The sequence below is a fragment of the Achromobacter sp. JD-1 genome, from assembly GCF_038594925.1.
In the GTDB taxonomy this organism is placed as follows: domain Bacteria; phylum Pseudomonadota; class Gammaproteobacteria; order Burkholderiales; family Burkholderiaceae_B; genus Achromobacter; species Achromobacter spanius_C.
The window spans coordinates 113,647-161,228 of the sequence record NZ_JBCGCS010000015.1 but is presented as its reverse complement, the minus strand read 5'-3'; the positions used below and the strand labels follow the sequence as shown (position 1 = coordinate 161,228).

At 64.0% G+C, this 47,582-nt stretch carries 40 protein-coding genes (1 of these 40 running past the window's edge); 11 read left to right on the top strand and 29 right to left on the bottom strand.

The window, feature by feature from the left end; translation table 11 throughout:
- Positions 1 to 204: 204 nt before the first annotated feature.
- The 3 genes from WBR68_RS21920 to WBR68_RS21910 form a co-directional block, all read right to left on the bottom strand.
- Positions 205 to 1,122 (bottom strand): DUF1177 domain-containing protein, encoded by a 918-nt coding sequence (locus tag WBR68_RS21920; protein ID WP_230695246.1) that lies wholly within the window; start codon positions 1,120 to 1,122, stop codon positions 205 to 207.
- Positions 1,119 to 1,823, bottom strand: coding sequence for a dipeptidase PepE (pepE, locus tag WBR68_RS21915; protein ID WP_050445243.1), 705 nt, complete (start codon positions 1,821 to 1,823; stop codon positions 1,119 to 1,121). Before pepE ends, WBR68_RS21920 begins: the two co-directional genes overlap by 4 nt.
- A 98-nt stretch (positions 1,824 to 1,921) precedes the next feature.
- Complete coding sequence (locus WBR68_RS21910) at positions 1,922 to 2,689, bottom strand: IclR family transcriptional regulator (protein WP_050445241.1); 768 nt, start codon at positions 2,687 to 2,689, stop codon at positions 1,922 to 1,924.
- A 224-nt stretch (positions 2,690 to 2,913) separates the two neighbouring features.
- On the opposite strand from WBR68_RS21910, the gene WBR68_RS21905 reads away from it, so the two are divergent.
- A complete protein-coding gene (locus WBR68_RS21905; RefSeq protein WP_127184996.1) occupies positions 2,914 to 4,164 on the top strand; it encodes a M24 family metallopeptidase in 1,251 nt (416 codons plus the stop codon).
- Positions 4,165 to 4,195: 31 nt separating this feature from the next.
- Positions 4,196 to 4,831: a CerR family C-terminal domain-containing protein gene (locus WBR68_RS21900; RefSeq protein ID WP_230695245.1), complete on the top strand. Its 636-nt coding sequence runs from the start codon at positions 4,196 to 4,198 to the stop codon at positions 4,829 to 4,831.
- Between the two features lie 16 nt (positions 4,832 to 4,847).
- On the opposite strand, the gene WBR68_RS21895 is transcribed toward WBR68_RS21900, so the two are convergent.
- Positions 4,848 to 5,888, bottom strand: a complete 1,041-nt coding sequence (locus WBR68_RS21895) for a metal-dependent hydrolase (RefSeq protein ID WP_230695244.1) — start codon at positions 5,886 to 5,888, stop codon at positions 4,848 to 4,850.
- Between the two features lie 119 nt (positions 5,889 to 6,007).
- On the opposite strand from WBR68_RS21895, the gene WBR68_RS21890 reads away from it, so the two are divergent.
- The 3 genes from WBR68_RS21890 (at position 6,008) to WBR68_RS21880 (ending at position 7,937) form a co-directional block, all read left to right on the top strand.
- Complete coding sequence (locus tag WBR68_RS21890; protein WP_050445236.1) at positions 6,008 to 6,658, top strand: DedA family protein; 651 nt, start codon at positions 6,008 to 6,010, stop codon at positions 6,656 to 6,658.
- 12 nt (positions 6,659 to 6,670) lie between these two features.
- Positions 6,671 to 7,192, top strand: a complete 522-nt coding sequence (locus WBR68_RS21885) for a hypothetical protein (protein WP_230695243.1) — start codon at positions 6,671 to 6,673, stop codon at positions 7,190 to 7,192.
- Positions 7,193 to 7,286: 94 nt separating this feature from the next.
- The gene (locus WBR68_RS21880) at positions 7,287 to 7,937 is read left to right on the top strand and encodes a dUTPase (RefSeq protein ID WP_050445233.1); all 651 of its coding nucleotides are present in this window, start codon (positions 7,287 to 7,289) and stop codon (positions 7,935 to 7,937) included.
- Positions 7,938 to 8,014: 77 nt separating this feature from the next.
- On the opposite strand, the gene WBR68_RS21875 is transcribed toward WBR68_RS21880, so the two are convergent.
- The 6 genes from WBR68_RS21875 to WBR68_RS21850 all read right to left on the bottom strand — a co-directional run bounded on the left by WBR68_RS21875 (position 8,015) and on the right by WBR68_RS21850 (position 13,563).
- Positions 8,015 to 9,127 carry an NADH:flavin oxidoreductase/NADH oxidase gene (locus WBR68_RS21875; protein ID WP_050445231.1) on the bottom strand — a complete coding sequence of 371 codons (1,113 nt, stop codon included), beginning with the start codon at positions 9,125 to 9,127 and terminating at the stop codon, positions 8,015 to 8,017.
- A 91-nt stretch (positions 9,128 to 9,218) separates the two neighbouring features.
- Positions 9,219 to 9,989, bottom strand: a complete 771-nt coding sequence (gene ehuA / locus WBR68_RS21870) for an ectoine/hydroxyectoine ABC transporter ATP-binding protein EhuA (RefSeq protein WP_050445229.1) — start codon at positions 9,987 to 9,989, stop codon at positions 9,219 to 9,221.
- Positions 9,986 to 10,657 (bottom strand): ectoine/hydroxyectoine ABC transporter permease subunit EhuD, encoded by a 672-nt coding sequence (gene ehuD / locus WBR68_RS21865; protein ID WP_050445228.1) that lies wholly within the window; start codon positions 10,655 to 10,657, stop codon positions 9,986 to 9,988. The genes ehuA and ehuD overlap by 4 nt, the downstream gene beginning before the upstream one ends.
- Positions 10,654 to 11,307: an ectoine/hydroxyectoine ABC transporter permease subunit EhuC gene (gene ehuC, locus WBR68_RS21860; RefSeq protein WP_230695242.1), complete on the bottom strand. Its 654-nt coding sequence runs from the start codon at positions 11,305 to 11,307 to the stop codon at positions 10,654 to 10,656. Before ehuC ends, ehuD begins: the two co-directional genes overlap by 4 nt.
- A 9-nt stretch (positions 11,308 to 11,316) precedes the next feature.
- A complete protein-coding gene (ehuB, locus tag WBR68_RS21855; protein WP_050445226.1) occupies positions 11,317 to 12,231 on the bottom strand; it encodes an ectoine/hydroxyectoine ABC transporter substrate-binding protein EhuB in 915 nt (304 codons plus the stop codon).
- 177 nt (positions 12,232 to 12,408) lie between these two features.
- Positions 12,409 to 13,563: an ABC transporter substrate-binding protein gene (locus WBR68_RS21850; protein WP_050445225.1), complete on the bottom strand. Its 1,155-nt coding sequence runs from the start codon at positions 13,561 to 13,563 to the stop codon at positions 12,409 to 12,411.
- Between the two features lie 261 nt (positions 13,564 to 13,824).
- Between WBR68_RS21850 and WBR68_RS21845 the strand changes: the two genes are divergently transcribed.
- Together WBR68_RS21845 and WBR68_RS21840 are read left to right on the top strand one after the other, a co-directional pair.
- Positions 13,825 to 14,250 (top strand): OsmC family protein, encoded by a 426-nt coding sequence (locus tag WBR68_RS21845; protein ID WP_050445224.1) that lies wholly within the window; start codon positions 13,825 to 13,827, stop codon positions 14,248 to 14,250.
- A 178-nt stretch (positions 14,251 to 14,428) separates the two neighbouring features.
- A complete protein-coding gene (locus tag WBR68_RS21840; RefSeq protein ID WP_127185005.1) occupies positions 14,429 to 15,718 on the top strand; it encodes an Nramp family divalent metal transporter in 1,290 nt (429 codons plus the stop codon).
- Positions 15,719 to 15,800: 82 nt separating this feature from the next.
- Here the strand turns inward: WBR68_RS21840 and WBR68_RS21835 are convergent, their stop codons facing one another.
- Positions 15,801 to 16,022, bottom strand: a complete 222-nt coding sequence (locus WBR68_RS21835; RefSeq protein WP_127185006.1) for an XRE family transcriptional regulator — start codon at positions 16,020 to 16,022, stop codon at positions 15,801 to 15,803.
- On the opposite strand from WBR68_RS21835, the gene WBR68_RS21830 reads away from it, so the two are divergent.
- Positions 16,021 to 16,173, top strand: a complete 153-nt coding sequence (locus WBR68_RS21830; RefSeq protein ID WP_164741270.1) for a hypothetical protein — start codon at positions 16,021 to 16,023, stop codon at positions 16,171 to 16,173. The two genes, WBR68_RS21835 and WBR68_RS21830, sit on opposite strands and share 2 nt — an antisense overlap.
- Positions 16,174 to 16,204: 31 nt before the next feature.
- On the opposite strand, the gene WBR68_RS21825 is transcribed toward WBR68_RS21830, so the two are convergent.
- The gene (locus tag WBR68_RS21825) at positions 16,205 to 16,858 is read right to left on the bottom strand and encodes a TetR/AcrR family transcriptional regulator (protein WP_230695241.1); all 654 of its coding nucleotides are present in this window, start codon (positions 16,856 to 16,858) and stop codon (positions 16,205 to 16,207) included.
- Between the two features lie 116 nt (positions 16,859 to 16,974).
- On the opposite strand from WBR68_RS21825, the gene WBR68_RS21820 reads away from it, so the two are divergent.
- The gene (locus tag WBR68_RS21820; RefSeq protein ID WP_230695240.1) at positions 16,975 to 18,258 is read left to right on the top strand and encodes an MFS transporter; all 1,284 of its coding nucleotides are present in this window, start codon (positions 16,975 to 16,977) and stop codon (positions 18,256 to 18,258) included.
- Between the two features lie 121 nt (positions 18,259 to 18,379).
- Here the strand turns inward: WBR68_RS21820 and WBR68_RS21815 are convergent, their stop codons facing one another.
- The 13 genes from WBR68_RS21815 to clpS form a co-directional block, all read right to left on the bottom strand.
- On the bottom strand, positions 18,380 to 19,120 hold the full coding sequence (locus WBR68_RS21815; RefSeq protein ID WP_230695239.1) for an ABC transporter ATP-binding protein: 741 nt from the start codon (positions 19,118 to 19,120) through the stop codon (positions 18,380 to 18,382).
- On the bottom strand, positions 19,117 to 19,920 hold the full coding sequence (locus tag WBR68_RS21810; protein WP_050445217.1) for an ABC transporter ATP-binding protein: 804 nt from the start codon (positions 19,918 to 19,920) through the stop codon (positions 19,117 to 19,119). The genes WBR68_RS21815 and WBR68_RS21810 overlap by 4 nt, the downstream gene beginning before the upstream one ends.
- Positions 19,917 to 21,005: an ABC transporter permease subunit gene (locus tag WBR68_RS21805; RefSeq protein WP_230695238.1), complete on the bottom strand. Its 1,089-nt coding sequence runs from the start codon at positions 21,003 to 21,005 to the stop codon at positions 19,917 to 19,919. The genes WBR68_RS21810 and WBR68_RS21805 overlap by 4 nt, the downstream gene beginning before the upstream one ends.
- Positions 21,002 to 21,853 (bottom strand): branched-chain amino acid ABC transporter permease, encoded by an 852-nt coding sequence (locus tag WBR68_RS21800; RefSeq protein ID WP_370641267.1) that lies wholly within the window; start codon positions 21,851 to 21,853, stop codon positions 21,002 to 21,004. The genes WBR68_RS21805 and WBR68_RS21800 overlap by 4 nt, the downstream gene beginning before the upstream one ends.
- A gap of 234 nt (positions 21,854 to 22,087) precedes the next feature.
- Positions 22,088 to 23,233, bottom strand: a complete 1,146-nt coding sequence (locus tag WBR68_RS21795) for a branched-chain amino acid ABC transporter substrate-binding protein (RefSeq protein WP_050445212.1) — start codon at positions 23,231 to 23,233, stop codon at positions 22,088 to 22,090.
- A gap of 275 nt (positions 23,234 to 23,508) precedes the next feature.
- Positions 23,509 to 27,330 (bottom strand): trifunctional transcriptional regulator/proline dehydrogenase/L-glutamate gamma-semialdehyde dehydrogenase, encoded by a 3,822-nt coding sequence (gene putA / locus WBR68_RS21790; RefSeq protein ID WP_050445210.1) that lies wholly within the window; start codon positions 27,328 to 27,330, stop codon positions 23,509 to 23,511.
- 144 nt (positions 27,331 to 27,474) lie between these two features.
- On the bottom strand, positions 27,475 to 28,122 hold the full coding sequence (locus WBR68_RS21785; RefSeq protein WP_230695237.1) for a PqiC family protein: 648 nt from the start codon (positions 28,120 to 28,122) through the stop codon (positions 27,475 to 27,477).
- A 6-nt stretch (positions 28,123 to 28,128) separates the two neighbouring features.
- Positions 28,129 to 29,793, bottom strand: coding sequence for a PqiB family protein (locus WBR68_RS21780; protein WP_050445207.1), 1,665 nt, complete (start codon positions 29,791 to 29,793; stop codon positions 28,129 to 28,131).
- Between the two features lie 42 nt (positions 29,794 to 29,835).
- Complete coding sequence (locus WBR68_RS21775; RefSeq protein WP_230695236.1) at positions 29,836 to 31,173, bottom strand: paraquat-inducible protein A; 1,338 nt, start codon at positions 31,171 to 31,173, stop codon at positions 29,836 to 29,838.
- On the bottom strand, positions 31,173 to 33,485 hold the full coding sequence (clpA, locus tag WBR68_RS21770) for an ATP-dependent Clp protease ATP-binding subunit ClpA (RefSeq protein WP_050445390.1): 2,313 nt from the start codon (positions 33,483 to 33,485) through the stop codon (positions 31,173 to 31,175). Before clpA ends, WBR68_RS21775 begins: the two co-directional genes overlap by 1 nt.
- Before the next feature lie 55 nt (positions 33,486 to 33,540).
- On the bottom strand, positions 33,541 to 35,727 hold the full coding sequence (gene pbpC / locus WBR68_RS21765; RefSeq protein WP_370641266.1) for a penicillin-binding protein 1C: 2,187 nt from the start codon (positions 35,725 to 35,727) through the stop codon (positions 33,541 to 33,543).
- Positions 35,728 to 35,756: 29 nt separating this feature from the next.
- On the bottom strand, positions 35,757 to 40,991 hold the full coding sequence (locus WBR68_RS21760) for an alpha-2-macroglobulin family protein (protein ID WP_370641264.1): 5,235 nt from the start codon (positions 40,989 to 40,991) through the stop codon (positions 35,757 to 35,759).
- 145 nt (positions 40,992 to 41,136) lie between these two features.
- Positions 41,137 to 41,451, bottom strand: a complete 315-nt coding sequence (gene clpS, locus WBR68_RS21755) for an ATP-dependent Clp protease adapter ClpS (protein ID WP_006220276.1) — start codon at positions 41,449 to 41,451, stop codon at positions 41,137 to 41,139.
- Between the two features lie 227 nt (positions 41,452 to 41,678).
- On the opposite strand from clpS, the gene WBR68_RS21750 reads away from it, so the two are divergent.
- Together WBR68_RS21750 and WBR68_RS21745 are read left to right on the top strand one after the other, a co-directional pair.
- Positions 41,679 to 41,924, top strand: a complete 246-nt coding sequence (locus WBR68_RS21750) for a cold-shock protein (protein WP_230695234.1) — start codon at positions 41,679 to 41,681, stop codon at positions 41,922 to 41,924.
- A gap of 91 nt (positions 41,925 to 42,015) precedes the next feature.
- Entirely contained in the window at positions 42,016 to 42,528 is a 513-nt protein-coding gene (locus WBR68_RS21745; RefSeq protein ID WP_127185011.1) for a DUF192 domain-containing protein, read from the top strand.
- A 111-nt stretch (positions 42,529 to 42,639) separates the two neighbouring features.
- On the opposite strand, the gene pcaF is transcribed toward WBR68_RS21745, so the two are convergent.
- The 4 genes from pcaF to sodB all read right to left on the bottom strand — a co-directional run.
- Entirely contained in the window at positions 42,640 to 43,845 is a 1,206-nt protein-coding gene (gene pcaF, locus WBR68_RS21740; protein WP_230695233.1) for a 3-oxoadipyl-CoA thiolase, read from the bottom strand.
- 160 nt (positions 43,846 to 44,005) lie between these two features.
- Positions 44,006 to 45,430, bottom strand: coding sequence for a chloride channel protein (locus WBR68_RS21735; RefSeq protein ID WP_127185013.1), 1,425 nt, complete (start codon positions 45,428 to 45,430; stop codon positions 44,006 to 44,008).
- Positions 45,431 to 45,508: 78 nt separating this feature from the next.
- The gene (locus WBR68_RS21730) at positions 45,509 to 47,143 is read right to left on the bottom strand and encodes a methyl-accepting chemotaxis protein (protein WP_230695232.1); all 1,635 of its coding nucleotides are present in this window, start codon (positions 47,141 to 47,143) and stop codon (positions 45,509 to 45,511) included.
- A gap of 286 nt (positions 47,144 to 47,429) precedes the next feature.
- Positions 47,430 to 47,582, bottom strand: the final stretch of a protein-coding gene (gene sodB / locus WBR68_RS21725; RefSeq protein WP_050445200.1) for a superoxide dismutase [Fe]. It continues 426 nt past the right edge of the window; only the last 153 of its 579 coding nucleotides appear in the window; its start codon lies off the right edge, out of view; the stop codon is at positions 47,430 to 47,432.

The following is a 47,582-nucleotide window of genomic DNA, read 5'->3' as shown; positions in this document are numbered from 1 at the left end:
GAGCACGCCAATAGGATAAAAACCTATGTGTTACCCATGTCCCCGAACATGTGTCACCCATGTCCCCGGTCCATACAAACGCGCGTAACCCATCAAGCGGTGCGTCCGTTGTGGCTGAAGTTGCTTTGGTGCTGGCGGTGCTTGATGGGTTGCGCGCGTTCGCCGTTGTTCTTCTTGCCTTGGGTTTCTCGCGCTTCACCCATCCTACTGACCGCGGCCCATGGTCTGTAGGTGCGCCATGGAGCCGTATCGCGCTTGCAACGCAGCCCACTCCGCTTCATCGTAGAACGTCATCGCGCCTTGGCCGTACAGCTTGGCGATTTCTATGCAGAAGCGCATCGCGACGTCGGCATCCACAGCGTTGGTCACGCCAGTAGCGCAACCGGGCACGGTGGTTTGCGCGGTCAGCGCCACGCCCACGACGGGCGCATCGGTGACCGTGGCCGGCTGCATCAGCGAATTCACGTGCCACAGGCCGTTTTCGTAAGGCGTGATGTCTTGCGTGGTCAGCGGCAGGGTCACGGGAAGCTCGCCGCTGACCCAACCCATCACATCCAGCATCATCTCCGGAACGCGCAGCAGATAGCCTTGCTTGGCCACCGGCGTCAGCGCCACGCCGCGCTTGTTCACCAGGCGGTTGCCGCGCGTGGTGTCCACGGACAGGATCGCGTCCATGCGCGGGTCCACCTCGTGCGACATCATTTCGCGCATGGCAAAAGGCGAACGCATCATCGGCACGGGATGATGCGGGCGCGTGCCGGCACGCGGGCAGATGTGCGTGCGGATGCGCACGGTGCCCGGCATCACGTCGCCCTGTCGCGCCATGGCCATCAGCTTCAGCGCGGCGGCAATCGCCACGACCGCTCCATCGCTATCGGACACCAGGCCCGTCACGGCGGGCCGTGCACCGATGCCGCCCAGACGGCCGACGATGCCCAGTTGCGGCGCGAAGGGATCCAGGCCGGGAATGACGATGGACAGAAAATCGGTAGCAGCGCCGTCGCGTTCCAGGTGGGTGACTTCCACTTCGCAATCGCCGGCGTCGCGCAACACCTTGGCCACCGCTTCGCCGCTGATGCGCGCCGACGACAGCAGCTCGATGGTGTCGATCACCTGCTTCATGCCGGAATCTCCAGCGGACCCGGGCGAAACACGCGCGGCTCTTCGCTGCCCAGGAATAACGGAGCGTCGTGTGGGCCGATTAGTTCGACCTGCTGACCGCGCACACGCAGGCCCGATCCTTCGGGCAGCCCCAGCACCGGCATCGCGGGGTTCAACACGCAGAACTCCGCCAGGCGTTGGGCGCGCGTTTCGCCACGGTGTCCGGGCGGATGCGCGTTGGTGTAGTGCGGGTTGATCTGGAACGTAATCAAGTCCAGGGCATCGAAGCCGCCCGGGTCGGTAATGGGCATGTCATTGGTGGTGCAGATGGTGGGGCACGTCAGGTTGGACCCAGCACTCCAGCCCAGATACGCCGCGCCTGCGCGCACGCGACGCTTGACCACGTCCAGCAAGCCTTGGCGACGCAATTGCCCCAACAGGTTGAACGTGTTGCCACCGCCCACGATGATGACGGCGGCATTTTCCAGCGCGGCTGCGGGGTCCGCTGCACGATGCAGGCCTTCGATAGCCAGGCCCGTGTCCGCCAGGGCCGAGGCCACCAGCGCGGTGTAGTCGTCCCAATCCCGCGTGACGCCGGCGAACGGCACGAACACGGTCGGCGCGCCTTGCGGCAAGGATTCGATCAGTTCGCGGATGTCCGACAAGGCGTGTACCAGGTAGCCGGCGTCGCTGCTGGAATTGCTGAGTAGCAAAAGGTTCATGGGATAGGTTCCGTCAGGGGATGTTCGAGGTGAGCGCCCGCGTGGGCGCGTCGACAAGAGAAAGGTCTCAAGCCAGCAGGGGGTTTAAGCCCAAGGGTTCACGCCAGCCAATAAGGGTCGTGCAGTTCGCGGCCCAACGCCGCCACCTGTTGCAGCACTGAATCTCGCAAGCGCGCCACGCGCGCCGCATCGGCCTGGAACGACACAAACGACAGACACAGGCCGCGCAATTCGCCAGTGGCCGGGTCACGTACCGCAGCCGCCACGGCGCCAATGCCGGGCATGGCCTGGTCAATCGCCACGCCGCAATGGTCAGCGCGGGTCTGCTCGACCAGGCGGGCCAGGTCGCCGACGGTGGCTGGGCAATCACGGCCTTCCATCGGCAGGGGCTGCGCTGGGTCGGCACCGTACAGCGCTTGAAATTCAGCATCGCTCAAGCGCGACAACAGCGCCCGGCCCATCGCCGTGCCGGACGCATTGCGGCGCGAGCCAGGCGGTGACAACACCTGCACCGGATGCGAGCCATTCAGACGTTGCAGCACCACGGTTTCACGTTGGTTCAAGGTGGACAAATACGCGGTCAAACCGCTGTCGTCGGACAGGCGGGTCAGCACCGCGCGGCAGGCTTCGTCCAGCGGCGTTGCGGCCATGCCGGCGCGCACGGCCTGCGCTAGCAAGGCCCCCGCACGATAGCGACGCGTGGCGGCGTCCTGATCCAGCATGCCGTAATGCTGCATCTGGTTCAGCAAGCGAGAGGCCGTGCTCTTGGGCATGGTCAGCCGTGCGGCGACGTCGGTAAAGCTCAGCTCCGTCGCGCCTTCCGCATACAGCGACAGCACGCGTTGTACTCCATCTAGAATGCTCATGGTGTTCCATAAAATGGAACTTAAGTTCCTTAATATAGGACAAGAATAAAACATGCGGCAGGAAGTGGTCAATATGAGGATTGTCGGGACATGGATGTGTGCCCAAGGGCTGCCTCGCTCTTATCCCTTTTTATTTATTCATTAATTAATTCATTTGATTGATTCATTCATATGAATGATTTATAGTCACCGCTTGCTAACACCCTCTATGGAGCAACACACCCATGTCCCCCGCCCCCCTTTCCCTGACCGAGCGCGACAGGCGCTGGCAACTTGCCCGCGACCTGATGGCGGCCGAACACCTGGACGCCCTGATTGTGTACGGCGATCGCGAAGCCGCCGCCCCGGCAGGTTTTGCCCATGACTGTTACTTCACCAACGACCGCCCGGGATCAATCGTGGTGTTCGTCGGCGACGAAGCGCCGCGTGTCTATACCTTTGCCTCGCTGATGGTGGCCGACCACCTGCAAGCCGCGCTGCGCGGAGACCTGCAATGGATCGCTCCGGAACAGTTGTTTGTCGGCAAGACGGGCCGCGACGTCGGCGCCTGGCTGGCCAGCCGGCAATTGAACGGCGCCCGCATCGGCGTGATCGGCCTGGAGCCTTACCCTCCCTTCTATTTCGACGGCGCCATGCCCGCGCGCACGCTGCAAGGCCTGGAAGCTGCGTTGCCGGATGCGGTATTCGTGCCCGTGTTCCGCCCGTTCTTTCAGCGCGCAGCGGTGAAGAGCCAAGAAGAACAGGCCATGATCCGGCACGCCGCCAGCATTGGCGAAGCCATGAGCGAAACCCTGCGCGTCACGGCCAAGCCGGGCGTGTCCGAGGCAGACCTGGTCGCGGCGGTCACTGCCACGTGCTTTTCCATGGGCGGCTATACCGCCGAAATCCTGCTGGGTTCCGGGCCCGAATACGTGGGATGGGGGCCCGCCGCCTGGCAGTACCGTGCGCAAGCGCCCCGGATCTTGCAACAGGGGGACGTGGTGCTGTCAGAGATCTTTGCGCTGTACGGCATGATGGAAACCCAGCACCAGGCGGCGGTGGCGATCGGCACGGTGCACCCGGACATCCTGCGCGCAGCCGAGGTTGCCCGCGCCAGTTACGAAGCCGGGGTCACAGCGTTAAAGGTGGGCAATACCTTCGGCGATGTGGTCGACGCCATGGAAGCACCGCTGCTTGAGGCCGGCGGCTGGCATGTGCATCCCTTGATTCACAGCATCAATCCCTATGGGCCGGTAGGCTTTGGCACCGCCCCTGGCATAGAATCCCTGCCCGAAGCGGCCCGCTATGCAGACCTGCGGCGCCTGCCCACCGTGGGGCGCGACGTGCCACTGCAAGAGGGCATGTGCTTTGCCTTCGAACCGAATTGCGCCTTTGATCGCCATCTGGCTAATATCGGCGGCACCGTTCTCGTCGGCCTCACGGCCGGAGTGGAACTGAACCAGAACTCAACGTGGCTGATGCACGCAGACGACTAGTCACACGCGGGCAGCCAACTCCAAGACATCGATGCACGATCAAGACACTCTCAACGCACGCTCCCGCGAAACGCGCGACCGGCTGATCCGGGCAGGCCTGGCGCTGTTCAGCCGCCATGGGCTGGACGGCGTGCGGACCCGGCAACTGGTCGACGCGGCAGGCGTGAACCAATCCGCTATTCCCTATCATTTCGGGGGAAAGGACGGGGTGTATGCAGCAGTGCTTGAGCAGGTGGCCGCCCACATCGCCGAGCGCCTGGGCCTGCCGCGCCCGGCGGCGACGTCGCCAGATTCCGCCCGTGCGGCGCTTCAGTTGCTGATGCAGGATTTTGTATCGGCACTGTTGGATTCAGAAGCGTCGGCCGCCAGCAGCCTGCTGCTGGCGCGCGAACAGCTACAACCCACCGAGCAATTCGACGCGTTGTATGGGCAGTTGTTCCAGCCGCTGCACGAGAACATTGCAAACCTGGTGGCGGACATCCGTGGGCAAACGCATGGAGATTGCGACACCATTCTGCGCGCACACGCCATCCTGGGCCAGGCGCTTGCCTTCGCGGTAGCGCGCGAGGCGCTGCTGCGCCGGCTGGGTGTCCAAACCTTGTCACCCAAGGACATCCAGAACATCGTGCAGATGGTCGGGAACATGGCGATTAGCGCCTGTTCCTGACCGCGCACATTCCCCGCTACTTCGTCGACAATTCCGACCATTGCGCCAGCGGCAACGGCGGCTGCGCATGCAGGATGCGGGCAAGCACCCGCTTCAATTCCTCCCAACCGCCCCGCTCGCTGGGCCAACTGGACGGCGTGACCGGCTTCCAACCGCCCTCTGGCGTGCGCTCGGCCATCTTGAAGCGGAAGGTGTAATGCCCCGCCATGCCCATGCGCAAATCGCTCACGACCAAGGCGTCGCCGATGGCGTCATAGCGCAGCCAATCATCCGTGAACCATTGCAGGCGCTGGTGCAGGGGCACGTCATCCAACGCTTGCGCCAGATCCAGGTGCAGCGGCTGGCGCAGCCATTCCGGCGGGTCCCGGTCGAACAGGCTGCTGACGGCTTCGTAGTAGCTGCCATCCGGCGTCTTGGCAATGACGCGCCAGACCAGGGTATTGAACGGCATCGACACGGCCCGCAGCTCGGTTACCGCGATGCCCTGATCGCGCATCGCCTCGCGCACCCGGTCTTCCGCCGCCATGCGGCTGGCCAGGCCGAAGCCCAGATACGCGGTGCTGAATACCAGCACACCGGCCAGGAAGCGGCGTGCACGTTGCGTCATCCCGACGGCAATCGCGTAGAACACGGCCAGCAACATCGGCACCGTGTAGACGGGATCAATAATGAAAATGGCCGACCAGCTTTCGGGTATGGTGGTCATCGGCCAAAAAAGCTGCGTGCCATAGACCGTGAACGAATCCAGTATCGGGTGCGTCACCAGCACCAGCCATATCGTCAGGAACAGCCGTCGCCCGCTATACGGTGCCTGTGGCCAGTATTTGCGTATCAGCCAGGCAAGCAGCATGGCCAGGCCGGTCAGCACGAACACCGAATGGGAGAACCCCCGGTGGTAGGTCATGAGGGACACGGGGTCGGGGTACCGCACCAATACGTCCAGATCGGGCAGCGTCCCCAGCACCGCGCCGTAAATCAGCGCCCGACGCCCTTGGAAGCGTCCCAGCAAGGCGCCTTGTATGCCCGCGCCCAGCACGGCTTGTGTTACCGAATCCATAGTTTCCCAGTCGAACCTTCCATCAACCGCATCAATCAGACAGCCTAGATAACATTTGGCCATCAAGCCAGGCGTTAAGATACCCGATTGCTTTCAGCTAATTTTCAGACTTCGCCTTCATGGATCAATATATCGATAAGATCGGCCTCTTCATCGAGGCCAACCAGGTGTGGGCAGGCCCCATCACGTTCCTGCTTACCATGGGGGAATCGATGGTGCTGTTGGGCCTGTTCATTCCCGCGACGGCGCTGATGCTGCTGACGGGCGGCTTGATCGGCGCGGGCACGCTGGACCCCTGGGGCGTGGTCGCCTGGGGTATTGCCGGCGCCATTGTGGGCGACGCGCTGTCGTACTGGCTGGGCCGCTGGGCCGGCCCCGGCGTGTTGCGCCGCTGGCCGCTCAAGCAACAACGCACCGGCGTGGCGCGCGCGCGGCTGTTCTTTTACCGCTATGGATTTGCCTCGGTGCTGATCGGCCGCTTCCTGGGGCCGATCCGCTCAACCATTCCCACCGTCGCCGGCGTAATGGGCATGGCGCACCACCGCTTCCAACTGGCCAATGTCATGTCGGCGCTGCTGTGGATGCCCTTGATGTTGGCGCCGGGCTACATCACGGCGCGCAGCCTGGGAACGGCGGAAAACGCGCAGCAAATCGCCATGATGATCGGCGCGGGCCTCTCAGTGCTGCTAGGATGCGGGCTTCTGCTGGCCATGGTGCGCAAGCGCCGTCAACCTGCTCGGCAACGGGCGGGGCAAAGCCGCGGCAACTGATCGGAGAATGGCATGGCGATTGACCTGGAGCCAAAAGACGGCGATTTCGCGCGCTACATCGAAAACCTGTCGCGCGCGGGCGGTGTCACGCCCGGCAAGGTGCCCGAAAAGGGCCGTGCGTCGCGCCAGGCCAGCGTCGCCGTGCCGGTGCCCGTACCCGCCCCCGCGTCGGGTGACTCCTTGTCCACCGCTCCTTGGGGCAACACGGCTCCGCCCTCGCGCAGCACCGACTCCCCCGGCTCCACTGCCCCCTCCGACGCGGCCGAAATCTCAATGGCCCAGCGCGCGCGCCAGCGCAAATTCGGCGTCATCCTGACCGTGGGCGGCGTGCTGGCGGGCTGGGCGGCCGCCAATATTGCATTCCGCGTGCTGCGCACTCCCCATTTTGAACTGGACGAGTTGATGCCCGCGGTATTCCTGGGGTTCTTTGCGGTCATGCTGCTGAAGGCCGCCGGCAACGCGCGCAAGGCGCGCGGCACGCCGCTGGGCAAACTGCCGCCACTGAAAACGTCGTCCTACCGCAAAGACAACTGACGCCGCTGGGCCTCTCGGCATTGGTGCTAACATTTCCGCCGCCGTCGCAAAGACCCTCAAGAATTACGGAGTAAAAGTGAATAACGTTGTCGGATTGAACCAGGCCCAAGCGGCCACGATGCTGAAGCTGCAAGACCACTTGAACAGCATGATCAATCCCGACTGGGTCAACGGCGGATCGCGTTTCCTGCGCGCCGCTTTTGTGGAGTCCGCCGAAGCGCTTGAGCACTACGGCTGGAAATGGTGGAAGAAGCAAACCATCGACCTGCCCCAGGTGCAGATGGAACTGGTGGACATCCTGCACTTCTACCTGTCGCACACCATCGTCCAAGCCGGCGGCCAACAAGCCGATGCCGCGCGCGCGCTGATGGCCGACCTGGCCACCCCCGCCTCGGTCACACTGGACGGCAAGACCTATTCGCTGGGCGCCCTGCCCGTGCCCGAGCTGCTGGAACTGATCGGCGGCCTGGCCGTCTGCGGCCGCGCCAGCTACAAGGTGCTGGAACAGACCATGACGGCGTGCGAAATGAGCTGGAACGACGCCTACACGCAATACGTGTCGAAGAACGTGCTGAACATCTTCCGCCAGCAGCACGGCTACAAGGAAGGCACCTACATCAAGATCTGGAACGGCGAAGAAGACAACGTCGTGCTGGCTCGCCTGCTGACACAACTGGACCCCACCAGCGCGGATTTCGCCGACGCGATGGCGCGCGAACTGGAACAGGCCTACGCCCGCCTGTAAGGCTGCGGCAAACCCGTCCGTCTAAAAAAATCGCCGCTTCAAGCGGCGATTTTCATTGCAGGCCCTGCTGTTCAGATTCAACGCTGACCGAAGCGCGTCTCGCCAAACAGTTCCTTCAGTTCGCGCGGTTGCGAGCGCCAGTATTGGTGGGGCGCAGCTACTTGCCCGCCCAATTGCGCCGCCGCGTGCCAGGGCCAGCGCGGGTCGTACAGCATGCCGCGCGCCAGCGCGACCATATCCGCCTGGCCTTCGGCCAGGATGTCCTCGGCCTGCTGCGCTTCGGTGATCAGGCCCACCGTGATGGTCGGCATGCCCACCTGGCGCTTGATTTCGGCCGCGAACGGCACCTGGTAGTTCGGCCCCACCGGAATTTTCTGCTGCGATGAAACGCCGCCGCTGGACACGTCAATGAACTCGCAGCCGCGATCCTTCAACTGCTGCGCGAAGACCAGCGTCTGCTCAAGATCCCAGCCGCCCTCCACCCAATCCGTGGCCGACACGCGCACACCCAGCGCAACCGAAGCCGGCGTGGCTTCACGCAGCGCCTGGAACACTTCAAGCGGAAAGCGCATGCGGTTCTCAAGCGAGCCGCCATAGGCATCCGTGCGCTGGTTCGCCACGGGCGACAAGAACTGATGCAGCAGGTAGCCGTGCGCGGCATGCAGCTCGATGGCGTCAAAGCCCAAGCGGATGGCGCGGCGCGCGCTGTCCACGAAGGCATCGCGCACGCGCGCCAGGCCGGCTTCATCCAGCGCCAGCGGCGGCGGTTCGGATGCTTTGTGCGCAATGGGCGACGGCGCCCAGCCTTGCCAGCCGCCCTCGGACGGCGGCACCAGTTGGCCACCGTTCCAGGGCGCGTCGCTGGACGCCTTGCGGCCCGCATGGCCCAACTGGATGCCCAGCTTGATGGGCGAATAGCGCCGCACCGCGGCCACCACGCGGCCCAACGCCGCTTCGGTTTCGTCGGACCACAGCCCCAGGTCTCCCGGCGAAATCCGGCCATCGGGCTCCACCGAGGTCGCTTCGGTAAAGAGCAGCGCCGCGCCGGACAAAGCCAGATGGCCCAGATGGATCATGTGCCAATCGGTGGCACAGCCGTTTTCGGCCGAGTATTCGCACATGGGTGCGATGACGATGCGGTTGGCCAGCGGGACGTTGCCGACCGACGTGGGACTGAACAGGTGACTCATGGGCGCCTCCGGGCATGGGATGCGAAAGCATAGCGCCCGCGCTTGACGCCAAGCGCAATCCCATCGCCCCCGTCAGGGTTAAACGCCCCGGTTATTGGCCTTCAATCACCGAATCCAGAAACTGCCGCGTGCGCGCTTCTTTCGGCTGGCTGAACAGCACGGAAGATTCTGCGTCTTCGACGATATTGCCCTGATCGAAGAACAGCGTGCGGTCAGAGCTGCGTTCGGCGAATTTCATCTGGTGGGTCACGATGATCATCGTCATGCTGCGGCGGGCCGACAGCTTGCGCAAGATTTCCAGAATGCCGCCGACCAACTCCGGGTCAAGCGCCGACGTCACTTCGTCGAACAACATGATTTCCGGGCACATGGCCAGCGCGCGCGCAATGCCCACTCGTTGCTTCTGGCCGCCGGACAACTGCGCAGGGTAAACATCCAGCTTGTCGCCCAGCCCCACCATGTCCAGGTATTCCACGGCGCGCTCGCGCGCCTGGTCCTTGGACATGCCCAGCACGTGTATAGGCGCTTCCATGGCATTGCCCAGCGCGGTCATGTGCGGGAACAGGTTGAAATGCTGGAACACCATGCCAATCTTGCCGCGCACCCGGCGCAGGTATTCGGAATTGACGCCCACCGGGCGGCCCTGCTCGTCCGTCCACATCGGTTGACCATCGATTTCGATATCACCGCTGGTGGGCTGGTCCAGCGTCATCAGCACACGCAGCAAGGTGGACTTGCCCGAACCGGACGGGCCGATCACGGCCACCGTCTGGCCCGCCGGAATTTCCAGGTTGATGCCGCGCAGCACCTCCAGCTCTCCGTAACGCTTGTGCAGATTCTTGATGGTCAAGCTGGCGCTCATCGCTTTCCTCCATATCGTTGCAGGCGGGCCTCCAGGCCGCGCACACCCCACGCCGCGACCAGGCTCAAGGCCAGGAACAGCACGCCCACGAGCGTCAGGGGTTCGGTGTACCGGAACGTTGCGGATCCGATCATCTTGCTTTGCTGCAGCAGTTCAACCACCGTAATGGCCGACAGCAGCGGCGTGTCCTTGAACATCGCCACCAGATAGTTGCCCAGCGCGGGCACCACTGGCGGAATCGCCTGCGGCAGCACCACACCCACCGCCGTGCGCCAGCGCGACAGGTTCAACGCCGTGGCGGCTTCCCACTGCCCGCGCGGCACCGCTTCAATGCCAGCGCGATAGACCTCGGCGCAGTACGTGGCGTAATGCACGCCCAGCGCAACGATGCCGGTCGCCAATGGCGACATCTGTACGCCCGTCAGCGGCAGCACGTAGAACAGGAAGTACATCTGCACCAGCAGCGGCGTGCTGCGGATGAACTCGATCACGAATGCCGTGGGCAGCGACACAATATGCAAGCGCGAGCGCCGCAGCATGGCCAGGACCAGGCCCAGCGTAATAGCCACCAGCATGCCCAGCACCGTCGCCTGAATCGTGATGACCAGCGCCGAGCCCAGCGTGGGCAAGATTTCCAGCGCGAAAGACCAATCGAATATCGGTGTCATCGGACGCGGACCCTCCGCTCAAGCAGGCGTACGCAGGCAGTAATGACCAAGGCCACCGCGAAGTACATCAACAGCATCAAAGTGAAAATCTCGGTGGTGCGCAAGGTTTCGCTGCGCAGCAGTTGGCCGCGGAACGTCAGGTCGGTGATGGTGATCAGCGACACCAGCGCCGTGTTCTTCATGAGTTCGATCAGCAGGTTGCCGGCGGGCGGCAGCATGGCCGGTATCGCTTGGGGCACCACGATTCGCCGCATGATCTGCGTGCGCGTCAGGTTCAGGGCGATACCCGCCTCGCGCTGGCCGGGCGGCACGGCCCGGATCGCGCCGCGCACCACTTCGGCGCCGTAAGCGCCGGCATTCAGGGCCAGCACCACGATACCCACCAGCATCGCCGGCAACTGGACGCCGAACAACGGCAGCACGAAGTAGAACCAAAACAGTTGCACCAGGGCCGACGTACCCCGGAAGACTTCGACGTAGACCGATGACAGCCAACGCACTGGCCGCAAAGGCGACAGGCGGCCGATACCCGAGGCCAGCGCCAGCGGCACCGCCAGAACGACGGCTCCCGCCATGATCTGGAGAGTGACGCCCAAGCCCTCAAGCAGGGGCGGCACGAGCGCCGCGATATGTTCCGAGATAAGTTGCATCGGCGCTCCTTACTGGGCGGCGCAGAGCTTGGCGGCTGTCATGCCCTGGGGCAGTTCGTCGTCCGTGAAGCCAAAGGGCGCCACCAGCTTCTTGTGCTCGTCCGTACCGACGAACTTGGTCAGTTCGGCGTTGAACGCGTCGGCGAAGTCCTTGTCTTCCGTGCGGAAGGCATAGGCGCCGTAACCGCGCACATCCTTGCCATCAATCACGGGGTCGGTAAACGGGTCCGCCTTTTCAAGATCGCTGCCCGCCTGCGTCTTGCCCATCAGGTCGTTGACCGTCAAGCCCGTGGCGGCGTAGGCGTCGGCACGGCCCGCCTGCACGCCCGACAAGGCGCTGACAGCGTCCGGGAATACCACGACCTGGTCCGACGGGATTTTCACTTTTTCGGCGTACTCGCCCTCGATGGCGCCCACCACCACGCCCAGCTTGGCGTCGGGGTTCTTTGCCACGTCTTCATAGCTGTGCAGGTTCTTGGGGTTGCCCTGCTTCACCAGGAATGCCTGGCCCACGCCATAGGTCGGGTCCGAGAACGCCACCTGCTTGCAGCGTTCGGGCGTGACATACATGCCGGCGGCGATGATGTCGAAGCGCTTGGCGGCCAAGCCCGGAATCAGCGAGCCGAATTCCGTCAGCACCCCTTCCACTTCGTTGATGCCCATGCGCTTGAGCACTACTCGGGCAATTTCCACGGATTCGCCCGTGACCTTGGCTTCCTTGCTGTCCATGTACGCGAACGGCGCCTCGTTGGCGTAGCCGATGCGGATTTTGCCCGCCGCCTTGGCGGCTTCCAGCGTACTGGTAGCGGAAGTGGACGCCCCCTCGCCGGCGGCCTGGGGCTTGTCGCCTCCCGAGTCGGAACACGCGGCCAACACGCCCAGGCCCAGGGCCAACAGCACGCGTTTGGATTGAAGCAAGGTCATGGATTCTTTCTCCCAAATTTATTTCTAGGTACATGGCTTCGCTAAAAATAATACGCTATTAAATGATTTCTACACTAATCATGTAGGCGTAAAAAAGCAGGCCTAAGCCTGCTTTTGGCGTCCGATGCCCTATGGAGCGTCAGTAAACGTTACAAAACGTAGAAAAACATGGCCACGCTATTGCGCGTACGAAAAGCGGCCGTTTTTGACCACGCCCATCACCCGAGCACGCTCGTCAAACCCTTGATGGTTGTCCTTCGAAATATTCAGCACGCCGTTGGGGACGATCAGGTCGCGCGTGCTTTCCAAGGCATCGCGCAGCGCGCTGCGAAACTCGGGAGTACCGGGTTTGGCGCCTGTTTTCAGCGCCCGCCCTACCGCTGAATCCAGCAGCATCCAGGCGCCATAGGCGTCACCCGCAAACTGCGTCAGCGTGTTGGCGCCGTATTGGCCTTCGTACTTATCGGCAAACGCCACGGCCACCTTTTTCACCGGGTTGCTGTCAGGCAGCTCGCGCGCCACCACGCCCGGGCCGGTCGGGAACAGCGTGCCTTCCACATCCCGGCCACCAACCTGCAGGAATTCCAGCGTGCCGATGCCGTGGGTTTGATAGATGGCGCCGGTGTAGCCGCGTTCCAGCAAGGTCTTTTGCGGCAGGGCCGAGGGCGTGCCCGCACCGGCAATCAGCACGGCGTCCGGCTTGGCCGAGATCACCTTCAGCACCTGGCCCACCACCGACGCATCGGTACGCTGGAAGCGTTCCTGCGCCACGATCTTCAGGTCGTTGCCGGCCGCGGCGGTGAACTCCTTCCACCAGCTATCGCCATAGGAATCCGCGAACCCGATGAAGGCCACGTTCTTCAGGCCCTTCTTCTTCATGTCCTCGACCAGCACGGCGGCCATCAGCGAATCGTTCTGCGGCATCTTGAACGCCCAGGCCCGCTTGGGGTCGGACAGAGGTTCCACAATGACGCTGGAGGCCGCCAGCGCAATCATGGGCGTCTTGGTTTCGGCCAGCACGTCCAGCGCGGCCAGGGCGGCCGCCGTGGTGTTGGGGCCGACAATGGCGTCGACCTTGTCTTCGGACGTCAGCTTGCGCAGGTTCTTCACCGCGCGGCTGACGTCGGTGCCATCGTCCAGCACCACATAGCGCGCCGGTTCGCCGCCCAGCGTGTCGGGCCACAGGCGGATCGCGTTGTTGGTCTGGATGCCAATGGAGGCGGCGGGGCCGGTGGTGGACACGTCCACACCGATCACGATTTCGGCTTGGGACGTCAAGGTGGGCAGCACCAGCGCGACGGCGCAGGCATAGCGAAGAAAATTGCGAGGCATGACAGCAGCTCTTGGGGTGGTTTGAACAGATGCCTCTATTTTGCCTGATGGGCCGCGTCGTACCGTGGACGATCGGCCCAAGATAGTCGATGCCGTTACATCGGCTTGCCGTTGCGCACCGGTGGATTCCGCGCCCGCCCCCCGGCCTCGTCTTATCATCGTTCATGCCTTGCACGGCAAGGCACGCCGCCCCGCTGGCGGTCGTCTTTTTTGCACCGGGCGCGCCCGCGACGCGCGCGCCCTTCCCTTAAAGGAGTCACTATGAAGAAAACCGCATCCGCCGCCTGGTCGGGCGATCTCAAGACTGGCAAGGGCACGATCTCCACCCAAAGCGGCGCGCTCAAGGCCCAACCATATGGGTTCAACACGCGCTTTGGCGACACCCCGGGCACGAACCCCGAAGAATTGTTGGGCGCCGCGCACGCTGGCTGCTTCACGATGGCGCTATCGAACATCCTGTCCGAATCCGGCATGGTCGCCACCAGCCTGGACACCAAGGCCGAAGTCACGCTCGACAAGGTGGACGATGGCTTTTCCATTACCGCCGTCCACTTGAGCGTGGAAGCCGTCATTCCGGGCGCCACCGCCCAGGCCTTCGAAGAGGCCGCGCGCAAGGCCGAAACCGGCTGCCCGGTTTCCAAGGTGCTGAACGCCAAGATCACCATGGAAGCAAAGCTCAAGTCCTAAGCACGAGACCGGCTGATGGGGCTGGCCCAGGCCGGCGCCATTGGCCTCTGCGATGGGCTCCCCAATAGCCCCCGCAGATTGCCACCCGATTGGCCCGCCCTATCCCAAGCTTTTCCAAAATCAATTTGACGGCGGATAGGCGCTTCTAGAAAATGAGAACCATTCTCAGGAGCGCCGCATGACCGGTTTCATCTACGCGATTTCAGGGGGCAAAGCCGCCCTGGCCCAAGACGCCCAGGTTTCAGCGAACCTGCGTCGCATGGTGGGCTCCGGCATTCTGGTGGCCGTGGGCTACATCGACCCGGGCAACTGGGCGACCGACATCGCGGGCGGCAGCGGCTTCGGCTACGGCCTGTTGATGGTCGTCATCACCTCGGCCTTCCTGGCGCTGGGTTTCCAGATATTGGTGTCGCGCCTGGCGCTGGCTACCGGACAAGACCTGGCCACGCTGACTGCCCGCCATCTGCCCGCGCGCTGGTCCAAGGCCGCCTGGCTGGCGGGTGAAGCCGCCATTCTGGCCACGGCCCTGGCTGAACTGATCGGTGGCGCCATCGCGTTGCGGCTGTTGTTCGACCTGCCCCTGATCGCGGGCGTGGCCGTTACCGGGGTGGGCACGTTTGCCGTGCTGGCCTTGACGCGCGGCAACGCCGACCGCCATGAACGGGTCATTGCCGTGCTGCTGGGCGTGGTGGCCGCGTCGTTCGTGTTCCTGCTGTTCAAAGCGAATCCCGCCTGGACGGCCGTGGCGCATGGCGTGACGGAAACGGGCCAGGCCTTGCGCAATCCCCAGGGTTTTCTGATCGCGCTGGGCATCCTGGGCGCCACCTTGATGCCGCACAACCTGTACCTGCATTCCGGTTCGCTGGCCGAGCGCGCGCAGGCGCTGCCCTCGTCCGCGCGCGGGATGGCGATGCGGGTGGCCCGCAACGACACCATCGTGTCGCTGGGCGTGGCCATGCTGATCAACTCGGCAATCATGATCGTGGCGGCGGCATCGCTGTCGGGCTCGGGCCTGATCGTGTCCAGCCTGGATGACGCGCACGCGGTCATCGGCCACAACCTGGGAGTCGGCGCCGCGGTCGTCTTCGCGGTGGCGCTGTATGCCGCCGGACAAAGCTCCACGATCACGGGCGTGCTGGCCGGACGCATCCTGTCCAAGGGGTTTCAGATCCGCAGCAACTGGTCGGATCGGCGCCGCGCGCTGGCCACCCGCTTGATTGCGGGCGCTGCGGCTGTCGGCCTGCTGATCTTCACGGGCGGCAAGGATCCCGACGAATTGCTCGTCCTGAGCCAGGTCATCCTGAGCCTGGCCCTGCCCTTCGCGCTGGGCCCGCTGGTGGTGTTGGCCTGCCGCAAGGGGGTGATGGGCCAGTACGCGCTGCGTGGCGCCTGGGCCTGGGCTGCGGTCAGCGCCACCGTGGGCATCGTGATTCTGGACGGCTACCTGCTGGTGGACATGGTGGTCTAGGCCAAAAAAAACGTCAGCGCGTGCTGACGTTTTTTTGGCTTGCCGGTTATGCCCGCGCCCAAGACGGCGGCGCGCTGGCGCCTTAGTGGTAGGCGGAGACGACCGGATGCTGCTTGCGGCCCACGTCCATGTCGTGCAGGACTTCGCCCACCGCGCCGCCAAACGAGGACACGCGCAGCTTCAGGCGCAACCACATGCCACGGTTGAAGGGACTGGACAGGGTTTCCGCTTTGACGGCCTCGCGGATCAAGGACCGCTCCAGCGCATCCGACATACGGGCATTTTTCAACGCGGTATCGCTCATGATTCTCTCCTTGAGAAAGCGCGATGTGGAACAACACGACTTCATGTTAGATCCGCGTTTGTTGCGCCGCAATAAAAACTTCAAGCATTTTTTTAACCGTTGCGCAATGGGGACAAACACCACCAAAGCGGTGCAGGCGGCACCACGTTAAGCACTAGTCTTGTGCAGCGCCGCCCCCCCGTTCAGCCCGGGCGATGCGACTGAAGATGCGCCTGTATCAGCTTTTCGGCCATGTCCGCCACGCGTCCGGCCGGGCCACCCTCGCCAAATAGCTGACTGGACACAAAGGCGCCTTCAATCAACAGCAGCAAGCCGTCGGCCAGAGCCTCGGGGTCGTGCGCGCCCATGCCCGCCGCCATCTCGTTCAAGCGGCGCCGCAGCTCCAGCTTGTGCTCTACGGCAACCGCACGGGCCGGATGCTGAGGCTCAGGGTATTCGACCGCGGCGTTGGTCAGCCCGCAACCGCGATAGCCGTTCACCACCGCGCGCTTGCCCAGGCCCGACAGGTAATCAAGCAATTGCGCACGCGGGTCGCCTGGATGCGCGTCGCAGGCGGCGTTGAAGCGCGCCCAGAATTCGGCGTCATAGTCGCGCAGATAGGCCGCCGCCAATTCGTCCTTGGACGAAAAACTGCGGTAAAGGCTGGGCTTGGTCACGCCGGCCTGGTTGACGATGGCGTCCACGCCCACGGCGCGGATGCCGTCGCGGTAGAACATTTCGCGCGCCGTCTTGCGGATGCGGTCGGCCGCAAGCAGCGGCTTGGAAGCGGGTTGCTCCGCTGGATTGGACGGAATATCGGGCGCGATGTCGGACACGGGATTGGGCTTGGTGGACATGCAGGACTCCTGAAAACTGCTCGAAAAACACATGCGTCAAAAAGCGCTTGACGATGTTACTGACCGGTACGTACCATTCGCAAACTTGCAAATTCAGATACGTACCGGTAAGTAACATGAGTATAGCCCGCCCCCCAATCCCCTTCCGCCACATCGGGCAAAACTACGCTTTTGTCGTGGTGGCGGTGATATTCCTGGCCTTGCTCGTGTCTGCCGGCCTGCGCTCCACGCCCAGCGTACTGCTGGTACCGCTGGAAGATGCCTTCGGCTGGAGCCGCAGTTCGATTTCATTCGCCGCCGCCGCGGGCATCTTCCTTTATGGGCTGGTCGGCCCCTTCGCCGCCGCCGCGATGGAACGCTTTGGCTTGCGCCGCGTGCTGATCACCGCGCTGGTCCTGATGTCCGCCTCCAGCGCCGTCAGCGCCTACATGACGGAGCCCTGGCACCTGCTGATGAGTTGGGGCGTGTTCTCCGGCTTGAGCTCCGGCGCCGTCGCGTCCGTGCTGGGCGCCACGATCGTTAACCGCTGGTTCACCAAGCATCGCGGCCTGATGATGGGCCTGCTGACCGCCAGCACCGCCAGCGGCACCCTGGTCTTCCTGCCCATCCTTGCCACGTTGGCGTCTTCCGGCGACTGGACGCGCGTGGTCTGGACGGTGGCGGCGGCCGCCGCCGCGATGGTGCCGCTGGCTTGGTGGCTGGTGCCCGACCGCCCGGCCAACGTCGGGCTGGTGCCGTTCGGCAGCGACCCACACGCCCCGCCCGCCCCCGTCGCGCCGCGCACCGGCATGTTGGCCGCCACGTTCGGCGCCCTGGCACGCGCGTCCAAGACCCCCACATTCTGGTTCCTGTTCGCCACGTTCTTCATTTGCGGCTTCACCACCAATGGCCTGGTCGGCACGCACCTGATCGCGCTGTGTGGCGACCACGGCATGCTGGAAGTGCAAGCCGCGGGGCTGCTGGCGTTGATGGGTATTTTTGACCTGGTCGGCACCACGGCATCCGGCTGGCTGACCGACCGCTACGACCCGCGCAAGCTGCTCTTCGTCTACTACGCCTTGCGCGGCCTGTCGCTGATCTACCTGCCCTACTCCGACTTCTCGTTCTACAGCCTGTCGATCTTCGCCATCTTCTTCGGGCTGGACTGGATCGCCACGGTGCCACCCACGCTGCGTTTGACCACCGAAGCCTTTGGCGAACGCGACGCCGGCATCGTGTTCGGCTGGATCGTCGCGGGCCACCAGTTGGGCGCCGCCAGCGCCGCCTGGATGGCGGGCGCCATCCGCGAAGCGCAAGGCAGCTACCTGATGGCTTTTGTGATTTCCGGCATCACGGGGCTGATCGCGGCGGTGATCGCCTTGCGGATCGGCAAAAAGCGCGCGGTGCCCCAGCCCGCTTGAACGCTATCCTTGCGCGCATGAAAATGCCCGGCATCTGATCTGGATGCCGGGCATTTTCAACTGCTAGCTTTTCAGGCGCGCATTGTCAGGCGCACGCCCTGCTCTCGCGCAGACAAGGTGATTACGCCGAGGCTTCCTCGACTTCGCCCAGATACGCCGCCCGAACCTTCGGGTCATGCAGCATCTGCTTGGCGGGGCCGGACAGGATGATCTCGCCCGACTCCATCACGTAGCCCCGATGGCTGTTTTCCAGCGCCAGGCGCGCGTTCTGTTCGATCAGCAGTATCGTCACGCCCTCGCTGGCAATGGTGCGCACAACCTCGAACACCTTTTCGACCATCAGCGGCGCCAAGCCCATCGAGGGCTCGTCAAGCAAGAGCAGCTTGGGGCGCGCGATCATGGCGCGGCCCATCGCCACCATCTGCTGCTCACCGCCCGACAAGGTGCCGGCCGCCTGTTTGCGGCGTTCGGCAAGCCGGGGAAACAGCGTGAACACGCGGTCGGTATCCTGGCGAACCTGTGCGGCATCGCGCCGGATGTACGCACCCATCGCCAGGTTCTCTTCGATGGTCAGTTGGCCGAAGATGCCCCGACCTTCCGGCACCATGACCAAGCCACGGCGAACCAGTTCATGCGATTTCGTGCCACCGATCGACTGCCCGCCGTAGACGATTTCACCGCCCGCCAGCGGCACCAGGCCGCAAATGGCGCGTAGCGTCGTGCTCTTGCCCGCGCCGTTGGCGCCGATCAGGCACACGAGTTCACCCGAGTCCACGCGCAGGTCGATGCCGCGCACGGCACGGATACCGCCATACGCCACTTGCAGGCCACGCAGTTCCAATAAGGGTTGGGATGCCGTCATGATGCCGGGCTCTCCTTGTGAATCAGCGGGTCTTGCGCCGCGCCGGCGCCCAGATACGCTTCGATAACCTTCGGGTCGCGCTGCACCTGGGCAGGCTTGCCCATGGCCAGCACCTTGCCGTATTCCAGCACCAGCACCCGGTCGCACAGGCCCATCACCAGCTTCATGTCGTGCTCGATCAGCAGCACCGTGACGCCGTCGTCGCGGATCTTTTCGACCAGCTTGCGCAGCACCACCGTTTCCGATGCATTCATGCCGGCCGCGGGTTCGTCCAAGGCCAGCAGCTTCGGGTCCGTGGCCAGGGCGCGTGCAATTTCCAGGCGGCGCTGATCACCGTAAGGCAGGGAGCGCGCGACGTCGTTGGCGCGATGGCCGATGCCCACGTAGTCCAGCAGTTCCTGCGCCCGCGCCTCGATGGCCGCTTCTTCCGCCCGCGTGGCGCGCGTGCGCAGCACCGCGCCGAGTACGCCCGCCTTCGTACGCAGATGGCGCCCGATCATCACGTTTTCGATGGCGGACAAATTGGCGAACAGGCGAATGTTCTGGAACGTGCGCGCCAACCCCGCGTAGGCGACCTCATGCGGCTTCTTGCCGGACAGGGATGCACCGTTGAACGTGCAACTGCCGTCTTCCGGGATGTACAAGCCGGTCAGCACGTTGAACAGCGTGGTCTTGCCCGCGCCGTTGGGGCCGATCAGGCCATAGATTTCGCCCTGTTCAATATCGAAACTGACGTCGGACAAGGCCTGCAGGCCGCCAAAGCGTTTGCCCAGGCCCTGCGCTTGCAGCAGTTTGCTCATGCCGCACCTCCTTGCGCCTTCGACGACAGCTCGCGCTTGCGCACGGCCGACGGCCACAAGCCCGCCGGGCGGAACAGCATGACGCACACCATGGCCAGGCCAAACAGCAGCATGCGGATGCCTTCGGGGTCCAGCACCACGGCGCCAAACACCATGTGCTGGAAGGGTTCCACCACCGCGCGCAGGAACTCCGGCAAGGCCGCCAGGATCAACGCGCCCAGGATCACACCGGGGATATGCCCCATGCCACCCAGCACCACCATGCACAGGATGGAAATCGACTCCATCAGCGAGAAGCTCTCGGGGCTGACAAAGCCCTGCATCGAGGCGAACAGCGCGCCCGCCACGCCGCCGAAAGACGCACCCATGGCGAACGCCAGCAGCTTGATGTTGCGGGTGTTGATGCCCATGGCCTTGGCCGCGATCTCGTCTTCGCGGATGGCCTCCCAGGCACGCCCGATGCGAGAATTCTGCAGGCGCACGCACACCACGATAATGATCAGCGTGATGGCCAGCAGCAGGTAGTAATACTTTTCAGGCCCGGTGAAGCGCATGCCCAGCAGGCTTTCCGTGCGCCCGAACGAGAACTCGCCCACCTTGAAGGTATCGATGCGGTTGATGCCCTGCGGCCCGTTGGTAATGTTGATCGGGGCATTCAGGTTGTTCAGGAAGATGCGAATGATCTCCCCGAAACCCAAGGTCACGATGGCCAGGTAATCGCCCCGCAATTTCAGCGTTGGCGCCCCCAGCAGCACGCCAAACAGGCAGGCCACGGCCAGCGCAATCGGCAAGATCGCCCAGAACGGCAGGTGCAGCCCGAAATGCGGCGACGCCAAAAGCGCCCAGGTATACGCGCCCACCGCGTAGAACGCGATGTAGCCCAGATCCAGCAGGCCGGCAAAGCCCACCACGATGTTCAGGCCCAGTGACAGCATCACGTACAGCAGGGCAAAGTTCAGGATGCGCACCCAGCTCTGCCCGGCCATGCCGATCACAAAGGGCAGCACCGCCAGCACGATGCCGATCAGCGCAATGCCGATCAGGTTGCGGGTCGACAGCCCGCTTTTTTTCAGGGATACGTTCATGCCCGGTCTCCCACACGTTCGCCCAAGAGGCCGGAGGGGCGGAAGATCAGCACCAGCACCAGCACGAAGAACGCAAACACGTCCTGATAATGGCTGCCCAGAAAGCCGCCCGTGATGTCGCCGATATAACCCGCGCCCAGCGCTTCGATCACGCCCAGCAGCAGCCCGCCCACCATGGCGCCCACCATGCTGCCGATGCCGCCCAGCACCGCGGCGGTAAAGGCCTTCAGGCCCAGCATGAAGCCCATGGTGTATTGCGACACGCCGTAATACGTGGCGACCATCATGCCCGCCACGGCGGCAAGCGCCGAGCCGATCAGGAATGCCGCCGAAATCACCGTGTTGATGTTCACGCCCATCAGCCCCGCCACTTCCCGGTTCTGCGCGGTGGCGCGCATGGCCGTGCCCAGACGGGTCTTGTGCACGATGGCCAGCAGGCCGCCCATGATCAGCGCCGCAATCACCACGATGGCGATCTGCAGCGTGCTCATGCGGGCGCCGGCAAACTCGAACACGCGCGGCGACAGCACTTGCGGAAAGTTCAGGTAGTTGCGGCCCCAGGCCATCATGGCCACGTTCTGCAGGATGATGGACACGCCGATGGCGGTGATCAGCGCGGCCAGTCGCGGTGCACGGCGCAGCGGCCGGTAGGCCACGCGCTCGGCCGTCCAGCCCACCGCCATGCACAGCGGCACAGACACCAGCAGGCCCACGCCTATCACCACGAAGGCAGACACGCCGGGGTCGCCGCCCACCAGCGAAATGGCGACCGTGGTGGCCGCCATGGCGCCGATCATGACGACATCGCCATGCGCGAAGTTGATCAGCCCGATGATGCCGTACACCATGGTGTAGCCAAGGGCGACCAGGGCGTACACGCTGCCTAGCGTGACGCCGTTAATCAATTGTTGAATGAAGATATCCATAGGGGCCGCGGAAATAAGCCTGGAAAAAGTCGCGCAACGCAGCGGCCCTGGTCTTGACGGACGGGACGCTGCGGGCACGGCGCCACGCCGAGCGGCGCAAGCGCAAAGAGTGGACGGACACCGGCGCAGCCGGCCCCGCCCGGGGTTCAGCCCGCCTTAGTTGGCTTGGCTGACCATCGTTTCAACCATCTCCCACTTGCCGTTCTTGACTTCGTAGATGGTGACCGAAATTTCCTTGAGATCGCCATTCGCGTCATAGGAAATGTGCTCGCTGGTGGCGCCCTTGCGGTTCAGCTTGGCCAGCGCCGGCAGGTACTTCTCGGGGTCGGACGACCCGGCTTTTTCAATGGCCGTGATCATGTTCCAGGCGCCGTCATAGGCGTACGGCGCATAAACGCCGGGGGCCTTCTTGAAACGCGCCTCGTAGCGCTGGGCAAAGTCCTTGCCCGCCGTCATCTTGTCCAGCGGAACGCCGGCCAGGGACGCGAACGTGCCGTCGGCGGCATCGCCCGCCAGCTTGATGAACGTGTCGCTGCGCGTCATTTCGCCCGACACCAGCGGGGCCTTCAGGCCCAGCGTGGCCAACTGGCGCTTCATGGGACCGGACTGCGCGTCCAGGCCACCGTAGAAAATCGCGTCGGGCGCGGCGCCCTTGATGTTGGTCAGGATGGCGGTGAAGTCGTTGGCCTTGTCGGTGGTGTATTCGCGGCGGACGATCTCGCCGCCCGCGGCCTTCACGGCCTTTTCCACTTCGTCGGCCAGGCCTTGGCCATAGGCCGTGCGGTCGTCGATGATGGCGACCTTCTTGGCCTTCAGGTTCTGCACCATGAACTTGCCGACCGCCGCACCCTGCTGGGTGTCGCTGGTCATCATGCGGAACGTGGTTTCGTAGCCCTGCTTGGTGTATTCCGGCGACGTGGCCATGGCGATCTGGGGCAGACCGGCTTCATGGTAGACACGCGACGCGGGGATGGTGGTGCCCGAATTGAAGTGGCCCAGAATGCCCACGACTTCCTGGTCAACCAATTGCTGCGCCACCTGCACGCCCACGCGCGGATCGGCCTGGTCATCGCGCGACACCAGCACGAACTTGGCGGGTTCGCCGTCGACCTTGATGCCCTTCTTATTGGCTTCTTCCAAAGCCAGGTTCAGCCCGTTCTGCATGTCTTCACCGTAGTGCGATTGCGGACCGGTCAGCGGGGCGGCAAAGCCAAGTTTGATGTCGGCGGCCGACGCGGCGGCCGTCATGCCCACAGCGGCGATGCTGGCGGCGAGTAGCTTCAAAGTCGTGCGGAACTTCATGGGGAATCCTCCGGGGTCTCGGATGGCCGTGTACTGATAGCGGTACTTAAGGCCTTGTTATACCTGAGCTTTTAGCCAGGCTTTTGGTTTTTCTACTACCACGGGCCCGGCGGTGGCCGGGTCCCGCGACTGCATGTTCTGCAAGGCCTGGATGCCGGGTTGCGACATCCAGACTTGAGGTGCGACCGGATTTTCGTTCCAGTGCAACCTTGCCCGATATTGGAGATAACCCTCGGTCATCGAGGGTGACTTTGTGGTCACCCTCGGCCGTTCGGTCAACCGATAGTCATGAGGCTGGCGTTGCCGCCAGCGGCGGCCGTATTGACGCTGATGGATCGTTCGGTCAGCAGGCGTTCCGGCACATAGGAGGCTCCTGCCGCCAACGCGTCGGACGTCAGCCCATGCACCGACAGGATGGCCCCCGGACGCTGCGCGATACGCTGGTTTAGCGCTTGCAGCGCGTCGCCATCGCCTTCGAACAGCACGGCCTGGTAGTCAGCCTGGTCGACCTCATCGTCGGCCAGAATGCCCGCCTGGCCTTGCTGCTCGGCGTCCAGCGTGGCCAACAGCGCCTGCGCGGCTGGCGTGTCCGCGAACCAGGCATGGTTGCCCGTCAAGCGTGCCACCGACCACTGCGCTCGCGCACCGGCTTCGGTAGCCGCCACGCAATACACGGCGCCGCGTGGTTCGACCATATAGGTGTTGGTTTCGCCCGTGGGGCCGGGCAGCGCAATGCGTTGTGGCAGCGGCGCGGCGGCGTCCAGCGCTGGCGGCAGGCCGGCCGGGCGCGTGCCCAGCAAGCGGTACATGTACAACGGACCGCCCGCCTTCGGACCCGTGCCCGACAGGCATTCGCCACCAAACGGCTGCACGCCCACCACCGCGCCCACGATGTTGCGATTGACGTAGACGTTGCCGGCATGCACCTGCCCGGTCACGTGCGCAATGGTTTCGTCGATGCGGGTATGCACGCCGAAGGTCAGGCCGTAGCCCGTGCCATTGATGGCATCCAGCAGCGCATCCAGCTCGTCGCGCTTGTAGCGCACCACGTGCAGCACCGGGCCGAACACTTCGCGCGTCAGTTCGCTGATGTGATCGATTTCGATGATGGTGGGCGCCACGAAGGTGCCGTGGCGGCATTCGCCATTCAGTTCAACCTGATCGACGCGGTGGCCCGCCGTGCGCAGGGTCTCGATGTGGCGCTGGATGCCGTTGCGGGCTTCCGTATCGATGACAGGGCCCACATCCACCGAGAGGCGGTCGGGGTTGCCCACGGCCAATTCGCGCATGGCGCCGCGCAACATCGTCAGTACGTGGTCAGCGTTGTCTTCCTGCACGCACAGCACGCGCAGCGCCGAACAGCGCTGGCCGGCCGAGTCAAAGGCCGAGCTCAACACGTCGAACACCACTTGTTCTGACAGCGCGGACGAATCCACCACCATCGCGTTCTGGCCGCCCGTTTCGGCGATCAGCGGAATGGTGTGGCCGTCGTCATCCAGGCGGTCGGCCAGCGTGCGCGCGATGATGCGCGCCACATCGGTGGAGCCGGTGAACATCACGCCGCGCACGGCGGGGCTGGCCACCAGTTGGGCGCCGACGGTTTCGCCACGGCCGGGCAACAATTGCACGGCGCCGGCAGGCACGCCGGCCGCGCGCAGGATGGCCACGGCTTGCGCCGCGATCAAGGGCGTTTGTTCAGCAGGCTTGGCCACCACGGTATTACCGGCAGCCAGCGCGGCCGCGACCTGGCCGGTGAAGATGGCCAGCGGGAAGTTCCAGGGGCTGATGCACAGCACCGTACCCAAGGGGCGATGCGTGTCGTTGCTGAACTCCTGTTCAGCCTGGTCTGCGTAGTAGCGCAGGAAGTCCACGGCTTCACGCACTTCGGCAATGGCGTTGGGCAGCGACTTGCCGGCTTCTCGCACGATCAGGCCCAACAGGGTCTGCATCTGCTCTTCCAGCAATTGCGCCGCGCGGCGCAGGCATTGCGCCCGCTCCGCCACCGGCGTCGACTGCCAGATGGGTGCGGTATTGGCGGCGGCGCGCAAGGCGATGTCGGCTTCTTCCGACTGCGCCTCGATCACGTGGCCGACCACGTCGCGCAGGTTGGCGGGGTTGCGCACTTCAATGGCGCGCGCCGCATCCCAGGCTTGCTCGCCCTCGCCCAACATCGGGCCAGCGCGCCATGGCGTGCCGGCGCTGGCCAACAGCGCAGCTGACAACGAGCCCAGGCGGTGTTCGTTAGTCAGGTCCAGCCCAGCCGAGTTGGCGCGGGCGCCCTGTTGCAGGTTGCCGTACAGCTCGCGCGGCAGCGGGATCTTTTCGTGCGGCGCGCCCAGCGGCACGATGCGCGAGGCCGCTTCCACCGGATCGGCCACCAGCGATTCAACCGGAATGGTGTCGTCGCCGATCAAGTTCACGAACGAGGTATTGGCGCCGTTTTCCAGCAGGCGGCGCACTAGGTACGCCAGCAGCGTTTCGTGCGTGCCGACCGGCGCATAGATGCGGCACGGGCGGTTCAGCTTGCCCTGGGCCAGCGGGCCGACCACTTCGTCGTACAAGGGTTCGCCCATGCCGTGCAAGCACTGGAATTCATATTGGCCGGGGTAGTAGTTCTGACCCGCCAATTGATAGATCGCGGCCAGCGTATAGGCGTTGTGCGTGGCGAACTGCGGATAAACGGCCTCGGGCGCGTTCAGCAGCTTGCGCGCGCACGCCAGGTAGGCCACGTCGGTGTACAGCTTGCGGGTGTAGACGGGATAGCCTTCCAGGCCATCAACCTGGGCACGCTTGATCTCGGTATCCCAGTACGCGCCCTTGACCAGGCGCACCATCACGCGGTGACGGCTGCGGCGGGCCAGGTCGATGACGTAGTCAATGACGAACGGCGCGCGCTTTTGATAGGCCTGGATGACAAAGCCAATGCCATTCCAGCCTTCCAGTTCCGGCGCGAAGCAAAGCGCTTCCAGCAGGTCCAGCGAGATTTCCAGACGGTCGGCTTCTTCGGCGTCGATGTTCAAGCCGATGTCGTAGCTGCGTGCCAAGGCCGTCAGCGCCTTCACGCGCGGCAGCAGTTCGGCAATGACCCGTTCGCGCTGGCTGCGCGAATAGCGCGGATGCAACGCCGACAGTTTGATCGAGATGCCCGGGCCTTCGTAGATGCCACGGCCGGCCGCGGCCTTGCCGATGGCGTGAATGGCCTGCTCATACGACGCGTAATAGCGCTCGGCGTCTTCGGCCGTTGTGGCCGCTTCACCCAGCATGTCGTAGGAATAGCGGAAGCCGCGCGCTTCCATCTTGCGGTTGTTGGCCAGTGCCTCGGAAATGGTCTGGCCGGACACGAACTGTTCGCCCATCATGCGCATGGCCATGTTCACGCCCTTGCGCACCAGGGGCTCGCCGCCCTTGCCGATCAGGCGCGTCAGCGCCTTGGACAAGGACTGTTCGCTGCTGACGGCAACCAGCTTGCCAGTGATCATCAGGCCCCAGGTGGCGGCGTTGACGAACAGCGATTGCGAACCGCCCATGTGCGACTTCCAGTCGCCACGGGCAACCTTGTCGCGGATCAGCGCGTCGCGGGTGGCGCGGTCGGGAATGCGCAGCAGCGCTTCGGCCAGGCACATCAGCGCCACGCCTTCCTGGCTGGACAAGGAAAATTCCTGGATCAGCCCTTCGACGCCGCCGCCGCTGCGCTTGCCACGCAGCTTCTTGACGAGGTCGGACGCCATGGCGTGGACCTTTTCCAGGTTGGGCACACGGGCCTGACCCAGCAACAGCGGCACGCATTCAGGTTCGGGGCGGCGATACGCGGCGGTAATCGCGGCGCGCAGCACGGACTGCGGCTGCACGTCCTGGCCAAATTCGTAGAAAGGCGGGGTGGGCGCGGCGGGCGCGTCGCCCGACTCGTCGTCGGCGCCGGCGTCCATGCCCAGATGCGACATCTCGGCGGGCAGGTGGCCCCGCTCGATTTTGTCCAGATAAGAAAGAATGGCCTGCTTATGCAGCCAGTGGGGCGTGCAGTTGAGCTTGTTCGCGGCGGCCTTGAGGCGGTCGCGCAGTGCGTCATCAACTTTGACGCCGAGGGTCGTGCTGGCCATAAGAGATTGCTTCCTGTCGCATGGCAAAGGTGTTACTGAGTCCGAACGAAACCCAGTATGGGTAGGACCGTATGCTAGACAGGTTGCAACCTTGTTTGTATTAAGGTTAACCCTAGGTTAACCGGTTGAGTTGATGCAGGTTTCTCATTCTTTCAGCGGCGAGCAGCCCAGCATCTGCACCGAGCCGGTTCCGGCAGGGGTTTGCCCGCGTATGGCGGACGCCATCACGCCCGCCAAACCCACCACCGCCCGTTGCTGCGCGGCGATCAGCGCAGGAATACCAGTTTCCGACACGGTTTCCGTCACCACGCTGCGGCACAACAGGCCCGTGCCCTTGGCGTTGACGGGCCGCACGCGCCAGGTGGCGTCCAACTGCGCCACGCTGCCGGGCACCATTTCAAAACGCTGCACGTCCGTCTGTACGCGCCACACCGGGGCCGCCGGCCCTGGCTTGACCATCTGCACGTCCAGGGCGCCCAGCTCGCGCTTGAGGGCGTCCGACAAGGCGCCCCGCAACTCGTCACCCAAAGGCGAGCTCCAGCGTTCGGAATACAGCGCCGCCACGCTGCCGTCGCCCGTGCGCACCATCAGTTGCGGCTGGTCGGCCTGTGTCGACAAGCTGACGGCTTGCACCTCGATAAGGAAGTCCGCCGACCCGGCGGGCGCGGCCGTAGACGGCGCCGCCGGACTTTGAAGCGTGTAGTAGTGCACGGGCGGCGACGAGCCGCAGCCCGCCAAGGCGGCGCTCAGCGCCAACAGGGACAAGACGGGACGGATCGAGAATAGAGTCATGGTTGTTTAGTTCCTGACAGGGCCAGAGCCGGGAATCGGGTCATCGCCACGGCCCCGCAACAAGGCTTCGGGATTCGCTTGCAGGAAGTCGGCCAGCGCACGCAACGAGCGGGCCGCGCGACTCAGTTCCTGCATCGCCTTTTCGGTATTGACGGGCAGCGAGGCGTCCGAGGCCAGCAGCGAATTGATATTCGCCATCGACTGGCGTGCCTGCTTCAACATGCTTTGAGCCTCGGGCGCCACCTGCTTGTCCAGCCGATTCATCAGTTTTGACGTGCTGGCCAGCGTGGTGCGCAGATCTTCGCCGATCTTGTCGAACGGAATCTTCTCGATCTTGGCGACGATATTGCTGACCTGCTGCTGCAACTGATCCAGGTTGCCCGGCACGGTCGGAATGATCGCCGGGTCGGTCGCCTTGAACTCCACCGGCTTGGCGTTCGGGAAGTTGTCCAGCACCACATACAGCTGACCGGTCAGCAGGTTGGACGTGCGCAGTTGGGCGCGCAGGCCGTACTTGATCATCACGCCCAGCAGCCGCGTGCCGGCCTCGTCGCCATCCTTGAGCGCGCGCTCGCGCACCTCTTCATAGACGCGGCCCAGGCGTTCCGGATACAGCGTGGCGTCCACCAGCGAGAAGAAACGCTTGGTGGCCGGGTCGAAGTCCAGCGTGATCTGCGTGACGTTACCCAGCGTGATGCCGTTGAAATCGATGGGTGCGCCCACGGCCAGGCCACGGATGGACTGGTCATAGCGCATGCGAATGGGGAAGGCTTCGCCGTCGGGGTTGGCCTTGGCGGCGGCTTCGGTCGCGTACAGGTCAAAGCTGGCATCGGCCGGCGCCGGGTTGCTGCCGTCGCGCGCGCTTTGCACGGATTCAAACGCCACGCCGCCCACCGCCATGGACACCAGCGACTGCGTGCGAACCTTCAAGCCGTCGGCATTGACGCTGAAGTCCACGCCGCTGGCGTTCCAGAAGCGCGTGCCGTTGGTGACGAACTTGTCGTTGGGCGCATCCACGAACACTTCAACGTTCACGGCCGTGCCGGTTTTGTCGAGCTCATAACCAATGACGCGACCCACATTGATGCGGCGGAAGTAGACGGGCGAGCCAATGTCCAGGGACCCCAGGTCCGACGCCTTGAGCTTGAAGCGCTTGCCGGCGCGGTCATGCGTGACCGCGGGCGGAATCTCCAGGCCTTCGAAGCTGAGCTTGGTGGCCTTGGCGGAACCGTTCTTGCCCTCGGCCGCGTCCACGCCAATGTAGGCGCCCGACAGCAAGGTGCCCAGGCCCGATACGCCACTGACGTCCAGGCGCGGCCGCACCACCCAGAAATTGGTGCCTTCGCGGGCCAGGTCCGACACTTCTTTCGCCAGTTCGGCCTTCACCACGACCTTGCTGCGGTCACTGTTGAAGCCAATGGACTTCACCGTGCCGATGTTCACATCCTTGTAGCGCAGCTGCGTCTTGCCCACCTCCAGCCCTTCGGCTGTATTGAACGAGATGGAGATATCCGGGCCGGCCTGCATCCAGGTGCGGATGACAAGCGACATACCCATCAGCGCGGCCACGATGGGCACCAGCCAGATCCATGAAATCCGGCTCTTCTGCTTGCGCGAGATGGTCGGTGACTTGTACTTCTCTTCACCGGCATCGGGTGCTTGGTCGGACATCTACTTTCCTTTTTTCTTCTTCCGCGGGACCCGCTGTTGTTGCTAACCCACTTCCCTGCTGGTCTGAGCCGGTGGCTGCTGCGCCGGGTGACCCGGGTGAGCCCGGCCTTCGATCTCGGGGGTGTCGATTTCGCTCTCGCCTTCCAGATCCCAGCTACGGCGCAAATCGAAGCTCATGGCCGCCAGCATGGTCAAGATCACCACCACACCGAAGGCCGCCGCCCCGGCACCCGCGCTGATCTCCATCAAACCTTGGAAATCGGCCAGCGCCGCCAGCAATATAACGACAAACACATCCAGCATCGACCATTGGCCAATGAACTCGACCATCTGATACAAGCGGGTGCGCGGCCGCAGATTGGTCGTGCTGCGCCACTGTTCGGTCAGCAACAGCAAGATCAGTGCCAGCAGCTTGGTCAGGGGTACGGCCACGCTGGCGATGAACACGATCAACGCAATATCCCATGAGCCCATCTGCCACAGTTCGACCACGCCGCCCAGAATGGTGTGGGCGCTGTCGCCCAAAACGGAACTCACCTGCATGACGGGCAGCACGTTGGCCGGGATATAGAACACGACCGCCGCGAGCAGCAGCGCCCAGGTGCGCGCCACGTGGTCCGGCTTGCGGTAATGCACCACGGCATGGCAGCGCACGCAGTGGTGCTCTTCTTCGGGATCGGCGTCGCGCGGCAAGGCCTGCACCTGGCCGCACACATGGCAGCCGGCCAACACGTTGTCGGGACTGCTTTCCGGAATATGCACGGGCGCCACGCCCGCCGTCTCGGCATACCGCCACAGCACATGCGGTGACAGGCGGCCCAGCATCGTCAGGAAGATGGTCAACAGACCAAAGGCGCCCAGCCCGATACCGGGTTGCACCGCGGCCATGCCGGCCAGCTTCACCACCGCCACCAGCACGCCCAACAGAAACACGGGCACCATGCACCAGGGACGCAGCACGCCCAGCAAACGCATGGCGCCACGGAAGCCCACGGGTTCACGGCCTTGCGACAACGGGCCCAGCACCCACAACAGCACGGTCAACTGCAGCAGTGGCAAGACGAAGCCGGCCAGCCCCGTCATGACGGCAACGACCCAATGACCTTGGCGCCAGGTAATGGAAATCGAGTCCAGCAAGGAGGCCTGCTGCACCATGCCCTGCACGGACATGGAAGCGACCGGGTAAGCGTTGGCCACCCCGAAAATGATCAGGGCGCTAATGGCAAGCGCCAGCCAATTGGACAAAGTAAGCCCGCTGTAGCGCCACAGTGTGGCCCCGCAGCGGGCGCAATTGGCGGTCTCGCCAGGTTCAAGCTGATGTCGGCGATAAACGCTTGCGCAGTGTTCGCATTCGATCAGCGGCTGGCTGTCCGCGGTCATCAATCGATCAGTTCGACTTCCTGCTTATCCGGCGCATCCGAGGACGGTGGTTTCCCGTTGTCGTCGAAGTCCAGCGTCACCTTGCCCGACTCGTCCAGGTCCACCGTGACCGAGCCGCCGTCGACCAGCTTGCCAAACAGCAGCTCGTCGGCCAGCGCGCGGCGGATGGTGTCCTGGATAAGACGTTGCATGGGACGCGCGCCCATCAGCGGGTCGAACCCCTCCTTGGCAAGGTGTTCGCGCAGTTTCGTGGTGAATACGGCTTCCACGCGGCGCTCGTGCAACTGGTCTTCAAGCTGCATGAGGAACTTGTCCACCACGCGCAGGATGACCTCGCGGTCCAACGCGGCAAACGGAATGATTGCGTCAAGGCGGTTGCGGAATTCAGGCGTGAACATGCGACGGATTTCCGCCATTTCGTCGCCCAGCATCCGCGAATTGGCAAAGCCGATCGAGGGACGGTTCAAGGTTTCGGCGCCCGCGTTCGTCGTCATGATGAGGATGACGTTACGGAAGTCCGCCTTGCGGCCGTTGTTGTCGGTCAGCGTGCCGTGGTCCATGACCTGCAGCAGGATGTTGAACACATCCGGGTGGGCCTTTTCGATTTCGTCCAGCAGCAGCACGCAGTGCGGCTGCTTGGTGATGGCTTCCGTCAAGAGGCCGCCCTGGTCGAAACCGACATACCCCGGCGGCGCACCGATCAGGCGCGACACCGCGTGGCGTTCCATGTATTCCGACATATCGAAACGCAGCAGCTCAACACCCAGCGTGAACGCCAGTTGCCGCGCCACTTCGGTCTTGCCCACACCGGTGGGGCCGGACAACAGGAAAGCGCCGATGGGCTTTTCCGGTTTGCCCAGGCCCGAGCGCGCCATCTTGATGGCGGCGGCCAGGGCATCGATCGCGCCGTCCTGGCCGAACACCACGGTTTTCAAATCACGGTCCAGCGTGGCCAGCTTGCTGCGGTCGTCGTTGGAGACCGACTGCGGCGGAATACGGGCGATCTTGGACACGATGTTTTCGATGTCTACCTTGCCGATCACTTTCTTCTGGCGCGAGCGCGGCAGCAGGCGCTGGGCTGCGCCGGCCTCGTCGATGACGTCGATGGCCTTGTCGGGCAGATGACGATCATTGATGAAACGTGCCGACAGTTCAGCGGCAGCCGACAGCGCAGCCGCCGAGTAGCGGACGCTGTGGTGTTCTTCAAAGCGGCTCTTCAGCCCACGCAGAATCTGCACGGTCTGTTCGACGCTGGGTTCCGGCACGTCGATCTTCTGGAAGCGACGCGACAGCGCGTGGTCTTTTTCAAAGACGCCGCGATATTCGGTGTAGGTGGTGGCGCCAATGCACTTCAACTGGCCCGAGGACAAGGCCGGCTTCAGCAGGTTGGACGCATCCAGCGTGCCGCCCGAGGCCGAACCGGCGCCAATCAGCGTGTGGATTTCATCGATGAACAGAATGGCGTCGGGGTTGCCGCGAATTTGCTTCAGCACGCCCTTCAGACGCTGTTCGAAATCACCGCGGTACTTGGTGCCGGCCAGCAACGCGCCCATGTCCAACGAGAACACTTGCGCGGCTTGCAGGATTTCGGGCACTTCGCCGCGCGTGATGCGCCAGGCCAGGCCTTCCGCGATAGCGGTCTTGCCCACGCCGGCCTCGCCCACCAGCAGCGGATTGTTCTTGCGGCGACGGCACAACACCTGGATCACGCGCTCGACTTCGTGCTCGCGTCCGATCAGGGGATCAATGCGGCCCGCCAGCGCGGCGGCGTTCAGGTCGGTGGCGTATTGGTCAAGCGGCGACTGACGCGATTCGCCCTGCTCTTCACCGTTGGTCTGCTGCTCTTTCTGCACGGCGGCGGACTCCACCTGGGGCTGTTTGGTAATGCCATGCGACAGGAAATTGACCACGTCCAGGCGCGTGACGCCCTGCTGTTGCAGGTAGTACACGGCGTGCGAGTCCTTTTCGCCGAAGATGGCCACCAGCACGTTCGCGCCGGTCACCGGCTTCTTGCCGGTGCCGCCCGCGGATACGTGCATGATTGCGCGTTGGATCACGCGCTGAAAGCCCAGCGTCGGCTGCGTGTCGACCTCGGCGCCGCTTGGAATCACCGGGGTGTTTTCCGAAACGAACTGGCGGAGGTTGCGGCGCAAGTCGTCAAGGTTGGCCGCGCAGGCGCGCAGAACCTCGACTGCCGAAGCGTTGTCAAGCAACGACAACAGCAGATGCTCGACGGTAATAAATTCATGCCGGGCCGAACGGGCCTCGACGAAAGCCATATGCAGGCTGACTTCAAGCTCTTGAGAAATCACGCTTCCTCCGTATTGCATCGAAGCGGTCAAATACACGATTCATATTCTATGCCGATCATGGCGTAACGCCAGCGATTTCAAAAACCACACTATCGTGGCGGCCTTGTGCGTCCATGACGGTAAGCGTATACCGGCCGTCTTGCGCCAGCACTAATTTAAACGGATGACTCGACGCGCCCTGACTCACCACGCGCCCGTCCAGCATCCACCATACTTCTCCTTCGGCGCCTTGCACATCCACATCAAGCGCCACTTCCCGGCTGCCGGGTACGGGCCGAAGCACCGAACCTGTGGCCACGCCACCCACGCGCAAAGGCCCCTGCGTGGCGTCGGCATAGCCGGCAAATGACGGCGGCGCCGTGTCGTTCAGCAGCCACGCGGCGCGCTGTTCGGGGCATTCCCCAGACGGCACGCTGCCCAGCCGATAACCCAGTGGCCAACAGGTGACCGCCGCCTGCACCGTTTCGGGCCGGCTACGGACCTGCTGCGCCCCTTCCGGTAACGCAGCCACAATATCTTGCAGTAACGGCGCCGCCACATTTGCCCCGAAAAAACCGGGGTTGGGCGTACCGTCCGGACGACCGACCCAGACGCCTAACGTCCATCTATCGGTCACCCCGATCGCCCAGGCGTCCCGGAATCCGAAACTGGTTCCGGTTTTCCAGGCCAGCCGCCGGGCCGGACTGCCCGACTGGTAGAAAGGCCGGTCGGGATGCCCGCCACCTTCGAGGATATCGCGAACGATCCAGGCGGCTCCAGGGCTCATCATACGGGACTCGATCCTGGGTTGCTCCGTTCGAAGACGGGGCCGTCCCGAGATGCCATCGCGGGCCAAAGCCCGGTAAGCGCCGACCAGTTCTTCCAATGTGGTGCCACCCCCGCCCAAAATCAAGCTTAAATTTGGAACGGCACCCGCCGGCAAACGTAAGCGCACACCGCCGGTCAGCATAACCGACGCGAAACTGACCGGCCCGACGCGGTCCAGCAGGTCCACCGCCGGCACATTCAACGACCGTTGCAAGGCTTGCGCGACGCTGACAGGCCCAGAAAACGCCGCTTGGAAATTACCCGGTGCGTAGCCGCCAAACGACAGCGGCGCGTCAATCAGCAGGCTTTCGGAATGAATCAACCCCTCGTCCAGCGCCTGCGCATAAAGAAACGGTTTCAGAGTAGAACCCGGCGAGCGCACGCCACGCACCATATCCACATGGGCGTAACGGGTATCGTCCGAAAAATCAGCAGAACCCGCGTAGGCCTTGACCTCCAGCGTATCGTTATCCATCACCAGCACCGCCATGGACACCTTGGGCGGCAGGCTGTCCACGCGGTCCAGCAACATTTGTTCCACTGACGCCTGCATGTCGGCATCCAGCGTCGATCCAACCAACGGCGGCCGTTGACCCGCGCGGCGCGCGGCGGGCGTGGCGCCCGCTTCCTGCAACAGACGTTGCGCGGCCAACGGCGCCAGCCAGCGCGCGCGCAACGGCGGCGCGATCACGTTTTCAATCTTGGCGTCGGCCACTTCGGCCGGCGTCCAGCGGCCCAGTTCGGCCATGCGATCCAGCACCTTGTCTCGCGCGGCCTGAGCCGCCTCGGGATGGCGGTCGGGGCGCAGGCGCGATGGGGCTTGCGGCAAAGCGGTCAGCATGGCCGATTCGGCCGGGCCCAGGTCGCGGGCAGACTTGCCCAGCCATAGCCGCGCCCCCATTTCCACGCCCTCCACAATGCCTCCCATCGGCGCATGGGTCAGGTACATGGAAAGAATCTCGTCCTTGCTGTAGTGCATCTCCAACTGCACCGCGCGCCAGGCCTGTCGTAATTTGGCCGACATGGAACGCGACGGCTTGCCGGCCAGTTGCGGGTCGATCAGGCGCGCCACCTGCATGGTCAGCGTGGAACCGCCCGACACAATGCGACGGTTCGTGGCCCACTGCCAGCCCGCGCGCGCCATCGCCACGGGATTGACACCGGGATGCCAGTAGAACCAGCGGTCTTCATATGTGAGCAAGGTGTCCAGATAGCGCGGCGAGACCTGGTCCGGCGTCACCGGATAGCGCCAGATGCCGTCGCGGCTGGGGTAGTTGCGCAGCGGTGTGCCGTCGGCGGCAACGATCACGGCGGCGCCGCCCGAGTCGATGGCGGGCAATGGGAACAGGCGGTCAAGCACGAATAACAACGCGGCCAGCGCAAACAACACGCTGGCCGCGATGATGCCGCGCCGCCGCCAGCGGCGGGCACGCATGGCGCCCGCCGTGGAGGAGGCGGCGGCGGTCAAGGACGCTTGGCGCCGCGATCGCGGATGTCGACCGTGCTCCACTGCTCACCCACACCCCGGATTTCCGGGCGGTACATATCTTCGGCCACCGTCGACGGCACCGCATAGCGGCCCGGCGTGACGACGCGCACCAGATAGAACACGTCGACCTTGCCGCGGCCCAGGGACACGGCGGCCACGTAACGGTCATCGCGGAATTCACGATGCTTGATGTTGGAGTCGGCCATGGCTTCGGCCACTCGGCGTCCGCCAATCGTCCATTCCTGCATCTCGGGGCTTTGCGACAGGTTCAGGTTTTCCACTTCAAAACCGGCCGGCACGCGGTCCTCGATCAGCGCATCGGGAATGCTTTGGTTGGCGCTGGCCTGCACCCACACCACCAACATGTCGCCGCTTTGCAGCGTGCCACCATCCCACGGTTTGCCGTCCGGACGATACCAGCCACGCTTGAGCTGGATCACGTCGTTGCGCGGCTTGGGCGCAACCATCGGGCTGCCCTGGATGTCGTATTCCAGAAACAATGATTGCGACCCCGTGTTGACGATTTGCGTGTTGGCCAGGTCAGCCGCCGACAAGCCCACCGTCTGGTCGCTCTTGCCGCCATCCAGCGGCTTGCGCGCGCCGTTGACCGTCAGCGCGGCTTGCCAGGGCGTGCCCTTGTCGCCGCCGATGGCGCGCGCCGCCATCAACAGCGCCATGCGTTCCTGCGTGGACAGGTACGAACGGTTGCCCAGACGAGCTGTCAATTGCGTCAGCAGGTTTTCCAGGCGCTCATGCTTCAAACCGTACTGATTGGCCAGCGCGTACGACAAGGCGTAGTCGCGCACGCTGCTGCCGTAGTCGCCCAGCCATTCATCGTAATAGGCGTTGTAGTTGCGACGGGGGAAACCGTATTCGCGTGACATGGCGGCGTCCAGCGCGGACTGCATGCGCCCTTCGTCGCCCATCAGCTTGAATGCGGCCGCCAACTGGATCAGGGGCAACGGCGAACGCGCACGTTCTTGATAGTTGTCGAACAGTTGGCGCACCGTCGACAACGGCGCCTTCTTGTCGCGCGCCAAGGCCAGCACGGCGGTCGACAAGCCGGCAAAACGGCGGTGGTCTTCGCGCAGGACGTTGGCATCGCTGCCGTCGATACGGCCGGCTTCAACGTTGCGGCGCAGGTTCACCGACCACGTGCCGAAGGTGTTGGACGTCTGCTGCACTTGCTCCAGCAGCCATTGGCGCGAACGGTCGAGCGTGGCTTCGGGCACTTCAAAGCCTTGGTCGCGCGCGTCTTGCAGGAAGCCGACGGCATAGGCCGTCAGCCACACATCGCGCGAGCTGGAACCGCTCCAGAGGTTGTAAGAACCCACCGCGTTGCGCATGCCGGACAGGCGGCCGATGGCGCCAGACACCTGCGCGGCACGTTCCACCTGCGAGTGCGGCTTCAGGCCGAACTGCTTGGCGACGGCGTCGTCGATCAACACCCACGGCAAGGCGCGGCTGATGGTCTGCTCGGCGCATCCGTAGGGATACGCCAGCAGGCCTTCAACCAGCTTGTTCACGTTGAACGGCGGACGGTTCGACACCGTCAGGCTGACCAAAGCCGAATCCGGGTAGTACGAAGACACCCACGCCGCTTGCGCCACATTGGTTTCGCCCGGATTCAGACGCAGACGGCGCACCTGGCGTTCGCCCGCATAGGCCGGCTGCACTTGCAGCACCGATTCGCGCACGATGTGCACGGGCTTGGCGCCGCCCTGCCCGTCGATGGTCAGGCGCATCAGGCCCAGACCGTAGGAACCCGTCGTCGTTGCGTTGAAGCGCAAAGTCGTGCGCTGCTTGTCTTTCAGCGTCACCGTGCGCACGCCGTCCGGAATGGCCAGCGGGTCCAGGGCTTCCAGCTTGATGCTGATCTTTTGCTCGGCGCCGCTCAGGTTGGTCAGGTCAAGCGCGATGGCGGCCTGGTCGCCCGGCGTGATGAAGCGCGGCGTATTCATTTCCGCGACAATCGGCGCGGCCACCACCATTTCAGTGTCGGTGCTGCCGTAGTTGTCGGCCGTGAACGCCACGGCCATCAGGCGCAGCGTGCCGTTGAAATCGGGCAGGTCCAACGGAATGTCGGCTTCGCCCTGCGCGTTCAAGGTGACCGGACCCGAGAACAGGTCGACCAGCTTGACCTTCTTGGGCAGGCTCTTGCTGTCGCCGCGCATGGCGGCGTCACCACCCCACTTCAGCTTGCCCTTGGTGCCGTCCATTTTCTCGATCAGCTTGCCGTACATGTCCAGCAGTTCGGGCGCGTAGCGGTGCTTGCCGAAGAAATAGTCCAGCGGGTCGGGCGTGGCGTACTGGTTGATGTTGAGAATGCCGACGTCCACGGCGGACAAGGTCACCGTGGCTTGCTTGCCTTGAGCGCCGTCGACCTTGACGCGCACTGTCGTCTTGGTTTCGGGCTCGGTCTTGGCCGCGGCGGTCAGCTTCACATCCAGCTTGCGGTCGGCGCTGGCAATTGGCAGGAACGCCAGGCCCAGCGCACGGGCCGGCGTCACGCGGTCGCCTTCGCTACCCGGGCGGAACACGGCGGCGGCCACATACAGGTCGTGGCGCTTCCAGTCCTTGTTGATCGGAATCTCAACTTCGGTGCCCGTTGCTTTCACGGCCACCCAGGTGGACCACAGCATGCGGTCGCCTTCCACCGTGACCAGCGCCTGGCCGTCGTGCGGCGGCGTCAGCGTGACCTTGACGGTATCGCCCGGCTTGGCCGGCACGCCTTCCAGCTTCATCTGCACGCGGTCGGGGCGGTTGCCCATCGCGTCGGCGTCCTGCGCGTTCCAGCCCGCATAGAAGCGGTAGCGCATCGTTTCACCGGTTTCCGGGTCGGCGATTTCAAGGCGGTAACGGCCCCACTTGACCGGCACGGTCAGTTGCGCGCGGTCGTTCAAGGCGATTTCGCGCGAATCGACCAGTTCTTCGGTTTCGGTATAGCCGCTGTTCCAACCGCGCTGGTCGTCAAAGCGCCAGTAGTATTGGCGTTCTTCGCGGAACAAGCGCATCTGGGCCTGGGCCAGCGGAACGATCTCGCCTTGCGCGTTGGCCCGGATGACTTCAAACGCGGCGGGTGCGCGCTCGCGCGCCACATCGCTGTCAAACTGCGGACGCACGGCAATCAGTTTGTCGGCGGGCCAGACGCTGCGCTCGATGGAGCGCACCACCGGGCGGCCGCCCGATTCAAGCAGGCTGGCCGACACGCGCACCTTCATGGGCGAGTGCGTACCCGCCACGCTGGGATTCACGCTGATCCGGGCTGCGCCCTTGTCGTCCAGCGCTTCCTCGGGCAGTTCACTGAACGTGCGACGCGTGTCATCGGCAACATCACCGAAAATAAAGCCCGGCCATTTCTGCGCCAAGGCGAAACGGTCGCGCTTGACCTGGAAGCTGGACAGCAGGCGATTGCCGGCTGCGGGCGCGCCGTAGAGGTAATCGCCCTGCACATTGACGATCAGTTCCTCGTCCGGCGACAGCACCTCTTGATCAGAGGTCAGCGCCATCTTCATGCGTTCAGGCAGGAATTCCTCGACCTGGAACTTCCACGACGCATCCGGCGTGCGCGAAGCGGGGTCCACGCGCAGTTCAAGCAGCCACGAACCCGTCTGGGCGTCCAGCGGCAATTCGATGGCGCGCTCAACATAACCGACCAGATCTTTCTTGGGTTGCCACAGGGTGGTCTGCACCACGCGGCCATCGGGGCGCTTGATCGTCGCCGTCAGCGGCGCGGGCGTCAGCATGCGGCCGTCCAGGTCGCGTGGCAGCACCGACACGTTGAAGGTCTCGCCCGGACGGTACAAATTGCGGCCGGCGTAGACGAACAGATTATTGGGGCGCGACACATGGCCGCCCGTATCGAACTCAGACAGGTCCAGCGCCGGTTCGCCCAGGGCCAGCACGGTCATTTCCTTGTCGCGCGAGGCGCGGATGACGCGCGCATTGGTGAAGCTGCCGTCAAAACGCACATGGCCCTGCGCATCGGCAGCGGCCTTGGCCAGCGTCTTGCCCGCGCCGTCCACCAGTTCAAATACGGCGCCCGGAATGGCCTGGCCAGACTTCAGCGACACGGAATAGGCTTCCACGCGGTCGCTGTAACGACGCGCATGCAGGCCGATATCGCTGACGTAGAAATACGTGACCTGGTATTCATAGCGGAACCGGCCCGGTTGGCTCATGACCGCGATGTAGATGCCGGGCTCTTGCAATTCCTTCACGCCTTCAACCGGCAGGAAGGTGACGTGGCGGCGGTTCGGCTTGTCGTCGGTGATGAAACGGCCCTGATAGACGCTGGTCGTCAGCGAATTCAGGCGGTCCAGATCCCAGTTGCTGACCGAGCCTTTCAGGCTGCGGTTGTCGGAATAGCGCCAGTTGTCATCGTCGTAGTCAGCTTCGTCTTCGTCAGATGCCGAGGTGGTGTTGCGGCCGATGCCCAGCACCGTTTCGAACAGTTCCGGCACACGGTCCGGCGCCACGCGCAGGAACTGCACGTCAACCTCGGGCACGTTTACGGTCGCCACGGGCAGGCCGCCGTTCTGGCCGGCCGGCAGCACCACGCCGCGGCTGGCGAAATAGAACGACGGTGGCATGGCCTGCGTGTTCACTTCGCAATTCGAGGTTTCAGCCAGCACGACCTTGTCGCCCACGCCGGGCAAACCCGAACGTACCGTGATGGCGTATTTGCGCTGCGGCTGGATGTAAGGGAAATACACCATGCGCGGGTTCTCGCCCACGATCCAACTGCCTTTCAGGATCTTGCCTTTGGGCGCGGAATCGCCCGGCTTGACCGAGGCCGGCTGGTCACCCGCATTGGCGGCGGTTTCGTTGTCTTCGTCGGCCTTTCCGGACGAGGCGCCCAAGTCGGTGACCTGAAGGAAATCATCCAGCTTGGCCTTAGCATCCACCGGCTGGGTGAACGTGACCGAGAGCGACAATGCCTCGTTGAACTGGCGCGGCTGGCAGGTCAGCGCCGCAAAGGGGTCGGGTGCGCCCACCGTCGCGCTGGCGCCCAATGCGGGCTTGCCGTCACCAGGCGCAGCGGCCGGGGCCGCCGCAGGGGTTTGCGTCGCGGTGGAAGCCGCCGGTGCCTGGACCGGGGCCGCGCCCTGCTTGTCCTTGCCGCCCATCCACCAGCCTACGCCGATGGCGCCGGCCAACACCACTACGCCGGCAACCGCCAGCCAGGTCTTACTAACCTTTCCACTCACGGCAAACCCCTCCGCCTACTCGTACACAAGCTCCTTCGCGGCGGAGCTGCCGACCCACTGCTCCGCGCGCTTCCCCAAACGCGGAACCTGCCGTGTTTAGCACGGCACAACGCCGCCTACTTGGGCGGCATCTTCATTTTTGGTGTTAAACGGGTTCCATCACACATTGCAGCGGGTGCTGGCGCGCCCGCGCATACTGCCCTACCTGGGCAATGCGAGTCGCCGCGAGATCTCGGGGATACACCCCGCATACTCCGCGACCTTCGTGATGCACCTGCAACATGATCCGCGTGGCCTCTTCATGGTTTTTATTGAAGAATTTCTGCAGAACTTTCACGACGAATTCCATCGGCGTGTAGTCGTCATTAAGCAGCAAAACCTGATACATCGGAGGCGGCGCGGCGCGCGCCGGTGCCTTCTCGACGGCCAAATCATGCTGGGTATCCAAGGTAGAACTCATAGGGCGGGTATTCTATTTAAACTGGGGACGGCTAACGCGCAACTTACTCAAAATTACACGCAGAAATACGTAGTTTCCATACTTGACGACACGAAGAAAAGCGGCGCATTATCAGCGCATTCTGGGGTTTTCAACTCATCGAAAATCTGACAGGAATTCGGAGGGGGGGACAGAGGTCTAGACCGCGATGCCCTTCTGTCAACATACGATTCAATGAGGCAGTCCGCATGTCTGATACGACCGCAACCGCCGTCCAAGGGGACAATCCCAAATCGACGGGTACCGTCAAGTGGTTCAACGATGCAAAGGGGTTTGGCTTCATTACGCCCGACGACGGCGGTGAAGATCTGTTCGCCCACTTTTCGTCCATACAGATGAATGGTTTTAAAACCCTGAAGGAAGGCCAGAAAGTGGCTTTCGAAATCATTCAGGGGCCTAAAGGCAAACAGGCGCTTAATACCACGGCGGCCTGAGTATCCCTTAAAGTGCAGCGGTAAGGCTGCACCATTATCCAGGCGGGGCTTTCGGGCCCCGCCTTGTTATTTTCTTTTTACTGCGCCAGTCATGCTGAAGAATGTGAAGTTATTGCCTGTCAACCCTACGTTGTTCAAGACAGCGTTCTTTAAACCAGCATTTCTGAAAGCACTGTCGGCGGCACTGGCCGCCACGGCGCTTGCGCTGACCGCGGGCGCCCAAGCGCAAACCGGTCCGCAACCGCCCTTGCCCACCACGCAACTTTCGGCCGGCATCCATATTATCCGAGCGGAAGTTGCCGACACCGACGCCACCCGCCAAAGCGGCCTGATGTTCCGCACGGAACTCCAGGGCAACGACGGCATGCTGTTCGTGTTCGAGCGGCCGGACGTGCAGTGCTTCTGGATGCGCAACACGCTCTTGCCGCTCTCGATAGCCTTTATCGCCGACGACGGCACGATCGTCAATATCGACGACATGGCGCCGCAGACCGAAGACCCGCACTGCGCAAGAAAGCCGGTGCGCTATGCCCTGGAAATGGCCCAAGGCTGGTTCGACGAGCACGGCATCAAGGCCGGCCGGAAAGTCGACGGGCTGCCCTGAACGGCCGCCACAGGGCGTAAGCGCCCCCTTCAGATACAACAAGGGAGCCCCGCAGGGCTCCCTTTTCATTTCCGCCACCGGCCTCGCGGCGGAAAAAACAACACTTCAGGCTTAGACGCGCTCGATGATCAGCGCGATGCCCTGGCCCACGCCGATGCACATCGTGCACAACGCGTAACGGCCGCCTGTGCGGTGCAGCTGGTTGATGGCCGTGGTGGCCAGACGCGCACCGGAGGCACCCAAGGGGTGACCCAGGGCGATCGCGCCGCCGTTGGGGTTCACGCGCGGGTCGTTGTCGGCAATGCCCAGTTGGCGCAGCACGGCCAAGCCTTGGGCAGCGAACGCTTCGTTCAGTTCGATGACGTCCATCTGGTCCAGCGTCAGGCCGGTTTGCGCCAGCACTTTCAGCGCGGCGGGCGCGGGGCCGATACCCATGATGCGCGGCGCGACGCCGGCAGTGGCCATGCCGACCACGCGAGCGCGCGGAGTCAGGCCGTGGCGGGCTGCTGCCTTTTCATCGGCCAGCAGCAATGCGGCGGAGCCGTCGTTCACGCCCGACGCATTGCCGGCCGTGACGGTGCCGCCTTCGCGGACCACACCCTTCAGCTTGGCCAGCGATTCCAGGCTGGTTTCACGCGGGTGTTCGTCTTTGGAGACGACGATGGGGTCACCCTTTTTCTGGGCGATCGACACCGGCACGATTTCGGCGTCAAACACGCCTTCTTGCTGCGCGCGAGCCGTCTTTTGTTGGCTGGCCAGCGCGAACAGGTCTTGATCTTCGCGGCTGATCTTGAAATCGTCAGCGACGTTTTCGGCCGTTTCCGGCATGGAGTCCACGCCGTACTGGGCCTTCATCAGCTTGTTGACGAAGCGCCAGCCGATCGTCGTGTCGAAAATGGCGGCATTTCGCGAGAACGCGCTGTCGGCCTTGCCCATGACGAAGGGCGCGCGGCTCATGCTTTCAACGCCGCCGGCCAGCATCAAACCGGCTTCACCGGCGCGGATGGCGCGGGCGGCGGTGCCGATGGCGTCCAGGCCCGAACCGCACAGGCGGTTGACCGTGGCGCCGGGCACTTCGATGGGCAGGCCAGCCAGCAGCGTGGCCATGCGGGCCACGTTGCGGTTGTCTTCACCCGCCTGGTTCGCGCAGCCCATGATGGCGTCGTCCAGTTCTTCCCAGCGCACGCCGGGGTTGCGCGCAATCAGCGCCTTGATGGCAACGGCGGCGAGGTCGTCGGGACGCACGCTGGCCAGTGCACCGCCGTAGCGGCCGAAGGGGGTGCGGATCGCATCACAAATAAAGGCATTCACGGTCATGGGAAGCTCGAAGTGAAGTGAAAAATTCGGGATCGGTCGATCTTAGCGCACCACATTTCGCGCCAAGTTGGTGCAGCGGCGACCTGTCCGCCACACGGACGGTGTCCGGTAGGTGTTCACCCTGATCGCGCCGGGCGCAGTCAAGAAAACCAGGTGGCGATCAGGACGAAGCGGCCTTGCCCGGCGCGCCGCCCGCCTCGGCTTGTTGCGCGGCGCGGCGCGTATCGACGATGGCCTGACGGCGAAAACGCCCGGCCGCCAAATGGTAGAACGGCTGCGGGCAGAACTGGCGCGACACGCCAGAAGCCAGCAAAGAACCCACCAATAACCAGAACAACATCGGCTGGCTGCCCGTCATTTCCATGACCACCACGCTGGCCGTCAACGGCGCCTGCGTGGCCGCCGCCAGGAATGCCGCCATCGACACGAGCACCAACACGCGCTGGTCCACGCCCTCGCCCGCCAGCTCCCAGATGTGCTGGCCGATGCCGGCGCCGGTAGTCAGCGCGGGCGTGAAGATGCCGCCAGGGATGCCCGCCCAATACGAGGCGACGGTAGCCGCCAGCTTGGCCAGGCCGAAGCCGGCCGGCGCGCTGTCTTGGCCCGACAGCAGGTCGGCCGCAACGCCGTAGCCCGTGCCGTAGACACTGCCGGCCGTGCACAGGCCGATCACGGCCAGCACCAGACCCATGATGAACGCCGTCCAGATGGGATGCGCGCGGATCCAGGCGCGCCACGCAGCCGGCGCGGCACCCGATGCGCCCTTGCCAAGCAGCCGCGCGAAGATGCCGCCCAGCGCGCCGTTGATGGCGCCGCAAATGACGATCCACATCACCATGCCATGCGCCAGCGGCGCCCCGCCGAACACGCCGAAATAGGGGTTGTTGCCCTGCACCGCCACCACCAGGAAGCCCGCGGCCAGCACGCCGATCAATACCAGGCGCTGCCACCGCAATACGGTGCCGCGGCCCAGCTCTTCGATGGCGAAGATGACGCCGGCAAGCGGCGCATTGAAGGCGGCTGCAAGCCCGCCCGCGGCGCCGGCGGCGATCAGTTCATTGGAATGGAAGCCGCGCAACTGCACGCCACGACGCTTCCAGAAATCGCCCCAGGCCAACATGAGCGCGGCGCCCACCTGCACCGACGGGCCTTCACGCCCGATCGACGCGCCCGCCAGCATGCCGAAGAACGACAGCGGAATCTTCCATAACGTTTGTGCCAGCGACACCAGGCTGCTTTGGCTGGCGCCGGGCGGCAAGGACAGCGCGCCGATGACTTGAGGAATGCCGCTGCCCGCCGCGTTCGGGGCAAAGCGCAACGTCAACCAACGCAGGGCGGCCAGACTGAAGGGCAGCACCAGCAAGGCAAGCCAGCCGTTGTGCCCCACCCATTCGCGGTTCCAGTCAAGCGCCTTGTCGGCCAGATACGCAAACCCCAGCGACATCATCGCGACCAGGCCCGCGCCGCCAAGCAATAGCGCCATTTGCAGGCTCTTGCGTGACAGGCGGTTGATCTGGCGCACCTTGCGCCGCATCAGGCGGCGTGCGGCGGTGGTGGTTCGGCGGAAAGGTTCGGTCAGGCTCATGGGCTGCTGGCGTGCGGCGCAAAGTCAGTAACCTTACCACTCTCACCTGACCCGCAGCCCACAAACTTCAGCAGAAAATCACGCTGCCGGCAGCAGTCGAGCCGACGAATGGCGTGCCGAACCCACGCCCGCGTCGAGAGCCGTGCCAACACTGCCGTTGACCTTGAAGCGGCGTACCTCCTGCGCCAAGCGCCCGGCCTGCTCCTGCATGCTGGCGGCCGCTGCCGCCGCCTCTTCGACCAACGCGGCGTTCTGCTGCGTCACGGCGTCCATCTGCGACACGGCCTGATTGACCTGGCCGATGCCTGCCGATTGCTCTTCCGACGCGCTGGCGATGTCGCGCACCAGCACCGCCACCTGACGCACACTGTCGACCAATTCGCGCATGGTGCGGCCGGCTTCATCGACCTGGCGCGTGCCGCCTTCGACGCGCGCGGCCGACTCATCGATCAGGGCCTTGATTTCCTTGGCGGCCACCGCTGAACGCTGCGCCAAGGTGCGCACTTCACCCGCCACCACGGCAAAGCCACGGCCCTGCTCGCCCGCGCGCGCCGCTTCCACGGCGGCGTTGAGCGCCAGGATGTTGGTCTGGAACGCAATACCGTCGATCACACCCGTGATATCGGCGATGCGGCGCGAACTGTCGGAAATGGCGCTCATGGTCTGCACCACGCCATCCACCACTTCACCGCCGCGCACCGCCACGGTGGACGCCTGCGTCACCAGGCGGTCGGCCTCGCTGGCGTTGTTGGCGTTTTGTTGCACGGTGCTGGTCAGCTCTTCCATGGACGCCGCGGTTTCTTCCAGCGACGAGGCCTGTTCTTCGGTGCGTTGCGACAGGTCGGAGTTGCCTTGCGCAATTTGCGACGACGCCGATGCGATGCTTTCACAGCCATCGCGCACGTCCGCCACAATGCGGCCTAGGCTGTCGTTCATGGCCTTGAGCGCCGCCATCAGTTCACCGGTTTCATCGCGCGTGGCGACCTGGATGTTCGTGGTGAGATCGCCCGCGGCAACCTGGCGCGCGGCCTTCACGGCCTGCTCCAGCGGACGCACGATGCCACGCGTGACCAGCCAGCCCAGCAACATGCCGATCACCACGCCGGCCACGGCCAGGATGATCATCACCGCACGCACGTTGCGGTACAGGTCCGTGGCGACGTCAACGGATTGCGCGGTGGATTTCTCCTTGCCCACCGCCAGGTCGGTCATCAGGTCATCAAGCTTTTGCGACGAGGCGATGACACGCTTTTCGATCTCGGCAACGCGCGGATCCGTTTGCGTCAGCGATTGCGATTTCGCGGCCGCGAAGAACGCTTCCGACTCCCGCTTCCAGATCTGTTCGGTTTCAACGAACTGCGCCAGCAGGCGTTTGCCTTCTTCTTCGTGGAAATTTTTCGCGGCCTTGTCGCGCAGCACGTCCAGGTTCTTGACCGCCTCGTCGAACCGCTTCTTCAACGCTTCACGATCCTGATCGGTGCTGGCGGCCAGATAGCCGCTGAGGGCGCGGCCCGCGTAGATCAGGTGCAGATTGGATTCTTTCAGATCCGAGATGCCACGCAGCTCAGTGTCGTACAAGCGGTCGTTCAATTCATTGATGCGAGACAGCCCCCACACGCCAAAGGCCCCAATCGCACCACCAATAACCGCCACAAGCAAAAATGCACCCGACAGGCGCGCCCCGATGCGCAAGCCCGAAAATAAGCGAAACATGCTTCCCTTCCCTGTAGTTACCCCGGTTGTAAGCGGGCATGCCGCAATCCGTTGGCCCCGTGGTTCAGCCCCCCGACCGTTCGCAACAATAGTGGCAGGAAACCCTAGGGATAACCCTAGATAAAAGCGTGTTTCATCGTCATTTCCCTGGAATGAAATCGGCAATCGACAGGTTTATGTAAGCTGAATTTTTCCTGAACGGGCAATAAAAAACCCCTTGGCGGTGCGCAAAGGGGTTTGGGGTGCAAGCCAGCGGCGTGAAAGCCGAGGCTTGTTTCTTTACCGATCAGGCAAAGTTCTTGGCGGCGAACTCCCAGTTCACCAGGGCCCAGAAGTTTTCCAGATACTTGGGACGCGCGTTGCGGTAGTCGATGTAGTACGCGTGTTCCCAGACATCACAGGTGAGCAGCGGCGTGTCGGCCGTGGTCAGCGGGGTGGC

What these genes read in the sequence shown, in the direction of transcription:
- WBR68_RS21785 (WP_230695237.1), bottom strand. Translation starts at nt 28,122, where the DNA reads ATGACTCTATTCTCGATCCGTCCCGTCTTGTCCCTGTTGGCGCTGAGC.
- WBR68_RS21775 (WP_230695236.1), bottom strand. Translation starts at nt 31,173, where the DNA reads ATGACCGCGGACAGCCAGCCGCTGATCGAATGCGAACACTGCGCAAGC.
- WBR68_RS21890 (WP_050445236.1), top strand. Translation starts at nt 6,008, where the DNA reads ATGGATCAATATATCGATAAGATCGGCCTCTTCATCGAGGCCAACCAG.
- WBR68_RS21835 (WP_127185006.1), bottom strand. Translation starts at nt 16,022, where the DNA reads ATGAGCGATACCGCGTTGAAAAATGCCCGTATGTCGGATGCGCTGGAG.
- pbpC (WP_370641266.1), bottom strand. Translation starts at nt 35,727, where the DNA reads ATGCGTGCCCGCCGCTGGCGGCGGCGCGGCATCATCGCGGCCAGCGTG.
- pcaF (WP_230695233.1), bottom strand. Translation starts at nt 43,845, where the DNA reads ATGACCGTGAATGCCTTTATTTGTGATGCGATCCGCACCCCCTTCGGC.
- WBR68_RS21900 (WP_230695245.1), top strand. Translation starts at nt 4,196, where the DNA reads ATGCACGATCAAGACACTCTCAACGCACGCTCCCGCGAAACGCGCGAC.
- ehuC (WP_230695242.1), bottom strand. Translation starts at nt 11,307, where the DNA reads ATGCAACTTATCTCGGAACATATCGCGGCGCTCGTGCCGCCCCTGCTT.
- WBR68_RS21780 (WP_050445207.1), bottom strand. Translation starts at nt 29,793, where the DNA reads ATGTCCGACCAAGCACCCGATGCCGGTGAAGAGAAGTACAAGTCACCG.
- WBR68_RS21745 (WP_127185011.1), top strand. Translation starts at nt 42,016, where the DNA reads ATGCTGAAGAATGTGAAGTTATTGCCTGTCAACCCTACGTTGTTCAAG.
- WBR68_RS21795 (WP_050445212.1), bottom strand. Translation starts at nt 23,233, where the DNA reads ATGAAGTTCCGCACGACTTTGAAGCTACTCGCCGCCAGCATCGCCGCT.
- ehuB (WP_050445226.1), bottom strand. Translation starts at nt 12,231, where the DNA reads ATGACCTTGCTTCAATCCAAACGCGTGCTGTTGGCCCTGGGCCTGGGC.
- WBR68_RS21815 (WP_230695239.1), bottom strand. Translation starts at nt 19,120, where the DNA reads ATGACGGCATCCCAACCCTTATTGGAACTGCGTGGCCTGCAAGTGGCG.
- WBR68_RS21850 (WP_050445225.1), bottom strand. Translation starts at nt 13,563, where the DNA reads ATGCCTCGCAATTTTCTTCGCTATGCCTGCGCCGTCGCGCTGGTGCTG.
- WBR68_RS21735 (WP_127185013.1), bottom strand. Translation starts at nt 45,430, where the DNA reads ATGAGCCTGACCGAACCTTTCCGCCGAACCACCACCGCCGCACGCCGC.
- clpS (WP_006220276.1), bottom strand. Translation starts at nt 41,451, where the DNA reads ATGAGTTCTACCTTGGATACCCAGCATGATTTGGCCGTCGAGAAGGCA.
- WBR68_RS21805 (WP_230695238.1), bottom strand. Translation starts at nt 21,005, where the DNA reads ATGAACGTATCCCTGAAAAAAAGCGGGCTGTCGACCCGCAACCTGATC.
- WBR68_RS21840 (WP_127185005.1), top strand. Translation starts at nt 14,429, where the DNA reads ATGACCGGTTTCATCTACGCGATTTCAGGGGGCAAAGCCGCCCTGGCC.
- WBR68_RS21750 (WP_230695234.1), top strand. Translation starts at nt 41,679, where the DNA reads ATGTCTGATACGACCGCAACCGCCGTCCAAGGGGACAATCCCAAATCG.
- WBR68_RS21825 (WP_230695241.1), bottom strand. Translation starts at nt 16,858, where the DNA reads ATGTCCACCAAGCCCAATCCCGTGTCCGACATCGCGCCCGATATTCCG.
- WBR68_RS21810 (WP_050445217.1), bottom strand. Translation starts at nt 19,920, where the DNA reads ATGAGCAAACTGCTGCAAGCGCAGGGCCTGGGCAAACGCTTTGGCGGC.
- WBR68_RS21845 (WP_050445224.1), top strand. Translation starts at nt 13,825, where the DNA reads ATGAAGAAAACCGCATCCGCCGCCTGGTCGGGCGATCTCAAGACTGGC.
- WBR68_RS21895 (WP_230695244.1), bottom strand. Translation starts at nt 5,888, where the DNA reads ATGGATTCGGTAACACAAGCCGTGCTGGGCGCGGGCATACAAGGCGCC.
- WBR68_RS21905 (WP_127184996.1), top strand. Translation starts at nt 2,914, where the DNA reads ATGTCCCCCGCCCCCCTTTCCCTGACCGAGCGCGACAGGCGCTGGCAA.
- WBR68_RS21910 (WP_050445241.1), bottom strand. Translation starts at nt 2,689, where the DNA reads ATGAGCATTCTAGATGGAGTACAACGCGTGCTGTCGCTGTATGCGGAA.
- pepE (WP_050445243.1), bottom strand. Translation starts at nt 1,823, where the DNA reads ATGAACCTTTTGCTACTCAGCAATTCCAGCAGCGACGCCGGCTACCTG.
- ehuA (WP_050445229.1), bottom strand. Translation starts at nt 9,989, where the DNA reads ATGAGCGCCAGCTTGACCATCAAGAATCTGCACAAGCGTTACGGAGAG.
- WBR68_RS21820 (WP_230695240.1), top strand. Translation starts at nt 16,975, where the DNA reads ATGAGTATAGCCCGCCCCCCAATCCCCTTCCGCCACATCGGGCAAAAC.
- WBR68_RS21830 (WP_164741270.1), top strand. Translation starts at nt 16,021, where the DNA reads ATGATTCTCTCCTTGAGAAAGCGCGATGTGGAACAACACGACTTCATG.
- WBR68_RS21875 (WP_050445231.1), bottom strand. Translation starts at nt 9,127, where the DNA reads ATGAGTCACCTGTTCAGTCCCACGTCGGTCGGCAACGTCCCGCTGGCC.
- WBR68_RS21730 (WP_230695232.1), bottom strand. Translation starts at nt 47,143, where the DNA reads ATGTTTCGCTTATTTTCGGGCTTGCGCATCGGGGCGCGCCTGTCGGGT.
- ehuD (WP_050445228.1), bottom strand. Translation starts at nt 10,657, where the DNA reads ATGACACCGATATTCGATTGGTCTTTCGCGCTGGAAATCTTGCCCACG.
- WBR68_RS21920 (WP_230695246.1), bottom strand. Translation starts at nt 1,122, where the DNA reads ATGAAGCAGGTGATCGACACCATCGAGCTGCTGTCGTCGGCGCGCATC.
- WBR68_RS21885 (WP_230695243.1), top strand. Translation starts at nt 6,671, where the DNA reads ATGGCGATTGACCTGGAGCCAAAAGACGGCGATTTCGCGCGCTACATC.
- WBR68_RS21800 (WP_370641267.1), bottom strand. Translation starts at nt 21,853, where the DNA reads ATGGTGTACGGCATCATCGGGCTGATCAACTTCGCGCATGGCGATGTC.
- putA (WP_050445210.1), bottom strand. Translation starts at nt 27,330, where the DNA reads ATGGCCAGCACGACCCTCGGCGTCAAAGTTGATGACGCACTGCGCGAC.